The following is a 57,671-nucleotide window of genomic DNA, read 5'->3' as shown; positions in this document are numbered from 1 at the left end:
TAGACGGCTTAAAAAATAATGAAGATAATAGCGATCTTGAGCAGAAAGTATTAAATGAAGTGACAAAATTAATTAAATTATTTCCGTTTTATGGCTAATTTAAATAAACGACCTGATTGGATAAAAGTAAAAGCTCCTAATTCTACAGAGTACTATAATACAAAAGATTTAATAAAGAATCTGAGATTAAATACTGTGTGCGAGGAAGCTGCTTGTCCTAATATTGGTGAGTGCTGGTCAAAAAAACATACAACTGTGATGATTTTAGGTTCGGTTTGTACTAGAGCCTGTAGGTTTTGTAACGTTAAAACGGGTAGACCGGATTTACTTGATCCGCATGAACCGCAAAGGTTAGCGGAGGCGGTACAAAAGCTAAATCTTAAGCATGTAGTAATTACTTCCGTCGATCGTGATGATCTTGAGGACGGCGGAGCTTCACATTTTGCGGAGTGTATTAGCGAAATCCGAAAATCATCGCCAAATACTACTATTGAGATTCTAACACCCGATTTTTTAAGAAAAGAAGGAGCAGCTGAAATAATAGCAAACGCAAAACCTGACGTTTTTAACCATAATGTCGAAACAGTACCGTCTTTATACAAAACGATTAGACCGGGGGCTAGATATTATAATTCTTTAAGCTTACTTCATAATATCAAAAAATTATCTCCTGACATTTTTACAAAATCCGGTATGATGGTAGGGCTTGGGGAAGAAATAAATGAAGTAGTACAGGTTATGGATGATTTAAGAGAAGCAAAGGTTGATTTCCTAACTATCGGGCAGTATCTGCAGCCTACCAAAAATCATGCTGAGGTCGCAAAATATGTTACGCCGGAAGAGTTTAAATATCTAGAGCGAGTAGCAAAAACAAAAGGATTCTTGATGGTTTCGGCAAGCCCGCTAACCCGTTCTTCATACCATGCCGATGAGGATTTTCAAAAATTAAAAGAGAATTACCAACAAAAACTGGTGTCTTAAAATATCATGCTTATTGCCTGTGTGGTCAGTTTTCATAGCTATTATCTTTGTTTACTAAAGTAAATAATCCTCATGTTGATTAATTTATATATATGATATCATACGTGTAACACACGTGTATACGAGTATTTTATGCAGAAGAAATTGACAATTACTATAGATGAAGTGGTTTATTATAGGCGTTATTCTTGTAATAGGTGAACGTAAAATTAGCAAATTTATTGAGCAATTTTAAAACCTTATGTAATTAATGAGGAGCTTGAAGCCGCTTACAAAGCCATGGCTCAAGATATAAAAGCTGAGGAGAAGGCCAATGAGTGTGGGTAGAAGGGTTAATAGAACGCGATTTTTATGAAAAGAGGTGAGGTATGGTGGTCGACTTTAATCCTTTGTTAGGTGGGGAAGTCGCTAAGGTAAGACCGGCAATAATTACTCAAATGCTTCATTAAATCGTGTGCAAGTAATACCTTTAACTAGTAACATCGATAAATGCTATCCTTGTGAAGCCTACGTAATGATAGGTAGCAAAAAAGGTAAAGCCATGACTGATCAAATAATGACAGTAAGCAAATTAGGATTAAAATCTAAAATTAACGTTATCTCTAATGAAGATGTACAGCTTTTAAAATATGCTCTTAAGTTGCAGCTAAGTCTATAACGACTATTCATTCAATATTTGGTACAATGATAAACGTAGAAATTGTAAGAAACTACAACAAATGGCGTGAGCATAAGCAGATAAATAAGAGTTTAATCAAAAAAATAACTCAAAATATTTTATTGCGATTTGATAATTTTAGTAAAATAAAACAATGTGAATTATCAATTTTACTAACAAATGTTGCAGAAATATTGACCTTAAACAAACAATTTCGTAATATAGAAAAAGCTACTAACGTTCTGTCTTTTCCAAGCAACGAATTAAATTGGCAGGATTTATATTCTAAACTTGAATTTTTAGGTGACTCTGATTATATGCATTTAGGTGATATAGCATTTTGTTATGAGGTAATATATAATGAATCGTGCGAGCAGCAAAAAACTTTCGAGAATCATTTTATTCATCTTTTAATACATAGTATTTTACACTTAATTGGGTTTGATCATCAAAATGACACAGAAGCAAATATTATGGAAAATCTAGAAATTGAAATATTATCATATTTCGGTATTTTTTCCCCTTATTAACTAAATAAAAAAATTTATGTTAAAATCTTCAAAAAAAGAAGATTCTAGTAAAAAAAATCAAAATAATAAGTTAATTTTTACTGTACGCAAATTATTCTCTCCGATAAAAAATTTTTTTAGAAAAACAAAAACGCCCGATAATTTTTTTGGTGTCATAAAACGCCTTAAAATTAATAGCCAAAAAATGACTTTAGACGAGCGTAATATTTTAGCTAATTTATTGGAGCTAGAATATAAAACTATTGAAGATATAATGGTACCGCGTTCCGATATTGCGGCAATAAAATTAACTACGAATCTAGAAGAATTAAGTGAGTCTATTAAGTTAGAAGTCCCACACACACGAACTCTTATATATGACGGTACTTTGGATAATGTAGTAGGGTTCATTCATATCAAGGATTTATTTAAAGCATTGGCTACAAAGCAAAACGGTCGTTTAAAAAAGCTTATACGTAAGCATATAATTGCAGCTCCTTCTATGAAATTATTAGATTTGCTAGCAAAAATGCGTCGTGAGAGAACACATATTGCAATAGTTGTTGATGAGTATGGCGGTACTGACGGTTTAGTTACTATTGAAGATCTTATAGAAGAAATAGTAGGACGAATAGATGATGAGCATGATCAGCAATTAGATAGCGATAATTTCAAGGTTATTAATAACTCAACAATTATTTCAAATGCACGTGTTGAAGTAGAAGTGCTTGAAGAAATAATAGGAGAAAAGCTACAAAATGATGATGATGAGTTTGATACGATAGGTGGATTAGTATTGACTAGAGTCAGTAGTGTTCCGGCTATCGGTACTAGAATAGATATTTCAGAAAATATTGAAATTGAAGTTACGGACGCAACTCCTCGTTCTTTAAAACAAGTCAAAATTAGACTAAAAAACGGTTTGAATGGTAAATGAATACGAATTTAGAGTCGGTGTGTCCTCTAAATTCGTTAAAAATATTTTATTATTATATTTCAGCTTGTGCTTCATTTCCTATCAATGCCATCGGACTTTCTTGCGAAGTTGCTTCTGTATAATGCTCATATGCTAGAATTGCTCCCATTGTTGCTACTACATCGGCACCACATTTGAGAATAAAAGCCGGAGATTTAAGTAAATCACCTGCTATCACATAAATTCCAACAGCACATGCTCCTACTACTGCAAGCTTACCATACCAAGGGGTTGTATCATTACTTCTAAATAACTCGACTATTTTGTTAAGCATAAAAATAAACCTAATTGTCAATGATAATTACCATGAAACATGGAAAATATAATTTTATGACATTATTTTCATTTGACTTAGCAGAGAAATTTGAGTTAAATATCAAAGCTCTATACATAAAAAATTATCATTATGAATGAATTACATATTAAACTACAAAATTACAGTAGTACATATCCTGAAGAAATTATTACAAAAACAAAAATGCTTGCATTTTTAAATGAATATGAAAACCCTTTTAGCTGAGATTTACAAATAGGACATTTCACTGCTTCGGCTTTTTTACTTAATAATGATAAAACTAAATTTTTATTGATGCACCATAAAAAGCTTGATAAGTGGCTTCAACCAGGCGGTCATTGTGATGGAGATAGTAATATATTAAATGTAGCGGTTAAAGAAGCTATAGAAGAATCCGGAATTAATGAAATCAAAACGATAAATAAGGAGATTTTTGATATAGACACCCATTATATTCCGCAAACTCATAAGGAGCCTGCTCATTATCACTATGATGTACGATTTTTACTAAAAACAGTAAATAATGATAATTTTATAAAAAATAACGAATCGAATGAACTTAAATGGTTTAACTTTTCTGATTATTCAAAATTAGATCTTGAGCTAGAACGTTCCGTTACTAGAATGATAGAAAAGTTTATGACAATTAACCATCCTGCTTGTTAAATATAAATTATTGCCCTATAATGGTGTTTTTGAAATAAAATGTAAATCAAATGCCATCATCTAGAATTTTTTCATTCCGTAGTAAGAACAAGGAAGATAATACTCTAAAAAACCTAGAAATTACGCATCCAGATTCAATTAATGAGAACAGACATACGAACTCTCTAGCAGGCGAAGTTGTGACTATTAAACTTAAGGATCAGCCTCAGCCTCATAATTTATAAAGAGTGAAAAAGTTACCCTAACTTTATTTAAACCGCCTTCTTTTCAAAGTAAAGACGAATTTGATCCTATTAAAGGATTTTGAGATTTTCTTAGATAATATAGAGACTAAAGCTTTAGGAGAGATTGATTCATAGTAACATCGACAGTTTTATGCTGTAAGGTTCCTAGCTAAAAAGGGCATTGCCCGCGTGGATCAAAAAACGCGTTCGGTGTCATACCGTGGTTTGACCGCGGTATCTTGTGTCGCAGACTGTATCCTTAGATCCCGTGATCAAGTTGCAGGATGACAATAATTTATTTTATGCTATTTTTTGATATTCAAAATATATTTTTCTTACTGCATAAATCCACGCTAAGCATACAAAAATAAATACCACCATTAGAATTGGTGAGATTGAGGTAAAAGTAGCGGTTGGAACTAAAGTAAAAATAATAGATTGCACAAGACCGCTAGAGGATTTGCCGACTTTTGCACTTATCACGTCAACCGCAGCTTTGCCTTTGGTTTTAAGCTCCTCATCAAGAGGGATATATAACATTTCTCTTGAAGTATCCCATATAGAATATTTAGTACCTTTAGCTAAAATATTTTGAATACCACCGATCGAAACGGCAAGAGCAAGAGGTGACATTAAAATTGCTCCATCAAATAATGATAAAATTTGTTGGTCAAATACGATAAGTACAAAGAACAAAATGCCGGTCACCATTATTATAACCGGTGAAATAACTGCTGCTACAAACCAGTTGTGCATACGCATAACGTTATTACCGATAATGGTCATAACCATTATTGCCACGCCTGTCCAAAGTATATACAGACTGTTAAATTCAGCATAGGTATTTACAGTCGGATATAATTCCTTAATTTTTGCTTTCCATACGGCTTCGACTAAGTTAATAGCAAATCCGAAAGCTGCCGAACAAATTAAAAGTAGCCATAAATATTTTGATTTCGCAATATATTTAAAGCTTTTAATTAGCCCCATACGTTCTGAAGTTGATCTACCGCTTTTTGCTTTAGCATAAAATAACGGATTAGTAAAAACGTTCTTGCTAATAAATCTAACTAACAAACAACAAATAATAGCAACAATTGCCACAATTGTCGTGGATACTTGAACTAAAGTGATTTTATTATCCGAAATACTCATAAACTTCTTAATAATAGTATCTTCCGATGATAGATTCATCATTAAAAAGCCGACTAATATTAAAGAAGAGTTGCCGAATAGCGAAAAGAGAGTATAAAATCTTTTTGCTTCTTCGGTAGTAGTAAGTTCATTAGCAAACTGCCAAAATAATAATACGTAAAAAATATTAGGCCAAAGCTCGGCAAGACTATAATATACTATATAACCCCAATTACCTACTAATGAGATATACCACTTAAAATGAGGATAACGTTCCATCCAGTCAGCTAGATTCTCGGGATGTACATGAAAAATATGAATATTAGGATAGATTACAAAAGTGAATAAAACAAAAAAGCTGATAAAAAATGCACTTAAATAATAAAAGATCTTTTCAAAAGTAAGATAATTAATCATTTTAGCATAAATAATCACGAATAAAGCAGCGGCAGGCATAACGCAATAAACTTTAGCAAAACCTGCTATTTCTGCACTAATCTCGGAGATTAAAATACTATCTTTTAAGATTCGTAAAACATTTTGATTAAATAAAATACAAAACATTAAGGTACTCATCGGAATAAACTTTCCGAGTTCGTAATTATGCACAGGCCAAAATGCCGCTCTGAATTTGTTTTTAAACGATCGTGATGAGGTACTTAGCATTATAAATCCCTAAGGACAAAAAAAAAACTTAAGCACTTCAAGATTTTATGAAAAGATATTTCCCCTAAAACTTTAGAGCCTATATATTGTTATTACATTCTGAAGGTGCTGAACTTATACAATATATTTAGCCTTTTGTCAAGAATTACTAATATAAGATTAGATACTCTCAATGCTAGATAGTAATAAACTACAGGAATATTTGTGACCTTTATAATAGATTATACAAAGACACCTAATTTAGGTAATAAATATTTAAAATCAGGTAAAATAGTAATGCAAACAGAGCATTATAGGGTGTTGTATTACTCGGTGTCATCCCGTGGTTTGTCCACGGGTTCCAGTAAAAATAAATTAAAAATGGATTCCCGCTTTCGTGAGAATGACAAAGGGGAAGTCAGGAATGACATAGAAAGAAGTCAGGATGACATCAAAACTTTCCTAATCATCCCCTCTATCTTCAACTCACCGGAAATATTTTTTTTAGCTCGTGACAAAAGTTTTATTGAAAATTTGAGAAGCTACGGTGAAGTTTATTTAATAGATTGGCTAGAGATTGAGGAACCTCATCAATATTTACTAGACGACTATGTGCATAAAATAATCGAAGTAATAGATAATTTGAAAATTAAAGACATTAATTTAATAGGTTATTGTATCGGCGGTAACCTTGCGATAGCTACAAACGTACTTATGCCTAAATTTATCAAAACTCTGACTTTACTTACCTGCTCGTGGGATTTTTCTCATTTTTTCTATATAAGAATGTTGCATCGATATTTAAAACTAGATAGTGGCATAGAAAATTTACCGATAATTCCTAAAATTCATATTCAAATTTTATTTTTTCTTTTATTCCCTGATTATTTCAATGCTAAATTAAAAAAATTTTTCTCTATAACTTCCGATAAGGAGCAAGAATTAGCATTTAGAATAGAGAATTGGCTTATGTCAGGTAATAGTATATCTAAGGAGGTTTATAATCAAATTATACAAAATATATCAGATGAAAATATGTTTATACATCTTAAATGGACAATCGATAATTTTATTATTGATCTGAGTTTAATTCATTGCCCTGTATATATAGTAGCAGCAGAAGATGATCAAATAGTACCTAAATCTTCCATTTTACCTTTGCAAAAATTATTAAAAAACTCTAAGCTTATAGATGTAGTAGGCGGACATATTAGTTATTTAATAAATGATAAACTAGATAAATTATTTAAGGAGTACACATTATGCCAAAACCGGTTTATATAACTTATGCGAAAAGGACTGCTTTCGGCTCGTTTATGGGTAGCCTTAGTACAATAAATAGCTGCACCTATGCTTGCTGCTCATTTAATAAAGGATATACTGCACAACAGCAAAATCGATCCAGCTTTAGTAGGTGAGGTAATTCTTGGGTAGGTAATAACCGGTGGTAGCGGGCAGAATCCGGCGAGGCAAACTCTGATTTATGCGGGAATACCGAAAGAAGTGTCGGGCTATAAAATATGCGGCTCAGGTATTAAAAGCGTAGCACTTGCAGCAAATTCAATTATGACGGGTGATAATGAAATAGTTATAGCAGGTGGGCAGGAGAATATGTCGCTCGCGGTATGCACGGTAGCTATATCAGAGCAGGAGCTAAATTCGGCGATATTAAAATGGTTGATCTAATGCAGTATGACGGATTAACCGATGTATTTTCAGGAGTATTTATGGGGATTACTGCCGAAAATATCTCGAAACAGTTTAATATTAGCAGACAACAGCAGGACGAGTTTGCCTTAAGCTCTCACAAGAAAGCAGCTAAAGCACAGCTAGCAGGAGTTTTTAAAGATGAAAAATCTTACCTATCGAAGTAACGATTAAAAAAACTACTAGTTTGTTTGATCATGATGAAACAGTAAGACCTAATACCAGCCTTGAAATTTTGAGTAAATTACGTCCTGCTTTTGATAAAAACGGTGTAGTTACGGCGGGTCATGCTTCCTCTATTAATGACGGTGCAGCATTTCTTATGGTAGTTTCCGAAGAAGCTTTGAAAAAGCATAATTTAACGCCGCTAGCTCTCGTATTGTTTCTTATGCTTTTCAGCCGGTGTTGATCCCAGTATTATGGGTACTGCCCCTGTTCCTGCATCCAAAAACGCTTTAAGTAAAACAGGTTGGAGCGCTAATGATTTGGAAGTTATCGAGGTTCATGAGGCGTTTGCCGCTCAAAGTATTTATGTAAACCATGGAATGAAATGGGATATGGAGAAGGTTAATGTTAACGGTGGAGCAATAGCAATCGGTCATCCGATCGGGGGGTAAGCGGCGGACGTGTACTTATTACTCTGATTACACGGCTTACGAAGAGCTAAAGCTAAAAAAGGCTTAGTTACTTTATGTATCGGTGGCAGTATGGGGATGGCTATATGCGTTGAAGCGGTTTAAATGTACATTTGACTATATAGGCACTAATTGCTTTATTTGCTAAAGAAGAAAGTTGTATTCATCTGAATTAACTATAGTTCATTGTAATATATATCTGATCTAATATCTCTACAACCTAATAATGCATCATTACAATGTGTTATTGTATTTATAAACTCATGAAAGGTAGAAAAATTAGAGAATGCCTCCGGTTCATAACTCTCCCAATAATTTTCTGCTTCTTCTATATTATTACAAACACGCTTTAGCTTTTGACCAAAATATTTAGGAATATGCCCTAAATTTTTTGCCCAACTCCATACCATAAAATAGTTAGGATTAAAATCAGTAGAATCTATAATAGGAGTTAATGGAAAATGCTGCAATAAATTAGAAAAGTTATTTATGAGTTTATGAGAGGCTAATGCTTCATTGGGTACATAATTCTCATCATCAAATTATCAAATTGATGAAATATTTTTAATCTTTTTAGGCATATATAGGTATCTCTTTTGCAAGTTCCATATAACGAGAAGATGGAAATTGGGTATTATAAAAAAGTTATAAGTTTGATTGCTTTTAAGCCATTCCTGGTCATTATTTATTATTTGTGCATCTTCAATTGGATATGCATCATTCCCATCAATTAAACAAGACAATATATAACTTAAGGTAGCTAATTGCATGCTTGGTGACCAGTTTATAGGATTCCAAGAAGACCAAATGCTAGACACTATATATTTAATAATTTCCTTATTATTTTGCATTTATTATATCCTTATTTGGGTTAAGGAAATATATTAAATGAATTTATAAAAAATACTAAAATTTTATTAAAATCATTAATAATTTGGCGATAATTGTGTTAATTATACACATCTTTATATGCTATAAATAGTAACATTAAAAAGTTGTTTACTTCTTCTAGTTTCATACTTAGGATATTTCTATTTTAAGTGTAAACTTCTTTTTATGTACAATCAATCTAATGAACAAATCAAATCTATCCTCGATGTATGGAAGATTATTGAAGTACTAACTCCTAATAAAAACGAAAATTTAAATAGATATTTTGAAATTATTAGAGAACATACCGTAAAAAAGGCAGTTTTAGTTGCAAACTGGATAAGAAAGAAACGCTTTTTTTCTTAAAAGATGCTCCGTTTGAAAAACTGGATAAAACAACACTCGGTATTGATCTTGAGAAAAACGAAGTAGCAGTTCATTGGCATATTTATCTCGGTTATTTAAAATGGTCGGAAGCTGAACTTGATCTTTTAAAGAAAATCCAAAATATAACTAAATTAGATCAAGAGTTCTTAAATGATTATAATAACCATCAAGATAAGCAAGAGCAACCGACAAACACCTATTGCTGGTTTAACTATAGATGCAAACGGTCAATATATTGAAGGATCGATGGTTATCTCTACTGCTGCTTATGCTCTCGGTAGAATCATGAGAGATGAGTTCCAAGAAAAAGAATTAAAAGATTTACCAAATTTTGTAGATAATAATAACAGCCTAATAGAGGAAGTATTTTCAGAAAACGAGAGAATATATTTTAAGGATAAAAAGCAAGATTCTTGAGTTAAAACTCTAGATTTAAAAATGATTAATCTTATGATTGATCTTGTAGTGCAGAAGTTAGAAATTGACAAGAAATATTTATTTAGCCGCTCTGAAATATGCGTAAGAAGAGTTACCTCGCATAAAAAGCAAAAAGATAAACCGGTAATTTATAATTTTGCCACTCCTTCTTTAGAAATGTTTAATAGTTTTTTTCTAAGGCCATTAGATTTTGTACGAAGTAATATAGAAAAATTTGACTCGGAATCAGCAATTGCCAAATATCTCGGTAAAGAAGATAAGCCGGATTCCATAGATGTTTTAAAGCATCAAGAAAGTCTACAAGAACTGTTATCTCCATTTATGATGTAACCGCTGTGTTGGTGTTCATCGCCGAGGCACTCTCTTGCGGCACTGCAAGCTGCTGCAATTAATTTGGTATTACCCTCTTTTCAGGAAAGCTTTTTGCTGTTAATGGTTCGCCTGGTACAGGTAAAACCACTATACTTTTTGATCTTATAGCAAATATCTATGTAGATCGTGCTTCATATTTAGCATCTTTAGAAGATCCTAAGGACGGGTTTCAAAATAAAAAATCTTCCGTACATACACCAAATTTTGATTATCATGTTAATTCTTTAAAACCGGAATTACAAACTTACGGTATGGTTGTTGCATCATCTAATAACAATGCTGTTGTGAAAATATATCTAAAGAAATATCGTTAGTTATATAGTAAAATAGATAAGCTATATCACATAAAGATTTAAGTTATTTTAAACAACTTTTATTGGAAGAGGAAAAAGAGAAAGATTGGGGTATATTTGCTGCGGTGCTTGGTAAGTATGGAAATAAAAAGAGATTTTCAAATAAGTTTTGGAAATATAAAGATGAAGAAGAGAACGATTATAAGAATGATGAAAAACATACAATGCTGCAATATCTTAATCCGCTAGTTAATAATAAATGTAAAGATAAAGCCCCTGCACATTTTAAACCTGAATATTGTAATTCTATAGATGAAATTAATAATGAATGGAAAGAAGCGTATGCTGATTTTAACAATTTATACAGTGAAATTCATGAAGTTTATGAAAATATTGCATTAGTTATTGAACTTAATAAAAAGAAAAGAGAGTTAATTAAGGAAGAGGATTTAGGAGCGATAATATATGCAGGAAAAAAAGAAGAGCAAAATGAGTTAGAATTAGAACTTGATTATAAAAGTTCTAAAATACTTGAAATTGATTGTGAAATAAAATTATTAAATTTGTTTTTTTTTGAAAAAATTCATGCATTTTTTAAAACCGCAAAATACAATTCTTGCTATGAGCAAAAACGGGATTTAATTAAGCTAAAAAATAAATCTTCAGAAGAAATTGACCGGATAAAAACTGATATTAAGAATATTAAAGCTGAAATTAAGAAAATTGAAGCTTCTGTAGAAGAAATAAAACAGCTTAACGACGATATAAGCTTGGCTATCGTAAGTTTAAAAGATAAATATTTCAATATTAAGGATTTTGAAGAAGATTTATTTTGGAAAAATTGGCAAGAAAATTTTGAAGATTTCAATAAAGTCACTCCTTACTTTGATAAAGAGTTTGAAAAATTAAGATCAAAATTATGTAACAAAATAGCTTACGGAAATGATTTTTGCTACCTCTGACTGTAACTCTGATATTAGAACAATTTTAGGTACTTCAAAATGGATAGATATAAAAGATAATAAGGTTCAACGTTATAAATATGAATCGGAAGCCGAATTGCAAAAATTACTAGAGTTATTAAAACAAGTATTAAAAGAGAAAAATGGGGATGATTTGCTCAAACAAATTTACATTATTACAATGTATAAAGATTACAGTGAATCTATTCGTAGAAAATTGAATGAAATATATGACGATTCAAGATATGAGAAAACAATTCAAGCATTTGGATATAAAAATATCGGCACACTATTCATGCATTTCAAGGCAAAGAAAACGATACGGTAATAATACTACTAGGAGCTCAGCATCCTCTTGATCAAGGTGCAAGAAATATAATGACGAAAAAGCCAAACGTCTTAAACGTCGGTATTAGCAGAGCTAAAAATAACCTTTATATTATCGGTAGCCTTGAGATTTGGCTGAAACATAAATATATGCCGGAAATCTATAATATGCTTGGTGATAAATATTATACTTAGATAGCACTACAAGAATTGGCTAACTGTCTAGATTGGCGGAGAGAGAGGGATTCGAACCCTCGATACGGTATGACCCGTATAACGGTTTAGCAAACCGCCGCCTTCGGCCACTCGGCCATCTCTCCAGTTATGGCGTTACTTTATATCATCTAATAAGCAAAATTTCTAGAATTATTTTATAATTTTTCTAACTAAATATAATCATTTTCCGGCTTTACGGAATTGCCCATAATCAAAGCTTCCTTATCACATCCGGGTAGCCCTTTAAAGTCCATATACCAATAACTAGGTAAATCATCCCAACTACGGAAATATTCAATATATTTGTAAAACTGTTTAGCCTTGGCTTCGATAGTTTTAATATCCGTGTTATCATCACAAATATCAAAAAGTTGTTGGGTTATATAATAAATAGATTTAGTATCACTTTTATATTTATCTATTAAGTACTATATAATTTTGATTCGCTTGTTGAAGCTAAGATGATAAGAGTCTGAAATTAACAATTTTACCTTTGGCTATTTTATCTATTATTGTATAGTTTTTAATTATAGGTTCTTCGTAATTAGCAATAATATAAATTTCCGGATTATATATATCTTTGAAGTTATTTCGCAGCATATTTTTACTGCTTTTAACCGTATTTTGATTTAGATAATCAAGCTCTAATATATGATTGGTAAGTAATAAACTTGCATGATCTATTTTATTAAAAGGAGCAACATACCATGGATATTCACCTTCTTTAATGTCTTTTTGGATAAGAGCAATTTTTTTATAACATTCTTCTTTTAAAAATGTATCATTAGTATCTGTTAAGGTTAAATTTTTAAAATCCTCTATTACCTTATCTAAATAGCTCTGCCAATCACTAGTTAATAATTCTAGCAATTGCTTAAAAAAAACTAACACTAATTTGCATATAATAATATTAAGTATATTAAGTTAATTTAAAAACTTTATGAATCAGAAGTTATTAGAGACAGTTATTTACTAACGTTATCTAAACAATTCTGTAGTTCTTCTAAATTACTTATATTACTTAACTTATATGGATAATTAATTTGCCGGAGCATATTTGTTAGTACGCTTCCTGCCCCTATTTCTACTATGTGAGTGATTTCTAATTTGTTAAATAGTTCTAAAGTTTCACGCCATCTAACTCGCCCGCATATCTGCAGAATTAAATTTTGTTTGATTTCTGTAGGATCTAGAGTAGGTTTTGCGGTATAATTTTGGATTATCGGTATCAGAGGCTTATTAATTACAGCTTTATCAAGAGCTACTCGCATTTTTTCTTCTGCCGGCTTCATTAAGCTACAATGAAATGGAGCACTGACTTTTAGTTTTATCGCTTTATAACCTAAATCTTTAATTATACTAATAGCATGATCTATAGCTGTGGTCTTACCGCTAATAACTATTTGTCCTTCGATGTTATCGTTGGCAATTTGGCATAAATTTATTTTGTTGCTCTCTGCTAATATTTCTTCAAGTTTTTGAAGCGGAATATTGATACAAGCCGCCATGCTTCCCTCACCTTCAGGACATGCTTCCTGCATAGATGTACTACGTATATGAAGTAGTTTTGTTGCTGTCTCAAGGTTAATACTTTCGGTACTACATAAAGCACTATATTCACCTAGCGAATGACCGGCAGCATAATCACAAAGACTATCCAAACTTTTACCGGTTTCAGCTTTGATAATATTTATTATTGCCATAGATACGGCCATTAATGCCGGTTGTGCGTTAGTGGTTAAGGTAAGTTCTTCAGAAGGTCCATTAAAAATTATATCAGTGAGTTTTCGGTTTAGTACTTCATCAACGATTTGAAAAGTTTCTTTGGCGGGTTTAAAATTATCATAAAAATCTTTTCCCATGCCGATCAATTGCAACCCTTGACCGGGGAAGATAAAAGCTGTTTTCATATTTTGTATTATCGATTGAGTTTATTAATAGATTTTATTAAAATTTTCTAAAATAGTCAAATTATTTTAAGCATTTTAAAACTGTTTTTCAATTGTTACGCTATATATAATTTTTACAAAAGTATTAATTTTTCTTAGCTCTATAATTTGATTACTTCCAACTAGTACTATAAATTAAACTAAGAAAATATAAACAAGGAAATTAGTTATGAAGTTAAAAGAATATTTTAAAAAGTGAGAAAGTACAGCTTTTGGTCTGTGGCTTGCTGCATTTAAAAAATTATTTAGTAAAGAGGCATTAGAAGAGGAAATACTGAATATAAAACTAAAGGAATCTGAAAAGCAAGAGGTTAATAAAAAAGATTTAGTTATTTTATCTAATAATGTTATTGAAATTGAACAAAAAGATACAATAGAGCATGAAATTTCAAGAGTTAACCAATATAACGAAAATATAGGTTTGGTATTTACTCTAATTACCAATATTCAATTAGAAAAATTTGCAGAATTTATCTCTAATTTACCGAAAAAACATAGTGAATTTAAGGATTACTTTTGTAGTGAAGAACAAAAAGATGGGTGTTTTAAAAAAGAAAAAATTTAAGTATTATTCCTTATTACCTTTTTCATAAGCATAATGCAGGGATGGTAATTGTTTAAACCTTTCTATTTTAATTCTTGCTTTATTTTCAAAGAAACTTTCTAAAATTTTTAACATAAGACGCTATTTCAATATATGTGCGTCTTAATAGTATATTTATATTTAATATAGCCGCTACTAATTGAGAAATTTATCGCAAGTTTGTTTGGCTATGTCATACCAGCAATTTTCAGGAATGGTAGATTTATTACTAAAACCGCATATAATCAGCTTGTCTTTAGCTCTTGTCATTGCAACGTAGAGTAGTCTTATATATTCTTGCAAATCTTTTAATTTTTCAGCTTCTTTCAGCTCTTGCAAAAACTCAGGAGTATCGGCAGCATTAGCAGAGAAAAACATTTCTCCTTTATCATCCCAAATAAATTTATTGCTGCTTATCGGTAAAGTAGTAGAATCGCATAATATAACAATAGGAGTTTCAAGCCCTTTAGAGCCGTGGACGGTCATTACTCTTATTTTGTCTGAATGCTCCATATCACGTTTAATATAGATATCGTTATTCTCAAACCAAGCAACGAATCCTTGCAGTGAATTATCTATATCATTTGCATAGTTTTTGCTTAATGTTAATAGCTCATTTATCATATCATCACTATCATCATCGTAAATCTCTCGTAAATTTAGATTATGCACCACTAAATCAAAGAAGTTCTCAACAATCGATATTTTATAAATTTCAATTAGAGAATCTAACTTATTATATATCTCCTCATGTGAAGAGAGTATATCCCATAAGCTATTCTCACTTTTGTTTACAAGAAGTTCGTATAATTGCTGCTCACTTATTCCAATAATCGGTGATTTTAGTAAACCGGCAAGATTTAAATCATCATCAGGTAGTAACACAAATTTAGCTAATGAAATTAAATCCATTATAGTTAGATTTTCCTTAAGGTTCATTCTGTCGCTTACCTCAACTTTAAGCTTAGCTTTGCTAAGTTCTTTGATCAGATTATTACTAAATTCATCTCTCTTTCTTACTAATATCATGAAATCTTTTTCAGATATTCTGTTTGCAGTAGACGGTAAAATTGCTTTGCTTTCTATTTGTTCTTTAATAAAATTTACGATTTTTTCTATGAGTAAATCGGCAGCAGATTTAGAATTTTCATAATCTTCAGGTAGTGCCCAAAAAAGCTCTTCTTGTTTTTTACTCGTCACTAATGGCCAAACCGTTACAGAGCCTTGATGTGTACAAAATGAGGATATTAAAGGATTATTCGCAAGGAATAAACTCGGGTAATTGGATTTTATATTTTTTAAAACATTATAAGTAAATTGTACAATCTCTGCACATGATCTATAAGAATATTTAAGGGTGATATTTTTGAATTTCTTATTAGCATTTGTAAGATTTGCTTTTAGTCGCTCATTTACTAAGTTGAAATTATGAAGATCAGCCCCTTGAAAACTGAAGATCGATTGTTTATCATCGCCGACTATGAAAACACTATTATTTGGCCTCTCTACAGCATTAAACTCTGTTATTAAAGTAGTAATAATATTCCACTGCGGGGGGCTTGTGTCTTGTGCTTCATCGACAAGAATATGATTTATCTCGCTTTCAAGCTTATGCAGCAACCACTCATGAGTAGTTTTATTATTTAGTAATTTCTCGGTGTAGTAAATTAAATCGTCGTAATCGAGTAAATTATTTTCTTCCTTATATAAATCGTATTTTTTTAAAATAATATGCGCAAGTTTAGTAAGTAAGTTCGTATGATATTCTAGCTCTTCTATGCGACGCAGCTCATCTAATCGGTAAATTTCAGAGGTAATTTTTTCTAGCTCGAGTAATAATTTAGGATATTTCCTTATTAATTCTTTCGACAAAAGGCTTTGTCGTTTTTTCCCGTCTTTGGTAAAAAAAATTTCTTTCGGTGCTATCTCCAAATCATACTCGGCAAATAAGTTTTTTACCTTATCGTAAATATTATTTAATTCCCCTAACGCTAATCTTTTATTAGATATTTCTTTGGGAATTTGCTTATTTATAAATAACTTTCTGAATTTAATTTTCTGCTCAATTATCTCGGTAAAAATATCTTGCAGAGTTATTTCATGAAATCGATTAAGTAAAATTGTAATTAAGTCATTATGTTCATCGCTTAAGTAAATTTCGTTTCTGATATTTAGAAAGATATCTTGTAATTTAGTTTCTTCAAGGATTTTAAATTCCGGTGTTATGCCGGCTTCTAAGGGAACAGTTTTAAGGATTTTTTGACAAAAAGCATGAATTGTATAGATATTTAAAAGCTTATTGCTATTTAGTATTTTATCATATAAAGTTTTTGCGTTTTCTGTTTCTTGCGGTGATGGCTTATTGCCGCTCATTAAGAAAAGTGCTTCTTCTAGTTTCTCGGCATTGCAAAGAGAAAGATATTTAAGTCTGCTATTAATCCTTACTTGCATCTCTATAGCTGCAGCATTAGTAAAAGTAAGGCATAAAATATTGGAAGGCTCTACGCCCGTTATTAACAGACGTAAAAATCGATCAGTTAGGATTTTGGTTTTACCGGTACCGGCAGATGCCGATACCCAAACGGAGTAATTAGGATCGGATGCTTCTCTTTGTAAATCACTCATTTATGTATCGATCTTCTACTGTCACCCCGTGGCTTGACCACGGGGTCCAGTCTTTTTAATTATTTTTCTGGATCTCGCTACAAGCTCGCGGGATGACATCCACAGCCATATAACGACGCCGATAAATTACATATATTACGATTAAAGAAATAGCAAGTCCAAACCAAGTTAGGGCGTATTCTAAATGGTCATTTCTGATTGCTGCTAAATGATTTATTGCAAGAGGTAATAAAATATCTAGATTGCTAATATCTTTTCCTGCCGCAATAATATAAAAATTCTCAAGATCTAAGCCTAACACTTTGGATGTTTCTTTTAAATTTAGTGTTAGCCACACATTATTTTTTATATCGTTAGCAGGTAAGTAGATACGAGTTTTTTCTGATGGCATGGTAACACCGATAATCTCGTGCTGCCGGTCGTTTGTAGCCTGCGTGATAATATTTTTATTGCGATGACTGAACCAACCTCGTGCTACTAAAATAACTTTATCTTCTATGGTTTTAAAAGGAGTAACTAAATAATATCCGTCTTTTTCACTTGACATTGATGACCTTCTACCGTATAAATATATGTCTTTATTAGGCAAAAATTGACCGGTAATTTTTACTTTGTGATAAGGTAAACAGTCTTGAATTTCTGCTAAATTAATTGCAGGTGAGGTTAGGTTAGCTTGCATTGAAGCTAAAAATAATTTCTTTTCTTTTAAACGACTAAGCTGCCAAAAGCCTAAAGAGATAAGTATTGTAAAGGTTATAAATACAAGAAAATTTGTTTTCATAGATAATTTAAGGGGATTGTTGATAATCGTCATTGCGAGCGCGAGCGACTAAAAGGAGCGTGGCAATCGCATGAAATAATATAAAATGCCTGAGATTGCCACGTCGAGGCTTTGCCTATCCTTGCAATGACGTTTTACTAAGCAGTTTTTAAAATCCTACTGAGAAACTCTTTATGTTTTTGCAGCTCTTCTTTTGTAGGTTTAATAACAATAGTAGCTTGCTCTGTTTGGTTATTTACTTGATTAGTTGCTAAATTATTTATTCCGGCAGATTTATCAACCATTTTAAAAGCGGATTGTCTACCGCCCATTAACTCTACATATACTTCTGCAAGTAATGCTGCATCTTTCAAAGCTCCGTGAAGCTGCCTACCTGAATTATCAACTTTAAATCTTTTACATAATGCATCAAGATTATATTTTGAGCCTGGAAACATGCTTCTAGCCATTACTAAAGTATCAATAGTATTTGCTAGTTCCAAGAGTTTAATTTCGGTTCTTTTTAATAATGATAATTCGTGATTTAGAAATTTAATATCGAAAGGAGCATTATGAATAATCAGTTTGCTATCTGAAATAAACTCTAAAAAATCATCGGCTATTGTATGAAATAGAGGCTTGTCTTTTAAAAATTCGCCGGATATGCCATGAATTCTATAAGCCTCAAACGGCATATCTCGCTCAGGATTAATATAAAAATGAAAATTCCTGCCTGTTAATACCTTATTTACCATCTCAATAGCACCGATCTCAACGATTCGATGACCTTGTCGTGGGTCAAGTCCCGTAGTTTCGGTATCTAAAATTATTTCTCTTAAACTCGACATTCCAAATCCTTTATTAGCTTCGCTATTTGTTTCTCCAAGTCTAACATATCAACACCGCTATTTATAGCAAAATCTGCTTTTGCTATTTTGCTCTCTTGTGATAGTTGAATTTCTTTGATTTTATTATAAATTTCTATATCAAACGAAGATCTTGTTATTGCTCTTTGCATTCTTATTTCTTCAGAGCAGTATATTGTTACGACAAAATCAAAATATTTATCAAATTTAGCTTCATAAAGCAGAGGTATTTCGGCAAAGCCAAATTTGGAATTAGCATTTTCTTTTTTAAATAAAATGAGTTTATCTATTAGTAAGGGGTAAATAAAATGTTGTAGTTTTTTTCTAGCTAGGTCGTTATTGTAAATTAAATTACTGATTTTGCCAATATTGAAAGACTCAAGTTCAGGTAGTAATTTTAAAATCTGAGTTTGCAAAACTACATCTTGATATAATTCTTTTATGCATCTATCGGCACAAAAAGTTTTATATCCTTTTTCTGCTAAATAATCCAACATAAAAGTTTTGCCTGCTGCATAGCTACCGGTAATACCTATTGCTAACATTTTGTTATAAAAATTTTATGTTCATTAGCTAGTTTTATAGTTAATTCTTCTTCGACTATAATTACGTTATTTTTTTGAATCGCTACCCCTTTGTAATTATATTTAGCAAGATTCTTTATAGTATTAGGACCGATCGTCGGCATATCTAGTCTATTATCTTGACCTAATTTCGCTATTTTTACTAATACTCCTCCATGAGGATTTTTACGTAAAGCTGCACATCTCGTTATTAAATTATCCGTTCCTTCGGCAGCCTCTATACCAAGTATGTAGCCACTTTCAACTATAACCGATTGTGCGATGTCGAATGAACTTAGATGATTCAATAATTTTATTCCAAGCTCAATATCATTTTTATCTGAACTTATAGGGTTAGTATCGGTTATAATATTGGAGTTACCTTGTTGATTTTTATATATTTCATTACTTGAAATTACCTTGAAACCGTAACTTTCAAAAAAATCCGCTACTGTTTTTAGCAAACTATCATCTCCTCGAATTTTTTGCCCAACTATTTTGAAAAGCAATAAACCGCCTATTGTATCTACGGCTAAATTTTTAAAATTCGGTCTATTAACTCCACCGATAAAAATAATATTTTTTACCTCATGCTCCTTAAAATATTTTATAGCTTCCCCGACCATACCGATTTTTAAAATCTTATATTCAAAATCTTTAATTTGATCTATATCAGCTTCGTCTTTAATTGCCGCTATATAGCAATTACCGCCTTGCTTTGTATAATTACCTGCTATTAAGTAAGGTAATGAACCTCTGCCGGCGATAATTCCAAGATTTGGTAGCATAATTAAGTTTTTAATTTAGAATTCTAAACATTTATTATAAGTCCATTTTTAATATAAATCTAGAATTCTTATTTGACCTTTACATTTTAATCAAATTAAGGCATAATATTTGGTGCTAATTATAGCTATAGTAATAAACGTAATTTAGAATAGAGGTTGCGGACTCGGGGGCAGTACCCGACGCCTCCACCAAAACTTTCTAAATAACTTGCTCCTAAAGGTAATTTGTACGTCGATCCGGTACTCGAATCCTCACGTTACTTGCGTGTACGCTGCGGTTCTGCGTTCCGTGTCGCCTTCAAATGCCTCTTTATTAGCTACGTCATTTAGAAAATAAATATATAATAACTCTTAAAGAATAGACAATACGAAGTTCATCGAGTATTTTTGGGGGGCGAAATAGGATCGACGTGCCTAATAAAAAGATTGCTTTTACTCGGGATGATTCCGCCGATGGCTTTTGCCATATGGGTCAAAACAAAGAAACGCAAACGATAATAATCGTTCTGTAGGTCGTTTAGCTTTAGCAGCTTAACCCCTACGCGGCTGGAGGGTGTGCCGGGCAACAGAAAAACCCTCGCTTATACTTGTTTAATTTGAAAAATTGGCCTTGCCTAAAAACGGTTGATCTTGTCATTGCGCGCGAACGTAGAGAATGTGGCAATCTCATAAAGTAGGACTCCTGAGATTGTTTCGTCAAAACTTACAGTTTTTCCTCGCAATGACGTAAACTGTTCAAATTAAACTTCGTCGACCTATTTTTATTTATTTTTCTCGTATGAATATTGAATATAAAAAATTTGTGCATGAATATATGCTAGAATTTGTGAAAAAAATTCTAACAAAAATTCAGCATGAAAATTTATATTGGGATCAGTTAATATACATATCGTACAGAACCGATAACCCTGCAGTAATTTTACCTTCAAAAGTTAAACAGGCATATCCGCAACAGATAACAATAGTACTGCAATATCAGTTTGAAAATTTAATAGTAAATGATACGGGCTTTTCTTTAATGGTAAGTTTTGACGGTGTTAAAGAAATAATTTACGTACCTTTTGATGCACTTATTAGCTTTGTTGATTCCAATAATAATTACAGTCTAACTTTTAATCATTCGTTAAATATACACGAAAATCCTCAACATGAAGAGGAAATAAGTAATAATAAAAGTTATCAGACTTCATCATCTTCAAGTCCAAATGTTATAATGTTAGATAAGTTTCGTAATTCTTCTAAACCTAGTTAATGCATATTATGGGTTCAAAAGTAGTGATATATACTGATGGTGCATGTGCGGGTAATCCAGGTCCCGGAGGGTGGGGAGCTTTGCTTCAATTTAATGATACTAGCAAAGAAGTATTTGGGTATGAGTTAGATACGACTAATAATCGTATGGAAATTACGGCAGCACTTGAAGCCTTGAGGATGTTAAAAAAATCTTGTAATATTGAGATTTATACCGATAGTAAATATTTGCAACAAGGAATTACCGCTTGGATTCATAATTGGATAAAAAATAATTGGTGTAAAAGCAACAATGAACCCGTTAAAAATGCCGATTTATGGCAAAAATTATACGCAGAATTGAGTAAACATACTATTATTTGGAAATGGGTAAAAGGTCATGCAAATAATAGCGGTAATATTGCTGCCGATAAACTTGCAGTGCAAGGAAGAGAAACTGCTATAGAAATTTTAAAATGTCGTGGATAGATAAGTTGTTTATTACTTTTTTTCACAAAAAAGTAGGAGAAGATGAGTTTTTGAATCAATATTATGAAAGCCGTAATATTGATTATTTAGGGCGTCCAAGGAGGTTTGTTATTTATAAAAATGTAAATGAACCTACAAAAATTCCGCCAAGTTGGCACGCTTGGTTACATCATTTAGTAAATGAGATACCAAAAAATATTCAGCTTTTGCCATGGCAAAAGAATAATAAAATAGTTAAAGAGCTGTCTAAAACATCAAATCTTAAATATAATAGATGGCAACCGTAATTAATTAATAAAATATAAAAAACAATGCAACAGAACATTATTGAAACAATTATAGGCTTTGTAGTATTAATTATTGCTTTGCTATTTTTGATTTTTGCCTACAAAACAGGTAGTTCTATAACTAGCTCAAAAGGCTATCAGGTAACTGCTCATTTCCAAAGTGCGGAAGGGATAGTAGTCGGAAGCGACGTAATGATTTCAGGTATAAAAATCGGTAGTGTAAAGAAAATTACTTTAGATCCAAATAGCTTTTATGCAAGTGTATATCTAAATATTAATGATGATGTTAAAATACCTAAAGATTCTAAAGCCCAAGTAGTCACCAGCGGGTTACTTGGAGGTAAATATATTTCAATTGTACCGGGTAATGATGATGAAAATTTAGCGGCTAATGAAGAGATAAAATATACTCAATCAACAATTAATATTGAATCATTAATTAATAAAATTATTTCTTCATTCGGTAGTAAGTAGAAGTAATACGAAATAAAAAATCATTAAATTTAGCCGAATCTAGTTTAGATTCGGTTTTTTTATTGTTTAAGCTATTGTAAAGTGCTTATTTATTAAGAGGAGTATCGTATAGTTTTGTAGGCGAAATAATTTGCTTAACAAAATGTAAACTAATAAAGGAGTAAATTATGAAAGAATCAAAGTCAAACTCTGCTAAAGCAGATGTCGAAGGTATCAAAAAAGATATTGAAAGCTTAGTGTCAAGATTACGTAATTTAAAAGGTAAATCCGGAGATATTCTCTAGATGAGCAGTTAGGTAATTTATCATCCGTTATGAAACATTATAAAGATAAAGGAATGGATAAAGGTAAAGCTAATGTAGCGGATTTATGTGAGTCGACACGTGACCACCCTTTGCGGAATCTCGCCTACGCTTTTGGTGCAGGCGTATTGCTCGCTATTCTTATGAAATAGGTAATTCAATGTTAAAATCTCTAATATATTAATTATTAAAAAGTAGCATTAAGCAAGAAGAGAAATCTTATGGCAAACCATTTGTCTATTTTTTTAATATTCTAGGTTTAGTTTTAATAATTATTGCTAATTATTGTTATTGTTTGGATAGTCTGGAATTTTATTTTCTTATGCAAAGCGGAATAATTTCTATTATATCTTCTATGGTTATTGAAGCTGTGAGATGTTATTTAAAATACAAAAATAGATATTAGTACTTTAGATTGTTTAAGATCAAAAAGTAGAGAGTTAGTAGAGAGCATCAGTCCGTTGTTTACTGACTTAGTCTCAACTAAGACCTTAAGATATTTACCTACGATAATTCGCTATGTTCCAAGTACCGTACTGACATTTTTAGTATGTACTTATATTAAAAGCAAATTCTTAAAAAATGTTATTATATATCCACTTTTAGGTCAGTAGTAATTTATTTCTCGGTTTAGGTAACTCTAAACCGAGCTTTAAATAATTCTGTCTTACTTAAAAATATAGTTTCAATATTAAGTCTTGATGCCGAATTTTGTAAGATTCGCTTATACGACTTCGTTAAACTCACTCTTATTGTTATTTGAGTGTCTGATTTTGTTTTTGGGAAATCTACATTATCTTAGCCAAGTGTATGAAAGTGTTTAAGCTTTCTTCGTCGTCTTTGGTCATTAAAGTCACTTTGACATATATATGCATTTGATGTGTTTTGTCCGATATTTTATTTTTCTCTAAAAACGCGTATAATTTATTGAGTATTGTTATGTTCATCTTGTATACTAAACACTTTATTTGCTGCAACTGATTTATCGGATTTTGATATAAAATCATCAATAAAATAGTTTCAAGAATCTCTAAATAATTCGCTTAATTGCTTATCATTTTCAAGTTCTGCATATGATAACGATCTTGCGGTTTTCAACTTAAAATATGATTTAATCATTTTAAGAGCAGAATATCTATCGCAGTTATTATTAAGAATTTTATATATATCAAAATATGCAGTTATTATTTTTAAATCCTTATTAATAATTGGCTGTTTGTAATAAGATAATTGACGCATAAACACGATAACAGTAGTTGTAAGGCCTGCAACTAAGATAGAGTATAAATTTAGTGATTGAAAAAGCATATTTTGAATATATTTAATTATAACTACCAATGATAGTATAGTATTTTTGCTGCTCAAAAAAATGCACCATTACTGTATATTACTTATTTTTTTCTTTCAATTAGTTTATTTATCACATATCGATCATGCTAATAAAATAAAGTAAATTTTAAAGTACTAATTATTAGTTTGTTTCTTGCTTTTAACGTTACTATTTGCTGGGGAATACAGTTAAATCCTATATAATTACAACTATAAAAAACATTGCAATATATTATAACTTTTTTCTATCAATTCATGAAATATATTAAGTTGTACTTCCTTTTCTTATTTATCGTATAAAGCGAAATTTCCTATTGATTTTTATATAAAACAGTATAAATTTCTTTACAATTTAATTTTTTGTAAAGAATTTATGCTAGGCTATAAAAAAGAACAGAGAAGTTTAACAAGCGACCAAAAAGAAGCCACGGGAATTTTATCTACAGCTACTTTTCTTGAGTATTTTGATTTAATGTTGTATGTCCATTGAGCAGTATTGTTAAATGAATTGTTCTTTTCTAAATATGATTCGAGTGCAGCTTCTCTTCTCTCTGCCTTTACCTTTTGTTCTACCTTTATATTTAGACCACTAGGAGCATATGTTTTTGGTCGAATAGGTTATAAATTAGGGCGAAAATCTACTGTTATTATGACAACTACCTTAATGGCTTTATCCTGTATAATTATGGCAAATGCTCCTACTTATGAACCAGTAGGTTATTTTGCTGCTGTATTAATCACAATTTGCTGCGCAATTCAAGGTATGGCTTCTGTAGGTGAAATAGTGGTAGTAGAACTTTATTTAACTGAAATTACAAAACCACCTATACAATATCCCGTAGTTTCTTTTATCGCCGTAGCATCAGTAATTGGAACAACTGCAGCTTTAGCTATAGTATCTTTAGTTACTACTCAAGGATTTAATTGGCGTCTTGCCGTTTGGATAGGTGCAATTATTGCAGTTGTGAGAGGCTACGCTAGAGCTCATTTTAGAGAAACGCCTGATTTTGTAGATGCAAGTGCTAGACTTTTACGAAAATATGAAAAAGCAAATATCGACAAAAAAGAATTAAAAAACGATGAGATTTTTAACCAAAAACCTAAATAAGAAGACAACTATATATTTTTTCATAATGAGTTGTGCTTGGCCCATATGTTTCTACTATACTTATATTACTTGTGGTGAAGTTTTAAAGAATGCATTTGGATATAGTGCAGCTCAGGTTATTCGTCATAATTTTATTATTTCAATGTTCCACCTAGCTAGTATGTCTTTAATATGTTTTCTAAGTTATAAAATATATCCTTTAAAAATTCTTAGAGTAAAATTAGCTTTACTCTTTATATTTATTCTATTTTCACCATACCTTTTAAAAAGTACAACTACACCTTTCCAGCTTCTTTTAATTCAAATAGGTTTGATAATATGTTCATTTGATACTGTTCCTGCTGTTTCAAGCTTTTTTAGGCATTTTCCGGTTTTTAAACGCTTTACAGTAGTATGATATATGCTGTTTCTAGAGCCTTAATGTATATATAATCACTTCGTTTGGCATTATATATTTACAAAATATTTGGGTTAATATGGTTTGTTTGTTGTGATGGTTCCATTACTTATAATTTGTATGTTTGGTCTAAATCATTTTCAAAAGTTGGAAAAAGAAGCAGATTATTCATAGTGAATAATGATATTTGTTTTTGTTGAGAAAATTTATCTTTGTATAAAAACCTATAGCAAATTTCATTAAACTTTTCTTCAATTTCATAACACTCTAAATGTATAGCAACAACTAGAAACTTCTGAAATGTTTCCACAATGCTCTGCTTCGCGTTTTCAGGTGATTTAGCTGCTAATGTTTATACATTATGAATACGATCAAATAATTTTATAAGTGCGGTATCATATCTTTTTTGCTTAATTAATAGGTTTAAGCTTTCCTCGATACTGATTTTTCCGTGAGGTTTAATTCTCTAGTTACACCTTCTACATGTTTTGCTGTTTCTTTACCAAAAATTTCGATGATTATCTTTTCAGTAAGTTCTGTATCCTCAATAGTATAGTGAAGTAGAGCAGCATTTATCATATTAGAAGTAAAAAGCTTAAGCGCTTCGTCTGCTACAAACTCTGCAAGCATAATCGCGACTTCGATCGGGTACGAATAATACGGATCGCCCTGACTGACGCATTTGTGAACCATGATATTTACGAGCGTAGTAGATACCTTATTTTAACTTCCTCTATATCAACAGGATTTTTTACTTTAGTGTTTAAATATTCGAGTTTATCAAGTAGCTTTTTAGCGTAAACACAAATTTCAAACTTTTCTTTCCAAGAGCTTATATCTTCCATAAAAGTTATTTTATTTATATTAATAATAGTTGATTACAATTAAAGCAAAAGTTAAAAAATTGCAATAACAAATAATTTTTTAACTTTAAATAGATTAATATCTTTTGGTTACATTGTATTTAAACAATTTCATTTTGTGTTATTATTTATTTTTGCTTCTTGTTCTTGCTGTAATTTATACTCTGCTGCTTTTTCTTCTATATAGTTAAAAAAGAAATAACAAAAAGTTAAAAAACTAGTGAGAATAATAGCAAATGTTATTAATATTAACTTAAGCTCTTTCCTTGCATTTTGAGCTTTTAAATGCTTTTCCTCCTCTTCATCTATTATTCACTCAGAGGTTAAAGTTTCTTTGTCATTTCCCGCGAAAGCGGGAATCCAGAAAAAAGCGAGATAAATCGAGCTTTTAATTTTTATATTCCAGGATAAACTATAGTATGCTAAGATATTGCTTTTAAAAATAAGTGATTATCAGTGTCAAAATTTTCTTTTAATATTCATCATCAGCATAAAAAAGCTAGAAGCGGTATTATCGTAACCGCACACGGTGAGATGCGTACTCCCGCTTTTATGCCGGTTGGAACTAGAGGAACGGTTAAGGCAATGCTACCTGAATCGGTAGCAGAAACGGGGGCGGATATATTGCTCGGCAATACTTACCACTTAATGCTTCAGCCGACTGCCGAACGTATAGTACTGCTTGGTGGCTTACATAAATTCATGAATTGGGATAAGCCGATATTAACCGATTCTGGCGGTTTTCAGGTAATGTCGCTATCGAAGTTACGCAAGATAACCGAAGAGGGAGTCAGTTTCAGTTCTCATATTAACGGCGATAAATATATGTTAACTCCTGAGCGTTCTACCGAAATACAATATCTGCTCGGTAGCACAATCACTATGGCTTTTGATGAATGTACGCCTTACCCTGCAACCTTTGAAGAAGCTAAAACTTCTATGCAACTTACGACTAGATGGGCGAATAGATCACGTAATGCTTTTGTTAAGCGGGAAGGCTATGCACAATTCGGTATTATTCAAGGTAGCGTTTACGAAGAATTACGTGAGCAATCGGCTAAAGATCTAGTAGAACTTGATTTTGAGGGTTATGCTATAGGTGGACTTGCAGTAGGTGAGGGGCAGGAGCTTATGTTTAAAGTACTTGATTATGCTCCTGATTTTCTGCCGCAAAATAAGCCGCGTTATTTAATGGGAGTCGGTAAGCCTGCTGATATTATAGGTGCGGTTAGCAGGGGTATAGATATGTTTGACTGCGTAATCCCGACACGCGCAGGTCGCAACGGTCAGGCTTTTACGAAATACGGTACTGTAAATATCCGCAATAGCAAATATGCCGATGATAACAAGCCGCTAGAACATGATTGCCTATGTCCTGCTTGTAGAAACTATAGTAAAGCTTATCTACATCATTTAGTTAGAATCGGTGAAATACTTGGCTCTATGCTAATGACATGGCATAATTTAACATATTTCCAAAATCTCATGAGCCGTATTAGAGAATATATTAAACTAGGTAAAGATTTTGATTTTGATTCTTAAAGTGACTAGTTATAAAACATGCCTTATTACATGTAAACTTACTTAAGTAGGTTATGTTATGAAAAAAGTTTGTGCAGATCACACTTCAGTGATTGTAACTAGACAAAAACAAAAACCGGTGGTTATTATGTCGCTTGAAGATCATAATGCTATGGAGGAAACTATACTTGTTAAAAAGTCCTAAAAATGTTGAAAGACTAAAACGAGCAATTAGCGATTTTGAAGAAAATAAAAATTTTAGGAATTGGATTTGATTGTAAATTAAAATAAAAGTATGAACTACTAATGCAAAATATTGATTTAATATCTGAAAAGGAAGCACAAAAATTACTAGAAGAACTCGCTGATAAAATAGCAGCGTATAACCATGCTTATTATATAGAAGATAATCCTTTAGTTTCTGATAGCGAGTATGATCAGCTATTTAATACCAATCTCAAGTTAGAACAAAAATTTCCTCATTTAATTTTAGAAAATAGTCCTAGCAAAAAAGTAGGGGCTAAAATAGCAAATAAATTTGCTAAAGTTACGCATCAAGTGCCTATGCTATCTCTCAGTAATGCTTTTGATGAGCAAGATGTGAGAGATTTTGTAGACCGTATAAAAAATTTCTTACGCCTTAATGAGTTTGCTCCTATCTTTTGTGAACCTAAAATAGACGGTTTGTCTTTTTCTGCTGTTTATAAAAACGGGGTGCTTACAACGGGAGCTACAAGAGGTGACGGATATGTCGGTGAAGATATAACAGCAAATATTAAAACAATCAAAAATTTTCCTCATAAAATAGATAATGTTCCGGAGTTTTTAGAAGTACGAGGGGAAATTTATATTGAAAAACAAGATTTTTTAAATCTAAATAAAGAACAAGAAGAGCAGGGCAAGGATAAATTTGCCAATCCTCGTAATGCTGCTGCCGGATCACTTCGTCAGCTTGATGCTTCTATTACGGCTAAAAGACCGCTCAAATATTTTGTATATTCAGGAGGGGTAACTGAACAGAATCTTGCTTCTTCACAAGATCAATTACTTACAAAATTAAAAGAATGCGGCTTTAACATTAATGAAATATCTAAACTTGCGAGTTCTGAAGAAGAAATTTTCGCCTTTTACGAATATCTCAAAACAAATAGAGAAGATTTACCTTATGAAATTGATGGAGTAGTATATAAACTAAATGATTTTGCACTGCAAAATAGAATGGGCTTTATTGCACGAAGTCCACGCTTTGCTACCGCTCATAAATTTCCTGCAATAATAGGACAAACACAGTTACTTTCTATTACTGTACAGGTCGGTAGAACTGGTACGTTAACGCCGGTAGCCGAACTTGAACCCATAGAAATAGGCGGGGTAACTGTTAGCAGAGCAACATTACATAATTTCCAAGAAATTGCACGAAAAGATGTGCGGATTAAGGATTATGTATTCCTGCAACGTGCTGGTGACGTTATTCCTAAAATCATGGGAGTTGATTTTGATAAACGTCCTAATGATACAGCAACGTTTGATACTCCTTTATTTTGTCTGTCATGTAATTCTAAGTTGCATTATATGCCTGAAGATATTATTATACGCTGTGATAATGGCCTTAACTGCCCTGCTCAGAATTATGAGCGTATCCGTCATTTTGTATCGAAAAATGCTATGGATATTGAGGGGCTTGGGCGTAAGCAAGTTGAATTTTTAATAGATAAGGGATTGATTAGTAATCCTTTAGATATTTTCTTTTTAAAAGAAAAAAATGACTCTAGCTTAGCAAAACTTGAAAATATGGATGGATGGGGTAAAAAATCAGTAGAAAATCTTTTTAAAAATATAGAAAAATCAAAAAACGTTAGTTTGCCAAGATTTATATATGCATTAGGCATAAGGCATATCGGTGAACAAAATGCTAAATTACTTGCTAGAGAAGTTGGCAGCTATAATAATTTTATAGCTCAAATGGAATTGCTTAGAACAAATGAGCCTGATATTTATCAAAAACTAAACAATTTAGAAGGAATCGGTGATAAGATTTTAGTAGATATTATTGATTTTTTTGATGTTAAAGAAAATATTGAGCTTATCAAAAAACTTGGTGAAATATTAAATATTGAAGATTATAAAGAGACTAGAGAACAGAGTAGTTTAACGGACAAGATAGTAGTATTTACCGGTAGTTTACCGACTATATCTAGAGCGGAAGCTAAAGCAACGGCCGAGAAACTTGGGGCTAAAGTTACAGCTGGCGTATCATCGAACACGGATTTAGTTGTAGCCGGTGTTGATGCAGGCAGTAAACTTAAAAAAGCTAAAGAGCTTAATATTAAAATTATTGATGAAGAAGAATGGCTTACGCTTATAAAAAATGTTTAAAGCAACGCATTGCTAACTAAATGATAGTAAATAAAAAACTCGATGTCATTCCCGCGAGTTGGTCATAGAAGTGAAATTTATGATTAATTTAAAATGAACTATCGTCATATTTATCATGTAGGCAATTTTGCCGATATAGTCAAACATTTAGTCCTCATTAGTATTTAGCACAGCTCAAGAAAAAAGAAAAACCTTTTGCGGTTTTAGATGCTTTTGCTGGGCTAGGTCTTTACGATTTACACTCGGAGGCAGCTTCTAAAACTCTAGAAAGCGATACGGGAATTAATAAATTACTGCAAGCGACCGATCCTATTCCTCAGCTCTGACAAACTTTTTTAAATATAATAAATATAGCAGGCAAAAGTCACTACCCAGGTTCACCTTTTATAATTAAACAATTATTAAGACCAAATGATCGCTTAATTGCCTGCGAACTGCATCCAAGCGATTATTTAAGTTTATAAAAAAATTATTACCAAATGATACGCATAATATAGATGCTTATAATGCTATCAAAGCTTTGCTACCATTTAAAGAGAATAGAGGATTAATTTTTCTTGATCCGCCTTTTGAAGTAAAAAATGAGTTTCAAAAATTACTTGAAGCACTTAAAAAAATTAAGCTATGAGTTCTTAATAATACTGTCTTAATTTGGTATCCTATAAAAGATTTATCTTTAGTCCGTGATTTTTACCACAATTACAAAAATATCGGATTTAAAGAAACTATGATTATTGAATATGAGCTTTTAAATAGTGATAAAAATATGGTAAAGTGTGGGTTAATGTTAATTAACCCTCCAAATATTAGAGGAGAATTAGAGAAATTAACAGAATATTTAAGTGGCACTCTTAGGCACTCTTAATTTGAAATTTACATACATTTATCTTTAATGTCTTTTAAAAAATATATCTTTTTATTGTTTATGGTTTTGCTTGTTCAAGGTTGTAGCAGTATTAAAGAATCTAGTGATACTACGTTACTTTCTACTACTTCATCTCAATTAAAGCAACAATATAAAATCAGCCATGCGGATTTAGTAGTACAGTATGATTTAACAAACAAAAATAGCAAATGTATATATGCTAAAAACTTAGGTCTAATAATTAATAACCCTAAACAAAATAAGATTTTTTTACACAAATTCCATAATAAAAACCCGGCAGAATTTAATAAAGCAGCCAAAATAAAAATAGCTGATATAAAGGCAGTTGTAACAAAACTAAATTCAAAATATAAGTTTCTCTCTAAACCGGAAGCTAGCTATTTTGCAAAAAAACAAACTCATAGGAATAATATCTCGGAATTAACCAAGCTTGATAAAATAATTAGTACAATACCGCTTATGATGCCGGAATATGAGCCGAAAATTACTAGCCATTACGGAACTAGGACAAGTCCTCATAAAAAGAAAAGAAAAAAGAAATGTTTCCATAGCGGTATTGATTTACAAGCTAAAAAAGCAGCACCGATATATGCAGCAGCAAGCGGAATTGTTATAAAAGCCGCTAGAGCACCTGATTACGGGAATTTTGTTGAGATTAAACATGGACGCAAATTTGTTACGAAATATGCTCATTTAAAAGAAATATCAGTCAAGGAAGGAAATAAAATTAAGCGTGGTCAATTTATCGGTATACAAGGAAGCACTGGTAATGCAACGGGTGAACATTTGCATTTTGAAATTCTGTTAGATAATAAAGTAATCAATCCATTTGACTTTATTTTTAACTACCGTAAATGTTAAACTATGATCAAACTTTTATATCCTGAATTTTGGCAGAAGCGAAATATTATAGCTTATTTGCTTTTGTCTATAAGCTTGATATATCAATTTTTAGGCTATTTACGAGCTAGTTTAGCGCGTCCTATTATGTTGCCTGCTAAAGTTATTTGTGTCGGTAATTGTAGCGTAGGAGGTACGGGTAAGACGCAGATAGTAATGTATCTAGCCAAATTACTAAAAGCTAGAAATGTAAGTTTTGTAATAGTAACTAAGGCTTATGGTAGTAACCTTAAAAGTGCAACTACCATACATCAAGGACATACAGCATTAGAGGCAGGAGATGAGGGGGTAATACTTGCAAAGTACGGCGCAGTTATTGCTACTAAAAATATTAAAGAGATTGTGCCGTTAATTAACGAGCTTAAACCTGATATAATAATAGTTGATGATTTCCTACAAAATCCTTATTTTCATAAAGACTTTACTATAGTCTCAGTAGATAGCCAAAGGCTTTTCGGCAACGGTTTTCTAATTCCTGCCGGTCCTTTAAGACAATATCCAAATAAAGCCCTTGATGCAGCTGATTTAATTTTTTTAGTCAGTAGCCACCAAGATAAAATACCGAATATTTTAACTCCTTATGTTAATAAGTTAATAAATGCTCAAATAGTTCCTTCAAATAATATAGATAAAACTAAAAATTATTTTGCTTTTAGCGGTATCGGTAATCCTGAGCGTTTCTTTGCGACTTTAAAAAATTACGGATTAAATATAACCGGTTACAAAATTTTTCCTGATCATTATAATTATTTACAAGCAGATTTAGAAAATTTATATTCATTAGCTAAAGAGCATAACGCTACCTTAGTTACTACAAGAAAAGATCATGTTAAGTTTAATGATTTAAATAATAATATTGTCTGTCTAGATGTAGAATTATCTATAAATAATCCTGATTTATTAAATGAAAAAATTTTTAAAAAAGCTCAGATATTTAATTGAGTATTTTATCGTTGTTATATTACTGAAAGTAATAGGAATATTCGGTGTAGATAAAGCGGCGGATATTTGTAGTTTTATAGCAAGAAAAGTCGGTATATTATTTGCTGTTAATAAAATTGCTAGACGAAATATTAAAGTAGTATTCGGCGATATGTGTGATGTTGAAAAAATCATAGATCAAACTTGGGATAATTTCGGTAGGTTTATCGGTGAATTTACATATGTTGGCAAGATGGATGAAGCCGAGTTAGAGCGTAGAATCGAAATAATCGGTATAGAAAATATTAAAAAACTTGCAGGACAACCTTTTTTATTATTTAGCGGTCACTTTGCCAATTGGGATATTAGTCTTAAGCTTCTTCATAAATTTTATCCGAAAGTTGCCGTAATTTATCGTAAAGCAAATAACCCGTATGTTAATAAGTTGGTTAATGAAAGTCGTGCCAGTGATAAATTAAGACTTATACCGAAAGGTCCTGAAGGTAGCAGAGCTTTAGTCAGGGCTATCAAGGAGAGTGCATCTATTGTTATGCTTGTTGATCAAAAAATGAACGATGGAATTGAAGTGCCTTTTTTGGGGCATCCTGCTATGACTGCAAGCGCCATCGCTAAAATTGCTTTGCAGTATAAATATCCAATTATACCTTGCCAAATCATTAGAACTAAAGGCAGTTATTTTAAAGTAATAGTTCACCCGCAATTAAAGTTTGAGCAAACCGGCGATAATAAAGCCGATTGCTATAATATTATGCTTAATATTAATCAAATGCTAGGAGAATGGGTTAAGCAAAATCCTTCTCAATGGTTTTGGTTTCACAATAGATGGAAGAAATGAAACGTCATTGCGAGCAGCCGTAGGCTGCGTGGCAAATATCTTGAGATTGCTTCGTCAATTGCTGTGCAATTTCCTCGCAATGACAAAAAAATGAGCCACGGTATGACATTTTAAGAAAGCATAGTCCGTAATTTCTCAAGTACTTTTTGAGCGTGATTTTTAGCATTTACCGACCGCCAAATATGCTTAACTATGCCTTCCTTATCAAGTAAAAATGTAGCTCTATCAATACCCATATATTTTTTACCGAACATTGATTTTTCTATCCATACCCCTAATTGTTCGCATAAATTTGAATTTGCATCAGAGGCTAAATCAAATCCTAAACTATATTTTTCTTTAAATTTATCATGAGAGTCAAGCTTATCTTTGGATACTCCGATAATTACCGTATTAAGTTTATCGAATTCCGGTTTTAGCTTGTTAAAATCTTGTGCTTCAATAGTACATCCAGGTGTATCGTCTTTCGGATAAAAATATAATATTACAAATTTTCCTTTTAAATCCGATAGTTTAATTACGTTATCTTTACCTATGTGTAAAGATAAATCAGGAACTTTTTTTCCTAGTTCTAATGTCATAACACCCTCAAATTTATTTGATATAATAACTATATATTCAATATGTACTTTTTAAAATTGCTTTTTATAATTATATTATTTATGATACCGGTATATAATAATACTTAAGTCGATTTTAATAAAAAATGTCATGAAGTAGCGGATAAATTATCCGTCAAAATTAATGATTTAGAGGAATAGGCTAAGGATAGTAAAGACTATTCTTTAGAAACTATAAAAGAGCAATATGAAAATTTCACGAAAGAGTTACAGGATTATCAGAAAATTAAAGATGATAAAGTGGAAGAATATAGACAAACTCTTGTGAAAAAACTTGATGATTTAAGTAAGAAAGTTGAACAATATAATAATAAACATAAATAATTGGAGAATATAATGAAAAAATTTTTAATAACATTAGGTACTACCGCTACTTATATTATTAACACCTAGCATTTTTGCAGATTTGTCTACCAAGGATGACACAAAAGCAAATTCGTAATTTTTTAACGTCATTGCGAGGAGATGCGTAGCATCGACTCGGCAATCTCATATAAGTAGGATAAACTTCTGAGATTGCTTCGTCGAAACTTATAGTTTCTCCTCGCAATGACTGCGGACAATATATTAAAAACCGGTATTATTTTATGACTATTACAAAAAAAAAAATTGCAGCTATGTTAAGCTCTAAATTGGGTTTTTCAAATAGTTTATGCGAGGAAATAGTTCATACGGTTTTTTCTAATATTTTAGAAATAGCAAAAGAGCAAAAATTAACTTTAAAGAATTTTGGTAGCTTTGAGGTTAAACAACAAAATCCACGTCCCGGAATAAATTTTTATACCAAGGCACCGGTAATTATAGAATCAAAAAAGCATTTACGTTTTGTCCCTTCTTCTAAATTAAAAGCTTTAATTAATGAATCTACTCGATGAACTTCGTTATAATTTGTTGGCTTGTTGCATGTCTCGGAAAATGCTTTTTATGTCATTCCCGCGAAAGCGGGAATCCAGTAAAACCTATAAAAACTTGTTTTTTTAGGTTTATTGTGTCAATAATGTGTATCAATATTAAGGTTATTTGGGGATTCCCGCCTACACGGGAATGACATAAAAAGCATTTTCCGAGACATGCAACAAAATCTGTATTCGGAGTATATGACAAACAATAAGCGAACAAAAAAATATTATTCTGCTAGTGAAGTGATTAAGCATTTAAATATTGCTTTACATCAATTAAGATATCTAGAGATAAAAAGCCCTGATTTATCTCATTATAAAATAAATAATAGAAAATATTATACTGCTAATGATATTGATCTACTCCAAAAATCTTTAAATAAAGATATTACATCTCTTTCTACCGCTAGAATCGATATATTACTTACCAACTTCCATAATTTGTCTCTTCAAATAAAAAAAATTCTTGCCGATTCCTCGGTGACTCGCGTATAGTACTTGTCATATCACGTTTTAAAGAACAGAAAGGAGCATATTATGACAATAAGACAAATGGTAAAGCCAGTAATTATAGGTATATCTGGTCCTGAATTAACCGATGCCGAAAGAGAATTATTTGAAGAGCATAATCCTTTAGGTGTAATTTTATTCCGTCGTAATATTAGAAAGAATGATAACGGTGCGCAGGATAAAGAAGCCCTTATTAAGCTTATTGCAGATATAAAAGAAGTATTAGGGGAAAATACTATCATCTCTATAGATCAAGAAGGCGGTAGAGTAAAAAGGCTCATAGCACCGACTTTTTATGACGCTCCGGCTGCTCAAACTTTTACTGATCCCCAAGCATGTAAACAAAATTATAGTGATATTGCGAAAGCGCTGAGAGAAGTAGGCATTAATCTAGATTTTGCACCGGTAGCGGATTTGATCCACGAAGGAGCAGACAAGATAGTCGGCGATAGAAGTTTCGGCGGGGAGCCGGAAGTAGTCGTGCCTTTATGTTTAGCTGCTATAGACGGATTACAAGAAGAGAAAGTCAGGGCTTGTATAAAACATATTCCGGGCCATGGTAGAGCTACGGTGGATAGCCATAAAAAATTACCAATTGTCGATACTGATATAGAAGAGTTAGAAACAATAGACTTTAAAGTATTTAAGGAGCTAGCGAAGCACGATAATATTAAACTTGCTATGACGGCACATATAATTTACAAAGCTCTTGATCCTGAGAATCCTGCTACCTTATCAAAAAAAGTTATAGACTATATTAAAAATAATATCGGCTTTAAAGGGCTTATTATTTCCGATGCAATAGATATGAAAGCTTTAAGCGGTAGTATGGCAGATATGACCAAAGAAGTTTTAGATGCAGGCGTAGATATAGTGCTTGAATGTAGCGGAGAATTTAACAAAATGTCTGAAGTTCTAGGTAGTGTTTCGGAAAGTTCTATAGATAAATTTTCTGACTTGTTTATTGCTTAATGCTATTATTCATTTAATGTCATACCGCGGCTCGACCGCGGTATCTTAGGACACAGTCTGTGATGCAAGATCCCGTGGCATAGCTACAGGATGACAACGGAACTGCACAAAACGGTAGGTATTTAGCCGTAAAATGGCTATTAAGGAACTTATCCAATTAATCTAAGTTAAAATTAATTAAACCATTATATTGAAAAAATGTATTTTTACTATTAATCTATTTTTTAATTTTTAGTTAAAGAATTAATTTTATAAATTACTTGAATAGTGTTATGAACAGTCTTGTGGATTTAAGTTCTAAAAGCTATAGGTAATATTTACTAAGAATAGAGATATAGAGAATTTTAGGTAGCAGGAGGGGATTTGATTATCCAGCTGATGGTTCAAACCTCCACCTTCAGGTGGAGAAACTTTAGTTTGAATAAGTCATAGTCGTCTTATATAAAATAAGTAAGTAGGACTTATTTTATAGGATGACTATGACAGAATATGAAAAAGGGAAACATACGGTATATTATCACAGGTATCACATAGTATGGATAACAAAATACCGTTATAAAGTATTAACCCAAGTTATCAAAGAAAGGATTAGGGAAATCATAGCTCAAGTTTCAGAGGAAATGAATATTAGGATAGTAAATGGGGTGATATCATCTGATCATTTACATATTTTAGTATCGATACCTCCTAATATAGCAGTAAGTGAATTTGTACAAAGAGCAAAAGGTAGAACTGCACGTAGAATACAACAAGAATTCCCAGAATTAAAAAAGAGATATTGGGGGAAGCATTTTTGGGGAAGAGGTTATTTTAGTACAACAAGTGGTCATATCACAGATGAAGTAATTAATGAGTATATAAATAACCATACAGAAGCTCATAAACCAACTTCTATTTCTAACATTAGATTGGAATAAGCTTTAGCTTAAACTCTACGGCACTTCTAGTGCCTATCATCAACCTACCGGCTCTCAGCCGGTAGTGGTTGAGTTGTGATATTATTAATCTGCTTAAAAAAGATTTAGATAAAGCAGATATAGAAAATGAGATATATATGCGTCTTAAAGAACCTTATTCTGTTTTAAAAAAGATGAAAAGGAAAGCAGTGCCGATTGATGCATTGAAAGACTTAATTGCATGTAGGATTATAGTTAAATCTAAAGCTCTATGCTATAATGCTTTGGACGTAGTTAAGAGTTCTCCGCATTTAGATTGGTTATACACCAAAGATTATATCAATAGACCAAAAAGTAACGGCTATCAGTCTCTTCATAATATAATGCAGCTTTTACACTCTAAACGTAATTTTGAAATACAGATAAGAAGTGAAGATATGCATAAAGATGCCGAGCTTGGTAGAGCAGCTCATTTAAATTATAAAGAAGAACAAGACCGTCATGTGCAAAAAGTTTTTGATGTTACTAATGACATGATACTTTCTAAAGCACGTCAAATGGTGAAACAATTTGACGGATTAGAAGAGCAAATTGTAGAATATGAAAAAGAAATTATGCGTATTTGGCATACTAAATACGACGAAATGCTAAAATGGGCAAATACTGCTGAAGTGCTAATATTTAACGAAGAGTAGGGGGATAATTAGTTCGTCATTCCGTGAGACGAAAATATGTCATCCCGTGACTTGACCACGGGATGACACTGATAAGGCATAACGCCAATGTGGTAAAAATATAACATTTATTAAAACTTTATAAAAAAACTATAGCGATGCTTGTAATTATATACAATATATAGTATGCTACAGTCTGTAGTTTAGAAACTATTGAAACAAAATATTAGGTTATTTCCTTATCAAATGTGGGATATCTTGACGCACGTTTGATAAGTTTGTTTTAATACTAGGTACTAAATGTTAACTTAAATATAGGACAAAAATTATGGCTCAAAAACCAAATTTTCTAAAAAAATTAATTTCCGCAGGGTTGGTAACTGCTTCTACAGCTACCATAGTAGCCAGTTTTGCAGGTTCAGCTATGGGTGCTGCTACACAGCAGAATAGAACAACAAACGGAGCTGCTACAACTGTTGATGGTGCGGGATTTGACCAAACTGTCGCTCTTGCAAATGTTGCGGTTGCTCTAAATGCAGTTATTACTGCTAATGCTAATAATGGTATTAATTTAAATACTCCAGCCGGTAGTTTTAACGGTTTGTTTTTAGATACTGCAAACAATGTAGCAGTGACAGTGAGTGCAGATACTACCTTAGGGTTCATCACTAATGCTGCTAATAACGGTAACTCCTTTGACCTTACGCTTGGTGCCGGTAAAACTCTTACTATAACAGGTCAAGGTATTACTAATGCACAAGCTGCTGCTACAAAAAATGCTCAAAATGTTGTTGCACCATTTAATGGTGGTGCTGCTATTGCCAATAATGATCTTAGCGGTGTAGGAACAATAGACTGGGGTGCTGCGGATTCTACATTAGTATTTAATTTAGCAAATCCTACAACTCAAAAAGCTCCTCTTGTACTTGGAAATAATGCTGTAATAGCTAATGGTGTTAACGGTACATTAAATGTTACTAATGGATTTATTCAAGTTTCAGATAAAAGTTTTGCTACTGTTAAGGCAATTAATATCGGTGACGGTCAAGGTTTCATTTTCAATACTGATGCTACTGTCGGTAATGCTTTAAATTTACAAGCAGGTGGTGCTACTATTAATTTTAATGGAACAGACGGTACGGGTAGATTAGTATTATTAAGTAAGAATGGTGCTGCTACCGACTTTAACGTTACAGGAAGTTTAGGCGGTAATCTAAAAGGTGTTATCGCATTTAACACTGTTGCAGTAGCCGGTCAACTTATAGCTAATGCAGGCCCTGCTAATGCAGTAATAGGTACTAATAATGGCGCAGGTAGAGCTGCAGGATTTGTTGTTAGCGTAGATAATGGTAATGCAGCAACAATCGCTGGACAAGTTTATGCTAAAGACATGGTTATACAAAGTGCTAATGCAGGCGGACAAGTAAATTTTGGACACATAGTTAACGTTGGTACAGACGGTACTACTGCCTTTAAAACAGCAGCTTCTAAAGTTGCAATAACCCAAAACTCAAACTTTGGTACTACTGATTTCGGTAATCTTGCAGCACAGATTACAGTTCCTAATACTATGACCCTTACCGGTAATTTTACAGGTGATGCTAGCAATCCTGGTAACACTGCAGGTGTGATAACTTTTGCTGCTAACGGTACTTTAGCAAGTGCTAGTGCAGATGCAAATGTTGCGGTGACAAATAATATTACAGCAATTGAAGCATCAGGTGTCGGAGTTGTCCAATTATCAGGGACACATACTGCCGAGTTACGTTTAGGAAATGCCGGTTCTGTCTTTCAACTTGCTGACGGTACAGTTATAAACGGTAAAGTTAACCAAACTGCTGTTGTCGGCGGTGCTCTTGCGGCCGGTGCTATTACCTTAGACGGTAGTGCTACAATTACCGGCGATATAGGTAACGGTGGCGGTGCTGCTGCGTTACAAGGCATTACTTTAGCTAACGATGCTACAAAAACATTAACACTTGGTGGAGCAAATATTATCGGTTCTAATGTCGGTGGAACGATTGATTTCCAAGCTAACGGTGGTACTATTAAATTAACAAGTACTCAAAATAATATTTTAGTTGATTTTGATTTAGATATAACTACTGATCAAACAGGCGTTGTTGATGCGAGTAGCCTAACAAATGCTCAAACTTTAACTATTAGCGGTACAATCGGTACTATTGGAGCTAATAATAAAACTCTTGGACAATTTAATATTGGCTCAAGTAAAACAGCTTTAAATGGCGGTAATGTTGCTATTAACGAGTTAGTTATTGGAAATAACGGTTCAGTACAATTCGCTCATAATACTTATTTAATAACAAGCACTACAAATGCTGCCGATCAAGGTAAAATAATATTTAATCCTGTTGTAAATAATAATACAACTCTTGCAGCTGGTACAAATTTAGGTAGTGCTGCAAATCCACTTGCAGAAATTAATTTTGGATCTAAAGGGGCTCATGCTGATACTATATTAAATGTTGGTGAAGGTGTAAATTTATATGCTACTAATATTACTACTACTGATGCTAACGTAGGTTCTTTCGTTTTTAATGCCGGTGGAACAAATATAGTAAGCGGTACAGTCGGTGGACAGCAAGGTAATAAGTTTAATACTGTAGCATTAGATAACGGTACTACTGTTAAGTTCTTAGGTAATGCAACATTTAACGGTGAAACTACAATTGAAGCTAATTCTACCTTACAAATCGGTAGTAACTATACTGCGGACTTTGTTGCATCTGCCGATGGTACCGGTATAGTAGAATTCGTTAACACCGGTCCTATTACCGTAACATTAAACAAACAAGCTGCACCTGTTGGTTATTTAAAACAAATAACGGTTTCTGGTACCGGTAACGTAGTGGTTAATGGGATAGGTAATGCAGGTAATCCTGGTGCTGCGACTGATACGATTGCTTTTGAAAATTCAAGTTTAGGTGCAGCTTTATTCTTACCTAGCGGCATTCCATTCAATGATGCAGGCAACACAATGCCTTTAACAATTAAAAGTACCGTAGGTAATAGAACAGCTACAGGTTTTGATGTTCCTAAAGTGATTGTTTTAGGTGTTGATAGTGTCATCGCTGACGGTCAAGTAATCGGTGATCAAAATAATATCGTAGGTCTAGGTCTTGGAAGCGATAATGGCATAATCGTTAATGCTACTACATTATATGCAGGTATCGGTACTATAAACAATAATCAAGGTACTGTCACACTTAGCGGTGGTGTTCCTAATACCCCTGGTACAGTTTATGGCTTAGGCACAGGTATTGGCGCTTCACAGTTAAAGCAAGTAACGTTTACTACAGACTATAACAACTTAGGTAATATTATTGCAGCTAACGCAACAATTAATGACGGTGTAACTGTTACTACAGGCGGTATAGCCGGAACAGATTTTGACGGTAAAATTACTCTTGGAAGTGTTAATGGTAACGCTAATGTAAGATTTGCTGACGGTATATTTTCTAATTCTACCAGTATGATTGTTACTACTAAAGCTAATAACGGTACTGTAACTTATTTAGGTAATGCATGCGTCGGTAATATAGGTGATTCAGATACTCCTGTAGCTTCTGTTAGATTTACAGGTAGTGATGATAGTGCAGGATTACAAGGAAATATTTATTCACAAGTCATAGACTTTGGTACTTATGACTTAAATATTTTAAATTCTAATGTAATTTTAGGCGGCGGTACTACTGCTATTAACGGTGCAATCAATCTTCTTACAAATACTTTAACATTTGCAAGTGGTACTTCAACATGGGGAAACAATACTTCTATTAAAACTACTTTAACAGTAGCAAACGGTAATATAGGTCACATCGTTATCGCGGAAGGTGCTCAAGTTAATGCAACAACCACAGGAACTACAACCATTAACGTACAAGATAATGCCAATGCAAATTTCAGTGGTACACAAACTTATACTTTAATCCAAGGTGGTGCTAGATTTAACGGTACTTTAGGAGGTCCTAACTTTGCTGTAACCGGAAGTAATCGTTTCGTAAATTACGGTTTAATACGTGCTGCTAACCAAGATTATGTAATAACACGTACTAACAATGCAGAAAACGTAGTTACTAATGATATCGCAAATAGTTCGTTTGGAGGTGCACCAGGTGTAGGTCAGAACGTTACAACATTTGTAAATGCAACTAATACTGCAGCATATAATAATCTTCTTTTAGCTAAAAATAGTGCTGATTCTGCTAATTTTGTCGGAGCTATCGTTACCGATACAAGTGCGGCTGTAACTAATGCACAATTAGATGTAGCTAAAGATATCCAAGCTCAACTTGGTAACAGATTAGGTACTCTTAGATATTTAGGTACTCCTGAAACTGCTGAAATGGCTGGACCTGAAGCTGGAGCAATACCGGCTGCGGTTGCTGCAGGTGACGAGGCTGTTGATAATGTAGCTTACGGTATATGGACAAAACCTTTCTATACTGATGCACATCAAAGTAAGAAAGGTGGTTTAGCTGGTTATAAAGCTAAAACCACCGGTGTCGTAATTGGTTTAGATACGCTAGCTAACGATAACTTAATGATCGGTGCTGCTATCGGTATCACTAAAACTGATATAAAACACCAAGATTATAAGAAAGGTGATAAAACCAACGTTAACGGTTTCTCATTCTCCCTATATGGTGCCCAGCAGCTTGTTGAGAACTTCTTTGCTCAAGGTAGTGCAATATTTAGCTTAAACCAAGTGAAGAACAAAAGTCAGCGTTACTGTTTCGATGCTAACGGTAATATGAGCAAGCAAATTGCTGCCGGTAATTACGATAACATGACATTCGGTGGTAACTTAACAGTCGGTTATGATTACAATGCAATGCAAGGTGTGTTAGTAACTCCAATGGCAGGACTTAGCTACTTAAAGTCTTCTGACGAAAACTACAAAGAAACCGGTACAACAGTTGCAAACAAGCAAGTTCACAGCAAGTTTAGCGATAGAACTGATTTAATAGTAGGTGCTAAAGTAGTCGGCGGTACTATAAACATAACTGATCTTGCGGTATATCCAGAAGCTCACGCTTTTGTGGTTCACAAAGTAAACGGTAGATTATCTAAAACTCAGTCTGTATTAGACGGACAAGTTACTCCGTGTATTAGCCAACCTGACAGAACCGCTAAAACATCTTATAATTTAGGTTTAAGTGCAAGCATAAGACCTGATGCTAAGATGGAGTACGGAATCGGTTACGATGCTCAGATTGCAAGTAAATATACTGCACATCAAGGTACTCTAAAAGTCCGTGTAAACTTCTAATCGCTCCCGATTAGCAAGTTTATAAGTTCCTCAAGAAAAAAGCCCTCTTTGACAAAAGGGGGCTTTGTTTGTGCTTTCGTCCCGCCTACATATGCCTTGTTGTATTGCTCAAAAAACCTACTATATGTCATCCCCGCGTAGGCGGGGGATCCAGAAAAAAGCGAGATAATTTGAGCTTTTAATTTTACAAACTTATTGTGTATAATCTTTAAGTTTTTCCACCCCGTGCAATACCTTCACTAACCTCAAATTTTATTGACTTGTGATTATTATGCTTCTAATAAGCAGAAGTATATTTGCTCAAAGTCAAATATCCAATTTAGTTGTACCGGTTAGCTATTTTATAAATCATGTATCCCAATTGGAAAAACTAAAAGAAAATCTTAATAAATATAAGCAATCTAGTGTAGTAGGGGTAAGCGGTGTGGGTAAAACGCAGTTTGCTAGAATGTACGCTTATGAAAATAAAGATAACTATAACATAATTTGGTTGATTGAATTTGGTTGATTGATTGTAATCTAAATATAGAGCAGCAATTACTCAAATTATCTAAAGCTATTAATACCGAGGTAAAATCACCGGTGATTTCAGAAGATATGGCAGTGATGAAGAAAGATTTAATGGTTGATCTAGCAAGTAAAGATAAATGGTTATTGGTGTTTGATAATTTAAAAATAGGCGAGAATAAGAAAATAGAGGATTTTATTAATTGGGAGTATAACGGTAATATTATATTTTGTTCCCAAGACGATGAATTATTATCTAACAGAATCAAAGCAAACGCTTTCACTAAGCCGGAAGCTGCATTACTTGCAAAAAATATATTGGAAAATAAAAATCCGGAATTAATAAATTTTTTGACTCGAGAATTTGGAGGTTATCCGATTCTCGTAGTTCAAGGAGCACAAATATTAAATCAAATACAAGGTTTAAACTTAGAGAAATACAAGAAAAAGATAAAAGCCTCTAAGGATAAAATTTAAATATAAAACTTGTTAGCAATGAATTAAAGCCTAGTGCCAAGAGATTGCTAGATGGGATAGCATTGCTTAATAATCAAAGTTTTTCAAAAGAATTATTAAATTCTATTACTGAAGATAAGCATAGTCTAGACGATGATATTTATCAGCTTTCTAAATTTGCTTTGATCATCTAATATTGAACCTAATGAAGTTAATCCGATATTTGAAATGCATGATGTTATAGCTGAAAAAATATTACAAATAAATGGAGATAAAGGAAATAAAGAATATCTTGAACGTAGTGTTACTAATCTTTTAAATTCTATACCTAAAAGTTTAGTAAAGGGGCGTATTTTTAGAAATGCTAAAACTATACCGGATTAATTACAAAAAATGCAGAAAAATACGATATATCGATATATAAAATTTTAGAGTTATAAATTTATTAATACAATATGCTAATTCTTCCGATTTATATAACTCAAAAAAATTAGTAAATTGGTTTGATAAAAACGATCAAAAAGGTAAATTTAAATTATGGACAATGAATAATGAAGAAAAATTTGCTTATGCTGCATATTTAGGACGCATAGGGTGGTATTATAGAACTTGATCAGATCCTAAAAAAGCAATTGAATATGATAAGAAAGTTAAGTAGGTATTTGATGAAGTGAAAGGATATGATTCCATAAAATGTAATGTAGTTTTCGGTTTCGCTATATCCAATATTCAGCTAGGAAATCTAGAAGAAGCAGAAAAAAATATCCAAATGATGGAAGATATGTTCAATCAAAATCTAGTAGATCTAAATTATTTAATATCCAAGGTAAAAATTATGAAGCATTAAGAAGAATTGACGATACTATAAATGCTTGTATCGAAAACGGGATGAAACCTCAAGATTTATTTCTTACCGGTTCATATCTCATTAAATTAGATGTATTAAATAATCTTAAGAAACATCAGGAAGCCCTTTCTTTATTAGAACAAGTATATGATATGAATAAGTCAAGTAAAAAAAAGGAAAATCAAGTATTTGGACGAATTTTTACCCAAAAATCAAGAGCAAAACTAGGTTTAGGTGATGTTACCGAAGCTCTAGAATAAAAAAGCTAAAACAATTTTTCTTAATGATCCAACTAGACCTAACAAAGAGATTATTATATCACCGGATATAGATTTGGCAAAAACGTTTGTTGCTGAAGGGGATGCACTAGTGTTATGTAATCAAAGTGAAGAGGCGGTAGAGACTTATGCTACTGCTGAAAATATATATTGGAATAACTATAAAGAAAATATGAAAAATGTGTATGCAATAAGTAATATGTATTTTTGCAGCCGCTAACGCTAGTTGTACTTTACCTAAGAAATTTTGGTATGAAAAATTCCGTAATAATCAGATAGAACAATTCGGAGCTGATCATCCGAATAGTATAAAAATTTTAAACCTTAAATGTGATGGTTCAAATTAGCTAGAATTTTTTCTGATTAGTGCAATAAAAAAACCGGACGCGGTAAGAATAATTCCAAGCCAAATAAAGCTCATCGTTGGCTTGTAATATATTTTAGCATGGATTATATCGCCGTCTATATTACTTAAAACTGCGTAAAGATCATATGATAAGTAAGAGTATATATCACTTTCTTGCGATAAACTCTTTTCAACTATATAAAGCCTATTTTCTGGCTTTAATATAGTTATATTACGGCTATTATCCTCAAGCCAAAATTCAGCGATTTGTCTATAATAATTTTTACCTTGAGCAAACTTAATATTTTGCAATGTTACTTTAAATTCGTTAAATGTTTTACTTGTTCCTACTCTGCCGGTAAAATCCATTTCACTTTGTAATAATGTATTCATAGTAATACTAAAACTAATTAGTGCAAAACCAAAATGTCCAAGGATCATACTAGCGTTACTTGCTTTAAGTCTATTTCTACAATAATTAGTTTTAACCAAAAGATAATGAATATTATGAAGCATAAGAAATATAGATGCGATTATAGTTAAAATCGATATAACACTAAATGTTACTTTTAATGATATTAAATAAGTAATTATTAGAGATAATATTAGAATTATAATATGTTTTTTAATAGAGCTTCTGGTAGTAAATAATCCTATGGTACCAAGAATAGGGATAACGAATATAATAAAATTATTAACAAAAAATGTTTCACTAATAATAATAGTTTTATCGTCGAATAAAGAGTAAATTGGTGGATAAAGTGTGACAGCTATTAGCACAATAAGGCTAAGAAGGAAGAATATATTACCGAGGAGTATGGAATTTCCACAATTCGTCATTGCGAAGCCACGAAAGTGGCTGTGGTAATCTCGGCTAGTTTCCTGAGATTGCTTCGTCAATGTTAATGCATTTCTTCGCAATGACGTGGTAGTATACAACCCAATACTACCAATCCCCATAATCAAAAATATCCCAAGCAAGTATATTCCTCTCTCAGGTGAGAATGTAAAAGAGTGAATTGAGGTAATAAAACCGGAACGTACTAAAAAAGTACTAAATATTACTAATAAAAAAGTAATGATGGATAAAATTATCGTCCAGTTTTGCATACGTCCGGTTTTTGTTGTTACAATTATAGAATGATGGAGCATGATTCCGGATAACCAAGGAAATAGTGAAATATTTTCTACCGGATCAAAAAACCAAAATCCGCTCCAGCCGAGTTCTCTATATGCCCACCAAGAACCAAGGCTAATTCCTATGGTAGTAAATAAGATACCGATATTGGAAAATGTTTTGAGAAGTCTTATGTCATTAATGGATTCCCGCTTTCGCGGGAATGACATAAGTGGGTATGAGAATGACATAGAGGCACAAACAATAGTAAACGGTACTACATAGCTAACATAGCCTAAATAAAGCAGAGGAGGATGGATGCTCAAAGCAATATCTTGTAGCATCGGGTTTAAGCCTAACCCTTCTTTAGGAACGAAAGAAAACACGTTAAAAGGATTGGAGGTAAAGTAAATAAAGCTGCTAAAAAATAATTGTATGGCTGATAGAATAATAATAGATAAAAATTTAAGACGGTTATCTTCAAGTAAAAATATATAACAGCAACTAACGATTTGTAATAAACAAAACCATAATAACATTGAGCCTTCGTGGCTCGACCAACTACCGGCTATTTTATATATTAAAGGTTTTAAAGTACTGGAATTTAAGAAAACATTTTGTAGTGAAAAGTCAGAGATAATAAAAGCATAGACTAGGGTAAAAAAGGCAAGTATAGCACATGAGGCAGCTATGTAGAAGGGGAAAGTAAAGAGGTAGTTGTTATTCCCGCGAAAGCGGGAATCCAGTCTATAAAATAGAGATTTTTTATGGATTCCCGCTTTCGCAGGAATTACATAAAAGACAAAAGACAAACCGATAATAACCGACAAGCACATCGTTGTTAGCAGTAAAAAATTACCGATTTCACTCACTGCTTATTGTTTCCTCGGTAGTAGGTAATACGGTAATTTTTACGCTATCAATCTTATTGGCAATTTTCTTTAAAATAATTACCTTTAAATTAAATATTTCAATTACTTCCCCTTGATTTGGAATTCTAGCAATTTTATGGATTATTAATCCTGCTATAGTGTTTGCATCTTCATCCGATAAATTCCAATCAAGTTCTCGGTTAATATCTCTAATAGTCGTAGTTCCTTTTATAATGAACTCGGTATTAGACTTCTTGATAATTTCATTATTAAGTCTATCATGTTCATCAGTAATGGGTCCTACGATTTCTTCTATAACATCTTCAAGAGTAATAATACCTAGTAGAGTACCATACTCATCTACAACACAAGCAAAATGATTATTACGTTCTCTAAATGCATGTAGCTGGTCTACTACAAGTGCATTCTCAGGGATAAACCAAGGTGGGGTTAGAAGTTTATTAATATCAACTTTTTTTACATCATTATTATTTTCGTATAATGCTTTAAGCAAATCTTTTAGATTAAAAATCCCTATTATATTATCTCTATTATCTTGCCACAAAGGTATACGTGTATGAGCACCCGATAATAAAGTTTTAATTATCACTTCATGAGGTAGGTCGATATTAAGGGCTATAATACTACTTCTGTGAGTCATAATTTCCGATACCGTCATATTACGTATATCTAATATCCCGCCGAGCATATTACGATCAGATTTATAAACTCCGCCTTCTTGATGGTAATGCTCAATCACGCCTCTTACTTCTTCCGTTCCTGATATTTGAGGATTTAAATTAATACGCAATATGAAGCAAAATATTTTTGTAATGTAATCAAGAGCAATATTAATAGGTTTGAAAAGCTTTAAAAATATTACGATAGTTGAAGCCATTTTTAATGCTAATTGTTCAGGTTTAGCAACGGCTATTGCTTTCGGTACTACTTCGGCAAAAACAATAATTATAAAAGCCATAACGCCGGAAGCAACAATGGGTCCATTATCTCCAAGAAAGCTAATAAAGAGAGTAGTAGCAATAGTGGTACAAACAGTATTGATTAAACTATTACCTATTAATAAAGTTCCTATGACCTTTTCTTTTTTCTTAAGAACCTCTAAAACTGTTTTAGCACGCTTATTACCGGCGATTTTAAGCTTATGAATCTTCCCTGGGGAAGAAGCGGTAATAGCAGTTTCGGTAGCGGCAAATAAAGCAGATAAGGCGATCATTATTATAATAACGATCACAAGTATGGTAGTCATTCTTTGTTAAAATATAAATTAACTATAAATAATTATATTAGTAATTATAGATTTTGCCTAATGTTTTTTTGTTATCAATGACTCCTTTCAGTATCTTTTGTTTTTCGGCTGTTAATAAGATTTTGAAATTTGTTATTTGTAGATGATGTCTTGCGTGATTCGTGTCCAATCGCTATTGCTTGTTGCTGTATTAATAATGTATTAGCTTGAGCTTTCCTTAAATTTATACCTTGTTCTTTAGATTCTTCAGTAGTTAGAATTTTTTGCCCTTTAGAGAGTTTTATCGCACTATCGCATACGAAAACTCCGCAATCATATACATTGTCTTGTTGCTTGGTATTTAGGTCTGTTATTTTTGCATCAGGATAAATTTCGGTAATACATTCTGTTACTTTTGGTCGAGATTCCAATGGCTCACCATAGGGATCATTATACATAAAGTTTATATTACCTTTATCATCTTTACTAGCCATTAAGAGTAACCAATGTTTATGTCCTGTATTTAGTGGTATAATTGCAGGCTTATTATCTAGTATTAAACCCTCTACTGTAACACGAAGAGTATCTTTTAGTATTTCCGGCTCTTCTAAAGAGGCATGATGAAATATAGAGAACATATTCTTATCTATATTTGTTTCCAATATATTTTTTATATCATCTTCAGTGTATAAATAAGTAGGTTGTTTTATATTTCCTGTATTATAAACACCAACTTGATCTTCAGTATTTATAACTGGTGATGATTTTTTTTCAGGTATCTGCTGTTTTGGTTCTATTACTGGTTTGGCTAATTGTTGTTCTGCTTTTAGAGATTCCTTATACATTTCCTGTGGAATTCCTAATTTTTCCCATGGTTTTTGATTATTAGCGGGAGCTTGCTGTTGCGGTGGATTTATAGAAGATGCAACAGTGGTTAGTGGTTCTTCTGTTATTGTCGGCTTTGCTTCCGTAGTTAGAGTTGTTGATTCGTGAGTTTGAGGTTCTTCTTTTGTGCCGAATATTGCTTCTTTAAAACTAGTTATTATATCTTTAAAATAGTGAAAAATTCTTTTAAAAAAACCTTGCGGTTGTGGTTGGTTTGCTTTTGGAGGTTCATATGATGTTGTTTGCTCTACTTGTATATCCTTAGGTCTATCATTCATAACTTTCTTTGTATTAAAATTAAAGTCGATAGGATTTACCGCAGTTTTACCTAAATCTTTTTGAAATTGCCTAGATATTTGTGATACATATTTTTTTAAGTTTTCAGCAGCATTATTTGAATCTTTTAAGATTTCATTAATTTCGAGTTTTAATCCGTAAATTTGATCTTCAGCGGTAATACCGAATTTAGCAGTGATCAGATTTGTTGCTTCGTTTGCAGAAAGAGGCCAAGTTTCTATAATCACTCTACCGCCTTGATTTTTAGCGTTTTTTATTATTTTATCTAGCTTTTCTTTATCAGGTATTGTACCGGAAAGTAATTGATCAATTTTACGATCATATACAAGATTGTTAAAAACAGATGTTACTAAACTTATATCCGTAATTGTAGTGGCTTTATCTTTTGGTACTATACCATCGGCTATAGATAAATTTTGATCTGCTTCATTTGTAAAAAAAACATGATCAACTTTTTTCATAATTTGCTTCCAATAAGCTTCTAGTTCAGAATTTTGGGGTAATGAATTATATTGATCAAAAGTAATAGTAGTTTTTATATTTAAATTTTGTAAATTAATTAAATCTTGTACCTTAAAAATAGGTTGTATATTATTGTTATTAAGTTGAATATTAAAAATCGGTGTTTTGCCCTTTTTGCGGGATTCTTGTAAGATCTCCGAAAAAATACGTTCTTTATCGGGTATATGTGATGCTTTATTAACTTCTAGCCTAATAATAGGCAGTTTATTTTGAGCTTCCTGCTTGTTTATTGTCTCTAATATCCGATCTTCATCTCCAAGTAAAAGAGTAAATATAATAGGCTCAGCCATTACTAACCTTTATTAAAAGAATATTAGGTGCTGTGAAAATTTCTAATTAATTTACTATTTTAAGATATTTTTTAGCGCAAATTAATAAGGTTTTTGAAGGAATAGTGATTCATATTTCAAAAAAATTTGCAGCAAAAAAGAGCCAAAATTAAATCTTTTTAGAAATCTTCACAGCACCTACATATAATTATTAGAATTTTTGAGCTTTAAATCAAGCTATATTTAATAATCCGTGCTTTAGCTTATATAATTTATCCATTTTATGTGCTAACTCATGGTTATGTGTTACCATAATAACTGCGGTATTTTGTTCTCTTGCTACTTTTAAAAATAAATTAAATACTTCATTTGTAGTTTTGGGATCTAAATTACCTGTCGGTTCATCTGCTAAAATAATTTTCGGCTTATTAATTAAGCTCCGAGCTATAGCGACCCGTTGTTGTTCTCCTCCCGATAATTCTCCGGGCATATTATAGAGTTTTTTCCCAAGCCCTAAATCATCTAATATCTTTGTTGCATCTTCTATTGCTTCTTTTTGATCAAGACCACTAATAAGCCTTGGCATAATAACATTTTCAAGAGTGGTGAAATCTTTAAGTAAGTGATGTTGTTGATAGATAAAACCTAAATAATGAAGACGAATGAGATGATATTTTTGATACTTGCTATTTGGTATGATGACTTGACCGTTTGTAGGTTTATCAAGCAAGCCGGCAATATGTAGTAAAGTTGATTTGCCGCTACCTGAAGAACCTATTATAGCGATTAATTCACCTTCATTAACCGTTAGATTAAGATTATCTAGTACTCTAACAATAGTTTTGCCTTGGCTGTAATGTTTTGAGATATTTTTTAAAATGAGGACTGTATTATTCATATCTTAGGGCATCCACGGGATTTAATTTTGAGGCTCTATAAGAAGGATAAATTGTCGCAAGAAAACACAATATTATAGATAAAGAGGTAATTAAAATAATATCCTCAGCTCTTACTTTTGAAGGTAAACTATAAAGAAAATAAATAGCTGCCTCGAAAATTTTAGTACCGGTTATACGCTCCAAATAATTCTTGATAGTTTGAATATTATAAGAAAAGGTAACACCAAGGATTACACCTAGTGTTGTGCCAAGTAATCCTATAAACATTCCGTTATAGATAAAAATAAGCATTATTTGCTTAGTGCTTGCTCCCATAGTTCTAAGAATTGCAATATCTGAAGTTTTATCTTTAACAAGCATAAATAAGCTTGAAATAATATTAAATGCGGCAACCGTAATAATTAAAGATAGAATAGTAAACATAGCCGTACGCTCAACAGCAAGAGCACTTAAAAATTGTGAATTTAAGGTTTGCCAATTAAATACATATAGGGTTGGACCTAATAGTGATTGTATTTTATATGAATATGCGAGAGCTTTATCGGGATCTAGACTATTAATTTCGATTAAATTAATATCGTCGCCGAGAGATAAGAAATTTTGTGCTGCGGTAAGCGGCATTAATATCGTTGTCAAATCATAATCATACATACCGCTATTGAAAATTGCTATAACTTTAAATTCTTTTGATCTTGGCATACTGCCAAAGGCGGTAGAAACTGCATTCGGTGAAATTAATCTAATCTTATCCCCAACGGTTATGCCTAAATTGCTTGCTAATTGTTCTCCAAGTGCTATTACGTTTTTGCCGTGAAAATTATCAAAACTACCAAAATTGACATTTTTAAAAATTTCATTTCTTACACTTAGATCCTTTAATTTCATACCTTTAACAAGCACACCGCTATTATTACTTTTACCAAGAGCCAAAGCTTGACCGTGAGCAATGAATGTTACATGCTTTACATAATCTTGTTTTAGGAGTTTGGCTTTAATCTCTTCATAGTTATCAATACTACCACCTTGCCGATTTATCACTATATCTCCATTTAAGCCGATAATATTTTTAGTAAGCTCTATATGAAAACCGTTCATAACGGACATGACTACTATCAATGCTGCAACGCCGATCATTACGCCCACTAAAGAAAAGGCAGAAATAATAGAAACAAACTTTTCGTTTTTCTTAGCTCTAAAATATCTGAAAGCTATCTTGAAGATAAAATTGTTATTGATCATTTGTTTATTTTTGCTTACATCCGTTTCTAGGTTATTCCTGCCTGAATCAGCTTTTGTGTCATTGCGAGCAGCCGTAGGCTGTGTGGCAATCTTATGAAATAATAACAAATTCCTGAGATTGCTTCGTCAACACTTACAGTTTTTCCTCGCAATGACGACACAATTGATGACATAAAGACATCTACACGTTACTAGAAACCTCAAAGACTTTATCGTACTTAAATAATTTAGGTAATGTTACTAACCCAAATAGCGTAACACTGGATATAGTAATGCCAAGAGGAGTAAAAGTACCGTTATATAAAAATCCTACTAATTGCAGCCCAAATGCCGTTAAAATCAATCTAGCCGCAGTGAAAATAGCCGTCATACGAGCTTTACCGTCCGGAATAGCTTCTAAAAGCAATGGCCATAATATGTTAATCGGATATATCACGCCAAGAGATAATAATAAAGTAACTATTGTTATGGTTAAAGGATTATTAATATTATATACAACTAATATGCTATTTCCTAGTAGGAATAGTATTATAAATATAACTCCAAAATAGAAGCAATTTTTAATACCGAATTTTTTAAAGCAATAACCGCTTGAAAAGCTCATAATTGAGAATAGAGCCGCCATTGCTCCTTGATAAAGTCCGAAATATTCTAAAGTTACACCTAAATCTTGCATATATAAAATAGGAGCAATCCCAATAAATATCCAATATCCTTGTGCAAGAAATATCATTGTAAGTATATAATATATAGCTTTTGGCGATTTGAAGATAGGTATATATTCTTTTAAAGAAATACGTATTTTTTTATTAACTGCTCTTTTTGGAATAAATAATATACCAAGAATTAGGCTGATCAAACCTACTATAAGCAACAAAACAAAATTGCCACGCCAGCCCCAAAATAAATTGACGTAGCTACTTATAACCGGTGCTATTGCCATAGCAATGGCAATAGTGCCGTTTAAAATACCCATTAATCTTTGCTGTTCTTGTACCGAATAAATATCGGCAAGAACAACATATACTAGCACTGCAACCGATGATATCCCGCATCCTTGCAAAAATCTTCCAAATAATATAACTGCATAATTATTTGCAAATACACAAAATAAACTACCAAGATTAAAAATCAGTAAACCGAGTATAATAATCGGTCTGCGTCCGTACCTATCTCCTAAATTACCGACTATAAGCGAAGTAATACAATAAGCAGTGAGATTAACACTAAGTAGTAACTCTGTCATAAAAGTTGAAAGGTTGAATGTATCTTGTATTTCAGGAAAACTTGGAACGAATAAATCTATTTCCGCTCCAGCGAGTATTTCCATGATGATTACGGTAATAATTAATTTCATAAGTAATTGTTAGTTTGAGGTTATTTTAGCAAAAAGTATTATTGAATCCGAAAGCCTGCGCGATGTCATCCCTGCGAGGCATTGTTGCATAGATACCAAGTCGTCATTGCGAGCGAACGCTAGTGAGTATGGCAATCTCAGGAATTCTTCCCAAGATTGCTTCGTCAATTTACTATTGTAAATTTTCTCGCAGTGACGAAAAAACCGATCTACGCAATAACATTTTTGCGGGAATGACATAAATAAGGACGCAGGAGCGGCAGCAAAGCCACACAACAAATTAGCTTTCTATATTCTTATAGCTTACAATAATTAGTGTATTGTTTTACTAAAGCAAGAATAAATGAATATTTATGCTCGTCTAGCAATTTTTATTTATCAGGAGTATATAATACATGACACGATAACAGGAAGACTGAAAGGAAGTGCAAGCAGAAACTTTTAGTGATATATATTAAGAATAATGATTCCTAACATTTAAGACTATTAACAAAATAAATTTTAAAGCTAATTAAATTTATTTTTACTGCAAATTATAAGGCTTTTTTAAAATAGGATTAACTATTCCTTCAAAAATCTTATTAATTTTCGCTAAAAATTCTTTTTAATTATCAATTAAAATTATTTTGTTAACAGTACCCTATCAATTTTAAAAATTAATTAAAATATTACTGATTAATTCCTAAAGCTTGTTTTTGAGTATCGGTAGTATTCTCCATTACCCACTTTTGGACATCAGGACTTAACATATTATATTGACCTGCGGTTAAACTAGCAACCCAAGCTTGTTGATCGTCAGTACTCATAGCTTGTATTTGGGTTGTTGTAACTGAAGCTGGGTCAGGCATTTGCATTGATGAAGCAAATACTGGGCTTGCGAAAGCTAGAATTAATAAAATCTTTAATAAATTTTTCATTTTGTACACCTTTTTTGTTTTGTAATTACGATTATAACAAAGCCACTGCAGCTTTCAAGCTAAATTATATTAAACTTAAATTTTTTTATACTAAAGTATATAATAAGGAACTTTTATTGTAACAAATATATCAATTATATACTTTATTGTCATTCCTGCGAAAGCGGGAATCCAGTAAAAAGCGTTCAGTATCAATACCGTGGTTTGACCACGGGATCTTGTGTCACAGATTATGCCCTAAGATACCACGATCAAGTCGTGGTATGACATTAAGGTTGACTGGATTCCTGCTTTCGCAGGAATGACATACCCCTTTATATTGTTAACTGCTCTCTGCAAATATTTCGATAAATTTCTGAGTTTTTAGATAAATCATGATGTGATCCTTCAGCGACTACTCCTCCTTTATCTATTACTAAAATATAATCAGCTGATTCTATACTACTAATTCGATGGGCAATTGATATAATAATGTTCCCTTTCATTATTTTTTTTATAGACTCTAGTAATTTCTGTTCGCTCATCGTATCTAAAGCACTCATTGCCTCGTCAAGAAGCAAAATTTGCGGCATGCGTAGTAATGCTCTAGCAATAGCTATTCTTTGTTTCTGTCCTCCTGATAATCTAACCCCTCTTTCACCGATTTTAGCATTTATACCGTCGTGAAGTTTAGCAGCAAATTCTTCTATTCCTGTAATTTTTATTATCTCATTTATTTCGTCGTCGTTTGCTTCATTATTACCGAATATAATATTTGATTTTATAGTGCCGGAAAAAATGCTAGCCTCTTGAGGAACATAGGCAATTAATTTACGAATTTCAGCAGGATTTAAAAGAGTTATATCTTGATTGTTAATAAGGATAGTGCCGTTTTCTTGCCGGTAAAAACGCAGTAGTAACTGTATCACAGTACTTTTGCCTGCACCTGATCTACCTACAATACCAAGAAACTTATTGGCATTTATCTTCAAAGACATATTATTAATAATCCTTAAATTAGGTCTTGAATGATAGGTAAAATCAACATTTTTGAATTCTATCGAGATTGGATCGGAATTATTTAATTCTAAATAATTATTATGTGCTATAGGTGTCTTATCTATAATTGTAATTATTCTCTCAAGGGCTGTAACAGGTAAATGCATTTCGCTTAGTAGCTCAAAAATACCGCCACAGCTAACTCCGGCGATAATCGCATAATAAATAAACGAGATAATTTGTCCCGCAGATAAATGACCTTTCACTATATCTGAAGCTCCGATCCAAACGACTAAAGTAATCGCAAGAAATATAACGGCTATTGAAATCGCAAAGAATAAAGCACGAATTTTTAAACGGGTTTTGCAGTATATTAAATAGTTTTGTAATTTAGTGTCAAAATCGGC

Annotated in this window: 59 protein-coding genes, 1 tRNA gene, 1 other RNA gene and 8 pseudogenes (2 of these 69 cut by a window edge); 45 read left to right on the top strand and 24 right to left on the bottom strand. The window is 32.2% G+C overall.

The window, feature by feature from the left end:
• The 5 genes from glyA to tlyC form a co-directional block, all read left to right on the top strand.
• Nucleotides 1-98, top strand: partial view of a serine hydroxymethyltransferase gene (gene glyA, locus RMA_RS06235; RefSeq protein WP_012153125.1) — the end only. 1,165 nt of this gene lie to the left of the window's left edge; only the last 98 of its 1,263 coding nucleotides appear in the window; its start codon lies beyond the left edge, outside the window; its stop codon occupies nt 96-98.
• Nucleotides 91-981, top strand: a complete 891-nt coding sequence (gene lipA / locus RMA_RS06230; RefSeq protein WP_012153124.1) for a lipoyl synthase — start codon at nt 91-93, stop codon at nt 979-981. Before glyA ends, lipA begins: the two co-directional genes overlap by 8 nt.
• Before the next feature lie 454 nt (nt 982-1,435).
• Nucleotides 1,436-1,639 (top strand): type II toxin-antitoxin system PemK/MazF family toxin, encoded by a 204-nt coding sequence (locus RMA_RS06225; protein ID WP_012153123.1) that lies wholly within the window; start codon nt 1,436-1,438, stop codon nt 1,637-1,639.
• Between the two features lie 26 nt (nt 1,640-1,665).
• Nucleotides 1,666-2,169, top strand: a complete 504-nt coding sequence (gene ybeY / locus RMA_RS06220) for an rRNA maturation RNase YbeY (protein WP_041404849.1) — start codon at nt 1,666-1,668, stop codon at nt 2,167-2,169.
• Between the two features lie 16 nt (nt 2,170-2,185).
• Entirely contained in the window at nt 2,186-3,085 is a 900-nt protein-coding gene (gene tlyC, locus RMA_RS06215; RefSeq protein ID WP_014365448.1) for a hemolysin C, read from the top strand.
• A 52-nt stretch (nt 3,086-3,137) separates the two neighbouring features.
• Here the strand turns inward: tlyC and RMA_RS06210 are convergent, their stop codons facing one another.
• A complete protein-coding gene (locus RMA_RS06210; protein WP_049749376.1) occupies nt 3,138-3,398 on the bottom strand; it encodes a hypothetical protein in 261 nt (86 codons plus the stop codon).
• A gap of 132 nt (nt 3,399-3,530) precedes the next feature.
• Between RMA_RS06210 and RMA_RS06205 the strand changes: the two genes are divergently transcribed.
• Nucleotides 3,531-3,644, top strand: a complete 114-nt coding sequence (locus tag RMA_RS06205; RefSeq protein WP_041404848.1) for a hypothetical protein — start codon at nt 3,531-3,533, stop codon at nt 3,642-3,644.
• 9 nt (nt 3,645-3,653) lie between these two features.
• Nucleotides 3,654-4,085, top strand: coding sequence for an NUDIX hydrolase (locus tag RMA_RS06200; protein WP_012153120.1), 432 nt, complete (start codon nt 3,654-3,656; stop codon nt 4,083-4,085).
• Between the two features lie 524 nt (nt 4,086-4,609).
• Here RMA_RS06200 and tlc5 read toward each other — a convergent pair.
• Nucleotides 4,610-6,109 (bottom strand): GTP/GDP exchange transporter Tlc5, encoded by a 1,500-nt coding sequence (tlc5, locus tag RMA_RS06195; RefSeq protein ID WP_041404846.1) that lies wholly within the window; start codon nt 6,107-6,109, stop codon nt 4,610-4,612.
• A 204-nt stretch (nt 6,110-6,313) separates the two neighbouring features.
• On the opposite strand from tlc5, the gene RMA_RS06190 reads away from it, so the two are divergent.
• Nucleotides 6,314-7,372 (top strand): alpha/beta fold hydrolase, encoded by a 1,059-nt coding sequence (locus RMA_RS06190; RefSeq protein WP_410526292.1) that lies wholly within the window; start codon nt 6,314-6,316, stop codon nt 7,370-7,372.
• Nucleotides 7,351-8,535: pseudogene (locus RMA_RS06185) on the top strand (acetyl-CoA C-acetyltransferase). The gene RMA_RS06190 and the pseudogene RMA_RS06185 overlap by 22 nt, the downstream one beginning before the upstream one ends.
• Nucleotides 8,536-8,606: 71 nt before the next feature.
• On the opposite strand, the gene RMA_RS06180 reads toward RMA_RS06185, so the two are convergent.
• A complete protein-coding gene (locus RMA_RS06180; RefSeq protein ID WP_238375447.1) occupies nt 8,607-8,900 on the bottom strand; it encodes a hypothetical protein in 294 nt (97 codons plus the stop codon).
• Between the two features lie 586 nt (nt 8,901-9,486).
• Between RMA_RS06180 and RMA_RS09560 the strand changes: the two genes are divergently transcribed.
• From RMA_RS09560 to RMA_RS11365, 7 genes and pseudogenes are all read left to right on the top strand, one after another.
• Nucleotides 9,487-9,666, top strand: a complete 180-nt coding sequence (locus tag RMA_RS09560) for a hypothetical protein (RefSeq protein ID WP_148194425.1) — start codon at nt 9,487-9,489, stop codon at nt 9,664-9,666.
• A gap of 20 nt (nt 9,667-9,686) precedes the next feature.
• Nucleotides 9,687-9,926, top strand: coding sequence for a hypothetical protein (locus RMA_RS12125; protein WP_081427940.1), 240 nt, complete (start codon nt 9,687-9,689; stop codon nt 9,924-9,926).
• Nucleotides 9,838-10,104 (top strand): hypothetical protein, encoded by a 267-nt coding sequence (locus RMA_RS09555; protein ID WP_148194424.1) that lies wholly within the window; start codon nt 9,838-9,840, stop codon nt 10,102-10,104. The genes RMA_RS12125 and RMA_RS09555 overlap by 89 nt, the downstream gene beginning before the upstream one ends.
• 21 nt (nt 10,105-10,125) lie before the next feature.
• On the top strand, nt 10,126-10,455 hold the full coding sequence (locus tag RMA_RS06170; protein ID WP_238375446.1) for a hypothetical protein: 330 nt from the start codon (nt 10,126-10,128) through the stop codon (nt 10,453-10,455).
• Between the two features lie 898 nt (nt 10,456-11,353).
• Nucleotides 11,354-11,647 (top strand): annotated as a pseudogene (locus tag RMA_RS12120) (hypothetical protein); the annotation flags it as partial.
• 85 nt (nt 11,648-11,732) lie between these two features.
• Nucleotides 11,733-12,080 carry a hypothetical protein gene (locus tag RMA_RS11370; RefSeq protein ID WP_238375444.1) on the top strand — a complete coding sequence of 116 codons (348 nt, stop codon included), beginning with the start codon at nt 11,733-11,735 and terminating at the stop codon, nt 12,078-12,080.
• Complete coding sequence (locus RMA_RS11365; protein WP_337998661.1) at nt 12,044-12,274, top strand: AAA domain-containing protein; 231 nt, start codon at nt 12,044-12,046, stop codon at nt 12,272-12,274. The genes RMA_RS11370 and RMA_RS11365 overlap by 37 nt, the downstream gene beginning before the upstream one ends.
• A gap of 33 nt (nt 12,275-12,307) precedes the next feature.
• Here RMA_RS11365 and RMA_RS06150 read toward each other — a convergent pair.
• From RMA_RS06150 to fabD, 4 genes and pseudogenes are all read right to left on the bottom strand, one after another.
• Nucleotides 12,308-12,399, bottom strand: a tRNA-Ser gene (locus tag RMA_RS06150).
• 66 nt (nt 12,400-12,465) lie between these two features.
• Nucleotides 12,466-12,780, bottom strand: a pseudogene (locus RMA_RS06145) (hypothetical protein).
• Nucleotides 12,752-13,165 (bottom strand): hypothetical protein, encoded by a 414-nt coding sequence (locus RMA_RS11360; RefSeq protein ID WP_041405041.1) that lies wholly within the window; start codon nt 13,163-13,165, stop codon nt 12,752-12,754. The pseudogene RMA_RS06145 and the gene RMA_RS11360 overlap by 29 nt, the downstream one beginning before the upstream one ends.
• Nucleotides 13,166-13,260: 95 nt before the next feature.
• Nucleotides 13,261-14,205: an ACP S-malonyltransferase gene (fabD, locus tag RMA_RS06135; RefSeq protein ID WP_041404845.1), complete on the bottom strand. Its 945-nt coding sequence runs from the start codon at nt 14,203-14,205 to the stop codon at nt 13,261-13,263.
• A gap of 460 nt (nt 14,206-14,665) precedes the next feature.
• Here fabD and RMA_RS11355 point away from each other — a divergent pair, with 460 nt between their 5' ends.
• The gene (locus tag RMA_RS11355) at nt 14,666-14,809 is read left to right on the top strand and encodes a hypothetical protein (protein ID WP_238375443.1); all 144 of its coding nucleotides are present in this window, start codon (nt 14,666-14,668) and stop codon (nt 14,807-14,809) included.
• 174 nt (nt 14,810-14,983) lie between these two features.
• Here the strand turns inward: RMA_RS11355 and RMA_RS06125 are convergent, their stop codons facing one another.
• From RMA_RS06125 to RMA_RS06105, 5 genes are all read right to left on the bottom strand, one after another.
• Complete coding sequence (locus tag RMA_RS06125; RefSeq protein WP_012153116.1) at nt 14,984-17,452, bottom strand: UvrD-helicase domain-containing protein; 2,469 nt, start codon at nt 17,450-17,452, stop codon at nt 14,984-14,986.
• A gap of 55 nt (nt 17,453-17,507) precedes the next feature.
• Complete coding sequence (locus RMA_RS06120; protein ID WP_041404844.1) at nt 17,508-18,233, bottom strand: SURF1 family protein; 726 nt, start codon at nt 18,231-18,233, stop codon at nt 17,508-17,510.
• Between the two features lie 137 nt (nt 18,234-18,370).
• On the bottom strand, nt 18,371-19,060 hold the full coding sequence (gene dnaQ, locus RMA_RS06115) for a DNA polymerase III subunit epsilon (protein ID WP_012153114.1): 690 nt from the start codon (nt 19,058-19,060) through the stop codon (nt 18,371-18,373).
• Nucleotides 19,048-19,623: a dephospho-CoA kinase gene (gene coaE / locus RMA_RS06110; RefSeq protein WP_012153113.1), complete on the bottom strand. Its 576-nt coding sequence runs from the start codon at nt 19,621-19,623 to the stop codon at nt 19,048-19,050. Before coaE ends, dnaQ begins: the two co-directional genes overlap by 13 nt.
• The gene (locus RMA_RS06105) at nt 19,617-20,429 is read right to left on the bottom strand and encodes an LpxI family protein (protein ID WP_041404843.1); all 813 of its coding nucleotides are present in this window, start codon (nt 20,427-20,429) and stop codon (nt 19,617-19,619) included. Before RMA_RS06105 ends, coaE begins: the two co-directional genes overlap by 7 nt.
• 74 nt (nt 20,430-20,503) lie before the next feature.
• Between RMA_RS06105 and ssrA the strand changes: the two genes are divergently transcribed.
• The 7 genes and pseudogenes from ssrA (at nt 20,504) to RMA_RS10220 (ending at nt 23,825) form a co-directional block, all read left to right on the top strand.
• Nucleotides 20,504-21,011, top strand: a transfer-messenger RNA (tmRNA) gene (gene ssrA, locus RMA_RS07710).
• 196 nt (nt 21,012-21,207) lie between these two features.
• Nucleotides 21,208-21,681, top strand: a complete 474-nt coding sequence (locus tag RMA_RS06100; protein WP_041404842.1) for an SspB family protein — start codon at nt 21,208-21,210, stop codon at nt 21,679-21,681.
• Nucleotides 21,681-22,148: a ribonuclease HI gene (gene rnhA / locus RMA_RS06095; RefSeq protein WP_012153110.1), complete on the top strand. Its 468-nt coding sequence runs from the start codon at nt 21,681-21,683 to the stop codon at nt 22,146-22,148. Before RMA_RS06100 ends, rnhA begins: the two co-directional genes overlap by 1 nt.
• Nucleotides 22,136-22,435 carry an NADH-ubiquinone oxidoreductase subunit NDUFA12 family protein gene (locus tag RMA_RS06090; protein WP_012153109.1) on the top strand — a complete coding sequence of 100 codons (300 nt, stop codon included), beginning with the start codon at nt 22,136-22,138 and terminating at the stop codon, nt 22,433-22,435. Before rnhA ends, RMA_RS06090 begins: the two co-directional genes overlap by 13 nt.
• Nucleotides 22,436-22,459: 24 nt before the next feature.
• Entirely contained in the window at nt 22,460-22,909 is a 450-nt protein-coding gene (gene mlaD, locus RMA_RS06085; RefSeq protein WP_012153108.1) for an outer membrane lipid asymmetry maintenance protein MlaD, read from the top strand.
• A gap of 167 nt (nt 22,910-23,076) precedes the next feature.
• A pseudogene (locus RMA_RS12115) lies at nt 23,077-23,363 on the top strand (hypothetical protein).
• 47 nt (nt 23,364-23,410) lie between these two features.
• Nucleotides 23,411-23,825: pseudogene (locus RMA_RS10220) on the top strand (hypothetical protein).
• Nucleotides 23,826-23,999: 174 nt separating this feature from the next.
• Here the strand turns inward: RMA_RS10220 and RMA_RS12110 are convergent.
• A pseudogene (locus tag RMA_RS12110) lies at nt 24,000-24,549 on the bottom strand (hypothetical protein).
• 364 nt (nt 24,550-24,913) lie between these two features.
• On the opposite strand from RMA_RS12110, the gene RMA_RS11345 reads away from it, so the two are divergent.
• Together RMA_RS11345 and RMA_RS11340 are read left to right on the top strand one after the other, a co-directional pair.
• A complete protein-coding gene (locus RMA_RS11345; protein WP_238375441.1) occupies nt 24,914-25,030 on the top strand; it encodes a proline/betaine transporter in 117 nt (38 codons plus the stop codon).
• Between the two features lie 6 nt (nt 25,031-25,036).
• Entirely contained in the window at nt 25,037-25,648 is a 612-nt protein-coding gene (locus RMA_RS11340; RefSeq protein ID WP_238375440.1) for an MFS transporter, read from the top strand.
• Nucleotides 25,649-26,154: 506 nt separating this feature from the next.
• Here RMA_RS11340 and RMA_RS10055 read toward each other — a convergent pair.
• Nucleotides 26,155-26,890, bottom strand: a pseudogene (locus RMA_RS10055) (HD domain-containing protein).
• Nucleotides 26,891-27,019: 129 nt separating this feature from the next.
• Entirely contained in the window at nt 27,020-27,220 is a 201-nt protein-coding gene (locus RMA_RS11335) for a hypothetical protein (protein ID WP_148194447.1), read from the bottom strand.
• A gap of 144 nt (nt 27,221-27,364) precedes the next feature.
• On the opposite strand from RMA_RS11335, the gene tgt reads away from it, so the two are divergent.
• From tgt to RMA_RS06035, 7 genes and pseudogenes are all read left to right on the top strand, one after another.
• Nucleotides 27,365-28,450 (top strand): tRNA guanosine(34) transglycosylase Tgt, encoded by a 1,086-nt coding sequence (gene tgt / locus RMA_RS06060; RefSeq protein ID WP_012153106.1) that lies wholly within the window; start codon nt 27,365-27,367, stop codon nt 28,448-28,450.
• Between the two features lie 58 nt (nt 28,451-28,508).
• Complete coding sequence (locus RMA_RS11330) at nt 28,509-28,634, top strand: type II toxin-antitoxin system Phd/YefM family antitoxin (protein WP_014364972.1); 126 nt, start codon at nt 28,509-28,511, stop codon at nt 28,632-28,634.
• A 101-nt stretch (nt 28,635-28,735) separates the two neighbouring features.
• Complete coding sequence (gene ligA / locus RMA_RS06055; RefSeq protein WP_012153105.1) at nt 28,736-30,805, top strand: NAD-dependent DNA ligase LigA; 2,070 nt, start codon at nt 28,736-28,738, stop codon at nt 30,803-30,805.
• A 93-nt stretch (nt 30,806-30,898) separates the two neighbouring features.
• Nucleotides 30,899-31,698 (top strand): annotated as a pseudogene (rlmJ, locus tag RMA_RS11325) (23S rRNA (adenine(2030)-N(6))-methyltransferase RlmJ).
• The gene (locus RMA_RS06045; protein WP_041404841.1) at nt 31,698-32,552 is read left to right on the top strand and encodes a M23 family metallopeptidase; all 855 of its coding nucleotides are present in this window, start codon (nt 31,698-31,700) and stop codon (nt 32,550-32,552) included. The pseudogene rlmJ and the gene RMA_RS06045 overlap by 1 nt, the downstream one beginning before the upstream one ends.
• A gap of 3 nt (nt 32,553-32,555) precedes the next feature.
• On the top strand, nt 32,556-33,533 hold the full coding sequence (gene lpxK / locus RMA_RS06040; protein ID WP_012153103.1) for a tetraacyldisaccharide 4'-kinase: 978 nt from the start codon (nt 32,556-32,558) through the stop codon (nt 33,531-33,533).
• Complete coding sequence (locus RMA_RS06035; protein ID WP_012153102.1) at nt 33,496-34,368, top strand: lipid A biosynthesis lauroyl acyltransferase; 873 nt, start codon at nt 33,496-33,498, stop codon at nt 34,366-34,368. The genes lpxK and RMA_RS06035 overlap by 38 nt, the downstream gene beginning before the upstream one ends.
• Before the next feature lie 110 nt (nt 34,369-34,478).
• On the opposite strand, the gene bcp is transcribed toward RMA_RS06035, so the two are convergent.
• Nucleotides 34,479-34,949, bottom strand: a complete 471-nt coding sequence (bcp, locus tag RMA_RS06030; protein WP_041404840.1) for a thioredoxin-dependent thiol peroxidase — start codon at nt 34,947-34,949, stop codon at nt 34,479-34,481.
• Nucleotides 34,950-35,575: 626 nt separating this feature from the next.
• Between bcp and RMA_RS06025 the strand changes: the two genes are divergently transcribed.
• From RMA_RS06025 to RMA_RS11315, 12 genes are all read left to right on the top strand, one after another.
• On the top strand, nt 35,576-35,863 hold the full coding sequence (locus RMA_RS06025) for an HU family DNA-binding protein (protein WP_041404839.1): 288 nt from the start codon (nt 35,576-35,578) through the stop codon (nt 35,861-35,863).
• Nucleotides 35,864-36,085: 222 nt separating this feature from the next.
• Nucleotides 36,086-36,382, top strand: coding sequence for a hypothetical protein (locus tag RMA_RS06020; protein WP_041404838.1), 297 nt, complete (start codon nt 36,086-36,088; stop codon nt 36,380-36,382).
• Between the two features lie 42 nt (nt 36,383-36,424).
• Nucleotides 36,425-37,369, top strand: coding sequence for a glycoside hydrolase family 3 N-terminal domain-containing protein (locus tag RMA_RS06015; RefSeq protein ID WP_041404837.1), 945 nt, complete (start codon nt 36,425-36,427; stop codon nt 37,367-37,369).
• 479 nt (nt 37,370-37,848) lie between these two features.
• Nucleotides 37,849-38,286 carry an IS200/IS605 family transposase gene (tnpA, locus tag RMA_RS06010; RefSeq protein WP_041404948.1) on the top strand — a complete coding sequence of 146 codons (438 nt, stop codon included), beginning with the start codon at nt 37,849-37,851 and terminating at the stop codon, nt 38,284-38,286.
• 68 nt (nt 38,287-38,354) lie between these two features.
• Nucleotides 38,355-38,960, top strand: coding sequence for a guanosine polyphosphate pyrophosphohydrolase (locus RMA_RS06005; RefSeq protein ID WP_012153097.1), 606 nt, complete (start codon nt 38,355-38,357; stop codon nt 38,958-38,960).
• A gap of 307 nt (nt 38,961-39,267) precedes the next feature.
• On the top strand, nt 39,268-44,232 hold the full coding sequence (gene ompB / locus RMA_RS06000; RefSeq protein ID WP_041404836.1) for an outer membrane protein OmpB: 4,965 nt from the start codon (nt 39,268-39,270) through the stop codon (nt 44,230-44,232).
• Between the two features lie 361 nt (nt 44,233-44,593).
• Entirely contained in the window at nt 44,594-44,740 is a 147-nt protein-coding gene (locus RMA_RS11320) for a hypothetical protein (protein WP_238375439.1), read from the top strand.
• Nucleotides 44,737-45,216, top strand: a complete 480-nt coding sequence (locus RMA_RS05995) for a hypothetical protein (RefSeq protein WP_238375438.1) — start codon at nt 44,737-44,739, stop codon at nt 45,214-45,216. Before RMA_RS11320 ends, RMA_RS05995 begins: the two co-directional genes overlap by 4 nt.
• A 207-nt stretch (nt 45,217-45,423) precedes the next feature.
• Nucleotides 45,424-45,579, top strand: coding sequence for a hypothetical protein (locus RMA_RS10035; RefSeq protein ID WP_187145885.1), 156 nt, complete (start codon nt 45,424-45,426; stop codon nt 45,577-45,579).
• 286 nt (nt 45,580-45,865) lie between these two features.
• Nucleotides 45,866-46,042, top strand: coding sequence for a hypothetical protein (locus RMA_RS10030; RefSeq protein ID WP_187145884.1), 177 nt, complete (start codon nt 45,866-45,868; stop codon nt 46,040-46,042).
• Between the two features lie 41 nt (nt 46,043-46,083).
• The gene (locus RMA_RS05990) at nt 46,084-46,302 is read left to right on the top strand and encodes a hypothetical protein (RefSeq protein WP_041404835.1); all 219 of its coding nucleotides are present in this window, start codon (nt 46,084-46,086) and stop codon (nt 46,300-46,302) included.
• 73 nt (nt 46,303-46,375) lie between these two features.
• Nucleotides 46,376-46,540 (top strand): hypothetical protein, encoded by a 165-nt coding sequence (locus RMA_RS11315; RefSeq protein ID WP_238375437.1) that lies wholly within the window; start codon nt 46,376-46,378, stop codon nt 46,538-46,540.
• 123 nt (nt 46,541-46,663) lie between these two features.
• On the opposite strand, the gene RMA_RS05985 is transcribed toward RMA_RS11315, so the two are convergent.
• From RMA_RS05985 to RMA_RS05950, 8 genes are all read right to left on the bottom strand, one after another.
• Nucleotides 46,664-48,655: a heme lyase CcmF/NrfE family subunit gene (locus tag RMA_RS05985; protein WP_012153095.1), complete on the bottom strand. Its 1,992-nt coding sequence runs from the start codon at nt 48,653-48,655 to the stop codon at nt 46,664-46,666.
• Complete coding sequence (locus tag RMA_RS05980; protein ID WP_012153094.1) at nt 48,648-49,922, bottom strand: HlyC/CorC family transporter; 1,275 nt, start codon at nt 49,920-49,922, stop codon at nt 48,648-48,650. Before RMA_RS05980 ends, RMA_RS05985 begins: the two co-directional genes overlap by 8 nt.
• Nucleotides 49,923-49,996: 74 nt before the next feature.
• Nucleotides 49,997-51,895 (bottom strand): Ulp1 family isopeptidase, encoded by a 1,899-nt coding sequence (locus tag RMA_RS05975; RefSeq protein WP_012153093.1) that lies wholly within the window; start codon nt 51,893-51,895, stop codon nt 49,997-49,999.
• A gap of 211 nt (nt 51,896-52,106) precedes the next feature.
• On the bottom strand, nt 52,107-52,772 hold the full coding sequence (locus RMA_RS05970) for an ABC transporter ATP-binding protein (RefSeq protein ID WP_012153092.1): 666 nt from the start codon (nt 52,770-52,772) through the stop codon (nt 52,107-52,109).
• Nucleotides 52,765-54,012 carry a lipoprotein-releasing ABC transporter permease subunit gene (locus tag RMA_RS05965; RefSeq protein ID WP_041405039.1) on the bottom strand — a complete coding sequence of 416 codons (1,248 nt, stop codon included), beginning with the start codon at nt 54,010-54,012 and terminating at the stop codon, nt 52,765-52,767. Before RMA_RS05965 ends, RMA_RS05970 begins: the two co-directional genes overlap by 8 nt.
• A 181-nt stretch (nt 54,013-54,193) precedes the next feature.
• Nucleotides 54,194-55,369, bottom strand: coding sequence for a multidrug effflux MFS transporter (locus RMA_RS05960; protein ID WP_012153090.1), 1,176 nt, complete (start codon nt 55,367-55,369; stop codon nt 54,194-54,196).
• Between the two features lie 668 nt (nt 55,370-56,037).
• Nucleotides 56,038-56,286 (bottom strand): DUF2673 domain-containing protein, encoded by a 249-nt coding sequence (locus tag RMA_RS05955; RefSeq protein WP_014365492.1) that lies wholly within the window; start codon nt 56,284-56,286, stop codon nt 56,038-56,040.
• Nucleotides 56,287-56,600: 314 nt separating this feature from the next.
• Nucleotides 56,601-57,671: the 3' portion of an ABC transporter ATP-binding protein gene (locus RMA_RS05950; protein ID WP_012153088.1), read on the bottom strand. 660 nt of this gene lie beyond the right edge of the window; the window shows 1,071 of its 1,731 coding nt (coding positions 661-1,731); the start codon falls outside the window, past its right edge; its stop codon occupies nt 56,601-56,603.

Source organism: Rickettsia massiliae MTU5, from assembly GCF_000016625.1.
Lineage (GTDB): Bacteria > Pseudomonadota > Alphaproteobacteria > Rickettsiales > Rickettsiaceae > Rickettsia > Rickettsia rickettsii.
The sequence above is the reverse complement of the archived record's forward strand: the minus strand, read 5'-3'. Positions and strand labels throughout refer to the sequence as shown.

Coding starts and splice junctions, on each gene's coding strand:
- tlc5 (WP_041404846.1), bottom strand. CDS start 6,109: ATGCTAAGTACCTCATCACGATCGTTTAAAAACAAATTCAGAGCGGCA.
- RMA_RS06210 (WP_049749376.1), bottom strand. CDS start 3,398: ATGCTTAACAAAATAGTCGAGTTATTTAGAAGTAATGATACAACCCCT.
- tlyC (WP_014365448.1), top strand. CDS start 2,186: ATGTTAAAATCTTCAAAAAAAGAAGATTCTAGTAAAAAAAATCAAAAT.
- rnhA (WP_012153110.1), top strand. CDS start 21,681: ATGCATATTATGGGTTCAAAAGTAGTGATATATACTGATGGTGCATGT.
- RMA_RS05970 (WP_012153092.1), bottom strand. CDS start 52,772: ATGAATAATACAGTCCTCATTTTAAAAAATATCTCAAAACATTACAGC.
- RMA_RS05990 (WP_041404835.1), top strand. CDS start 46,084: ATGAAACCTCAAGATTTATTTCTTACCGGTTCATATCTCATTAAATTA.
- RMA_RS06125 (WP_012153116.1), bottom strand. CDS start 17,452: ATGAGTGATTTACAAAGAGAAGCATCCGATCCTAATTACTCCGTTTGG.
- RMA_RS05965 (WP_041405039.1), bottom strand. CDS start 54,012: ATGATCAATAACAATTTTATCTTCAAGATAGCTTTCAGATATTTTAGA.
- tnpA (WP_041404948.1), top strand. CDS start 37,849: ATGACAGAATATGAAAAAGGGAAACATACGGTATATTATCACAGGTAT.
- fabD (WP_041404845.1), bottom strand. CDS start 14,205: ATGAAAACAGCTTTTATCTTCCCCGGTCAAGGGTTGCAATTGATCGGC.
- ligA (WP_012153105.1), top strand. CDS start 28,736: ATGCAAAATATTGATTTAATATCTGAAAAGGAAGCACAAAAATTACTA.
- RMA_RS05960 (WP_012153090.1), bottom strand. CDS start 55,369: ATGAAATTAATTATTACCGTAATCATCATGGAAATACTCGCTGGAGCG.
- RMA_RS06205 (WP_041404848.1), top strand. CDS start 3,531: ATGAATGAATTACATATTAAACTACAAAATTACAGTAGTACATATCCT.
- lpxK (WP_012153103.1), top strand. CDS start 32,556: ATGATCAAACTTTTATATCCTGAATTTTGGCAGAAGCGAAATATTATA.
- RMA_RS09560 (WP_148194425.1), top strand. CDS start 9,487: ATGTACAATCAATCTAATGAACAAATCAAATCTATCCTCGATGTATGG.
- lipA (WP_012153124.1), top strand. CDS start 91: ATGGCTAATTTAAATAAACGACCTGATTGGATAAAAGTAAAAGCTCCT.
- RMA_RS06090 (WP_012153109.1), top strand. CDS start 22,136: ATGTCGTGGATAGATAAGTTGTTTATTACTTTTTTTCACAAAAAAGTA.
- RMA_RS05955 (WP_014365492.1), bottom strand. CDS start 56,286: ATGAAAAATTTATTAAAGATTTTATTAATTCTAGCTTTCGCAAGCCCA.
- RMA_RS10035 (WP_187145885.1), top strand. CDS start 45,424: ATGCATGATGTTATAGCTGAAAAAATATTACAAATAAATGGAGATAAA.
- RMA_RS06020 (WP_041404838.1), top strand. CDS start 36,086: ATGACAAACAATAAGCGAACAAAAAAATATTATTCTGCTAGTGAAGTG.
- RMA_RS06105 (WP_041404843.1), bottom strand. CDS start 20,429: ATGCTACCAAATCTTGGAATTATCGCCGGCAGAGGTTCATTACCTTAC.
- RMA_RS06025 (WP_041404839.1), top strand. CDS start 35,576: ATGACTATTACAAAAAAAAAAATTGCAGCTATGTTAAGCTCTAAATTG.
- RMA_RS05980 (WP_012153094.1), bottom strand. CDS start 49,922: ATGACTACCATACTTGTGATCGTTATTATAATAATGATCGCCTTATCT.
- RMA_RS06100 (WP_041404842.1), top strand. CDS start 21,208: ATGAATATTGAATATAAAAAATTTGTGCATGAATATATGCTAGAATTT.
- ybeY (WP_041404849.1), top strand. CDS start 1,666: ATGATAAACGTAGAAATTGTAAGAAACTACAACAAATGGCGTGAGCAT.
- dnaQ (WP_012153114.1), bottom strand. CDS start 19,060: ATGTCGAGTTTAAGAGAAATAATTTTAGATACCGAAACTACGGGACTT.
- RMA_RS06120 (WP_041404844.1), bottom strand. CDS start 18,233: ATGAAAACAAATTTTCTTGTATTTATAACCTTTACAATACTTATCTCT.
- RMA_RS06045 (WP_041404841.1), top strand. CDS start 31,698: ATGTCTTTTAAAAAATATATCTTTTTATTGTTTATGGTTTTGCTTGTT.
- RMA_RS09555 (WP_148194424.1), top strand. CDS start 9,838: ATGATTATAATAACCATCAAGATAAGCAAGAGCAACCGACAAACACCT.
- coaE (WP_012153113.1), bottom strand. CDS start 19,623: ATGTTAGCAATAGGTATTACCGGTAGCTATGCAGCAGGCAAAACTTTT.
- mlaD (WP_012153108.1), top strand. CDS start 22,460: ATGCAACAGAACATTATTGAAACAATTATAGGCTTTGTAGTATTAATT.
- RMA_RS06170 (WP_238375446.1), top strand. CDS start 10,126: ATGATTAATCTTATGATTGATCTTGTAGTGCAGAAGTTAGAAATTGAC.
- RMA_RS06035 (WP_012153102.1), top strand. CDS start 33,496: ATGAAAAAATTTTTAAAAAAGCTCAGATATTTAATTGAGTATTTTATC.
- RMA_RS06015 (WP_041404837.1), top strand. CDS start 36,425: ATGACAATAAGACAAATGGTAAAGCCAGTAATTATAGGTATATCTGGT.
- RMA_RS05975 (WP_012153093.1), bottom strand. CDS start 51,895: ATGGCTGAGCCTATTATATTTACTCTTTTACTTGGAGATGAAGATCGG.
- RMA_RS11345 (WP_238375441.1), top strand. CDS start 24,914: ATGCTAGGCTATAAAAAAGAACAGAGAAGTTTAACAAGCGACCAAAAA.
- RMA_RS11370 (WP_238375444.1), top strand. CDS start 11,733: ATGATTTTTGCTACCTCTGACTGTAACTCTGATATTAGAACAATTTTA.
- RMA_RS11330 (WP_014364972.1), top strand. CDS start 28,509: ATGAAAAAAGTTTGTGCAGATCACACTTCAGTGATTGTAACTAGACAA.
- ompB (WP_041404836.1), top strand. CDS start 39,268: ATGGCTCAAAAACCAAATTTTCTAAAAAAATTAATTTCCGCAGGGTTG.
- bcp (WP_041404840.1), bottom strand. CDS start 34,949: ATGACATTAGAACTAGGAAAAAAAGTTCCTGATTTATCTTTACACATA.